63 protein-coding genes and 1 pseudogene (2 of these 64 running past the window's edge) are annotated in these 52,875 nt (G+C 65.2%); 32 read left to right on the plus strand and 32 right to left on the minus strand.

Annotation, left to right across the window (positions count from 1 at the left end; translation table 11 throughout):
- Positions 1 to 91: the end of a putative bifunctional diguanylate cyclase/phosphodiesterase gene (locus tag SCLO_RS17200; RefSeq protein ID WP_066514409.1), read on the plus strand. Its footprint begins 1,589 nt before the window's first position; 91 of the gene's 1,680 nt are visible here — the last part of the coding sequence; its start codon lies beyond the left edge, outside the window; the stop codon is at positions 89 to 91.
- A gap of 94 nt (positions 92 to 185) precedes the next feature.
- Here SCLO_RS17200 and dapE read toward each other — a convergent pair whose 3' ends face one another.
- Positions 186 to 1,328, minus strand: coding sequence for a succinyl-diaminopimelate desuccinylase (gene dapE / locus SCLO_RS17205; RefSeq protein ID WP_066514412.1), 1,143 nt, complete (start codon positions 1,326 to 1,328; stop codon positions 186 to 188).
- A 58-nt stretch (positions 1,329 to 1,386) separates the two neighbouring features.
- Between dapE and SCLO_RS17210 the strand changes: the two genes are divergently transcribed.
- Complete coding sequence (locus SCLO_RS17210; RefSeq protein WP_066514414.1) at positions 1,387 to 1,830, plus strand: cupin domain-containing protein; 444 nt, start codon at positions 1,387 to 1,389, stop codon at positions 1,828 to 1,830.
- Positions 1,831 to 1,865: 35 nt separating this feature from the next.
- A complete protein-coding gene (locus tag SCLO_RS17215; RefSeq protein ID WP_174521941.1) occupies positions 1,866 to 2,876 on the plus strand; it encodes a S66 peptidase family protein in 1,011 nt (336 codons plus the stop codon).
- 29 nt (positions 2,877 to 2,905) lie between these two features.
- Here SCLO_RS17215 and SCLO_RS17220 read toward each other — a convergent pair whose 3' ends face one another.
- The 7 genes from SCLO_RS17220 to SCLO_RS17250 form a co-directional block, all read right to left on the minus strand.
- Entirely contained in the window at positions 2,906 to 4,138 is a 1,233-nt protein-coding gene (locus SCLO_RS17220; RefSeq protein ID WP_066514416.1) for a murein hydrolase activator EnvC family protein, read from the minus strand.
- 346 nt (positions 4,139 to 4,484) lie between these two features.
- Entirely contained in the window at positions 4,485 to 4,922 is a 438-nt protein-coding gene (locus tag SCLO_RS17225; protein WP_066514419.1) for a 23S rRNA (pseudouridine(1915)-N(3))-methyltransferase RlmH, read from the minus strand.
- Between the two features lie 39 nt (positions 4,923 to 4,961).
- Entirely contained in the window at positions 4,962 to 5,351 is a 390-nt protein-coding gene (gene rsfS / locus SCLO_RS17230; RefSeq protein WP_066514425.1) for a ribosome silencing factor, read from the minus strand.
- 12 nt (positions 5,352 to 5,363) lie between these two features.
- The gene (locus SCLO_RS17235; RefSeq protein ID WP_066514751.1) at positions 5,364 to 5,993 is read right to left on the minus strand and encodes a nicotinate-nucleotide adenylyltransferase; all 630 of its coding nucleotides are present in this window, start codon (positions 5,991 to 5,993) and stop codon (positions 5,364 to 5,366) included.
- 160 nt (positions 5,994 to 6,153) lie between these two features.
- The gene (rplL, locus tag SCLO_RS17240) at positions 6,154 to 6,534 is read right to left on the minus strand and encodes a 50S ribosomal protein L7/L12 (RefSeq protein WP_066514428.1); all 381 of its coding nucleotides are present in this window, start codon (positions 6,532 to 6,534) and stop codon (positions 6,154 to 6,156) included.
- A gap of 84 nt (positions 6,535 to 6,618) precedes the next feature.
- Positions 6,619 to 7,134 (minus strand): 50S ribosomal protein L10, encoded by a 516-nt coding sequence (gene rplJ / locus SCLO_RS17245; protein WP_066514429.1) that lies wholly within the window; start codon positions 7,132 to 7,134, stop codon positions 6,619 to 6,621.
- Positions 7,135 to 7,484: 350 nt separating this feature from the next.
- A complete protein-coding gene (locus tag SCLO_RS17250) occupies positions 7,485 to 7,964 on the minus strand; it encodes a winged helix-turn-helix transcriptional regulator (protein WP_066514430.1) in 480 nt (159 codons plus the stop codon).
- Positions 7,965 to 8,076: 112 nt separating this feature from the next.
- Here SCLO_RS17250 and SCLO_RS17255 point away from each other — a divergent pair, with 112 nt between their 5' ends.
- The 3 genes from SCLO_RS17255 (at position 8,077) to SCLO_RS17265 (ending at position 12,174) form a co-directional block, all read left to right on the plus strand.
- Positions 8,077 to 10,182, plus strand: a complete 2,106-nt coding sequence (locus SCLO_RS17255) for a RelA/SpoT family protein (protein ID WP_066514432.1) — start codon at positions 8,077 to 8,079, stop codon at positions 10,180 to 10,182.
- Positions 10,183 to 10,270: 88 nt separating this feature from the next.
- Positions 10,271 to 11,377 (plus strand): sensor histidine kinase, encoded by a 1,107-nt coding sequence (locus SCLO_RS17260; RefSeq protein ID WP_066514435.1) that lies wholly within the window; start codon positions 10,271 to 10,273, stop codon positions 11,375 to 11,377.
- Entirely contained in the window at positions 11,374 to 12,174 is an 801-nt protein-coding gene (locus tag SCLO_RS17265; RefSeq protein WP_066514437.1) for a LytR/AlgR family response regulator transcription factor, read from the plus strand. Before SCLO_RS17260 ends, SCLO_RS17265 begins: the two co-directional genes overlap by 4 nt.
- Positions 12,175 to 12,187: 13 nt before the next feature.
- Here SCLO_RS17265 and SCLO_RS17270 read toward each other — a convergent pair whose 3' ends face one another.
- On the minus strand, positions 12,188 to 12,604 hold the full coding sequence (locus SCLO_RS17270; protein WP_066514439.1) for a GtrA family protein: 417 nt from the start codon (positions 12,602 to 12,604) through the stop codon (positions 12,188 to 12,190).
- A gap of 44 nt (positions 12,605 to 12,648) precedes the next feature.
- On the opposite strand from SCLO_RS17270, the gene SCLO_RS17275 reads away from it, so the two are divergent.
- A complete protein-coding gene (locus SCLO_RS17275; RefSeq protein ID WP_066514442.1) occupies positions 12,649 to 14,550 on the plus strand; it encodes a hypothetical protein in 1,902 nt (633 codons plus the stop codon).
- On the opposite strand, the gene SCLO_RS17280 is transcribed toward SCLO_RS17275, so the two are convergent.
- Both SCLO_RS17280 and SCLO_RS17285 read right to left on the minus strand, forming a co-directional pair.
- Positions 14,512 to 14,970 (minus strand): nucleoside deaminase, encoded by a 459-nt coding sequence (locus SCLO_RS17280; RefSeq protein WP_066514443.1) that lies wholly within the window; start codon positions 14,968 to 14,970, stop codon positions 14,512 to 14,514. The two genes, SCLO_RS17275 and SCLO_RS17280, sit on opposite strands and share 39 nt — an antisense overlap.
- A 39-nt stretch (positions 14,971 to 15,009) precedes the next feature.
- Positions 15,010 to 15,231: a hypothetical protein gene (locus SCLO_RS17285; protein WP_066514446.1), complete on the minus strand. Its 222-nt coding sequence runs from the start codon at positions 15,229 to 15,231 to the stop codon at positions 15,010 to 15,012.
- A 158-nt stretch (positions 15,232 to 15,389) separates the two neighbouring features.
- Between SCLO_RS17285 and rpmB the strand changes: the two genes are divergently transcribed.
- Positions 15,390 to 15,683, plus strand: coding sequence for a 50S ribosomal protein L28 (rpmB, locus tag SCLO_RS17290; protein ID WP_066514448.1), 294 nt, complete (start codon positions 15,390 to 15,392; stop codon positions 15,681 to 15,683).
- Between the two features lie 120 nt (positions 15,684 to 15,803).
- On the opposite strand, the gene SCLO_RS17295 is transcribed toward rpmB, so the two are convergent.
- On the minus strand, positions 15,804 to 16,469 hold the full coding sequence (locus tag SCLO_RS17295; protein WP_197705112.1) for a GNAT family N-acetyltransferase: 666 nt from the start codon (positions 16,467 to 16,469) through the stop codon (positions 15,804 to 15,806).
- A 48-nt stretch (positions 16,470 to 16,517) separates the two neighbouring features.
- Positions 16,518 to 17,921 carry a helix-turn-helix domain-containing protein gene (locus SCLO_RS17300; RefSeq protein ID WP_066514452.1) on the minus strand — a complete coding sequence of 468 codons (1,404 nt, stop codon included), beginning with the start codon at positions 17,919 to 17,921 and terminating at the stop codon, positions 16,518 to 16,520.
- Between the two features lie 146 nt (positions 17,922 to 18,067).
- On the opposite strand from SCLO_RS17300, the gene SCLO_RS17305 reads away from it, so the two are divergent.
- The 8 genes from SCLO_RS17305 to SCLO_RS17340 all read left to right on the plus strand — a co-directional run bounded on the left by SCLO_RS17305 (position 18,068) and on the right by SCLO_RS17340 (position 25,298).
- Positions 18,068 to 19,660: an isocitrate lyase gene (locus tag SCLO_RS17305; protein WP_066514453.1), complete on the plus strand. Its 1,593-nt coding sequence runs from the start codon at positions 18,068 to 18,070 to the stop codon at positions 19,658 to 19,660.
- 239 nt (positions 19,661 to 19,899) lie between these two features.
- Entirely contained in the window at positions 19,900 to 21,351 is a 1,452-nt protein-coding gene (gene leuC, locus SCLO_RS17310) for a 3-isopropylmalate dehydratase large subunit (protein WP_066514454.1), read from the plus strand.
- Positions 21,352 to 21,460: 109 nt separating this feature from the next.
- The gene (gene leuD, locus SCLO_RS17315) at positions 21,461 to 22,054 is read left to right on the plus strand and encodes a 3-isopropylmalate dehydratase small subunit (RefSeq protein WP_066514455.1); all 594 of its coding nucleotides are present in this window, start codon (positions 21,461 to 21,463) and stop codon (positions 22,052 to 22,054) included.
- A gap of 56 nt (positions 22,055 to 22,110) precedes the next feature.
- Positions 22,111 to 22,437 (plus strand): DUF1476 domain-containing protein, encoded by a 327-nt coding sequence (locus SCLO_RS17320; protein ID WP_066514456.1) that lies wholly within the window; start codon positions 22,111 to 22,113, stop codon positions 22,435 to 22,437.
- Positions 22,438 to 22,460: 23 nt separating this feature from the next.
- Positions 22,461 to 22,694, plus strand: a complete 234-nt coding sequence (locus tag SCLO_RS17325; protein WP_066514458.1) for a BolA family protein — start codon at positions 22,461 to 22,463, stop codon at positions 22,692 to 22,694.
- Between the two features lie 62 nt (positions 22,695 to 22,756).
- Positions 22,757 to 23,089, plus strand: a complete 333-nt coding sequence (gene grxD / locus SCLO_RS17330) for a Grx4 family monothiol glutaredoxin (protein WP_066514460.1) — start codon at positions 22,757 to 22,759, stop codon at positions 23,087 to 23,089.
- A 332-nt stretch (positions 23,090 to 23,421) separates the two neighbouring features.
- Positions 23,422 to 23,796, plus strand: coding sequence for a BlaI/MecI/CopY family transcriptional regulator (locus SCLO_RS17335; RefSeq protein ID WP_066514463.1), 375 nt, complete (start codon positions 23,422 to 23,424; stop codon positions 23,794 to 23,796).
- A complete protein-coding gene (locus SCLO_RS17340) occupies positions 23,793 to 25,298 on the plus strand; it encodes a M56 family metallopeptidase (RefSeq protein WP_066514465.1) in 1,506 nt (501 codons plus the stop codon). Before SCLO_RS17335 ends, SCLO_RS17340 begins: the two co-directional genes overlap by 4 nt.
- Positions 25,299 to 25,301: 3 nt before the next feature.
- On the opposite strand, the gene hemW is transcribed toward SCLO_RS17340, so the two are convergent.
- The 3 genes from hemW to rph all read right to left on the minus strand — a co-directional run bounded on the left by hemW (position 25,302) and on the right by rph (position 28,061).
- Positions 25,302 to 26,477, minus strand: a complete 1,176-nt coding sequence (gene hemW / locus SCLO_RS17345) for a radical SAM family heme chaperone HemW (RefSeq protein ID WP_066514467.1) — start codon at positions 26,475 to 26,477, stop codon at positions 25,302 to 25,304.
- Between the two features lie 125 nt (positions 26,478 to 26,602).
- On the minus strand, positions 26,603 to 27,232 hold the full coding sequence (gene rdgB, locus SCLO_RS17350) for an RdgB/HAM1 family non-canonical purine NTP pyrophosphatase (RefSeq protein WP_066514470.1): 630 nt from the start codon (positions 27,230 to 27,232) through the stop codon (positions 26,603 to 26,605).
- Between the two features lie 112 nt (positions 27,233 to 27,344).
- On the minus strand, positions 27,345 to 28,061 hold the full coding sequence (gene rph, locus SCLO_RS17355) for a ribonuclease PH (protein ID WP_066514472.1): 717 nt from the start codon (positions 28,059 to 28,061) through the stop codon (positions 27,345 to 27,347).
- A 95-nt stretch (positions 28,062 to 28,156) separates the two neighbouring features.
- Between rph and SCLO_RS17360 the strand changes: the two genes are divergently transcribed.
- The 5 genes and pseudogenes from SCLO_RS17360 (at position 28,157) to SCLO_RS17380 (ending at position 31,391) form a co-directional block, all read left to right on the plus strand.
- Positions 28,157 to 28,672 (plus strand): DUF6438 domain-containing protein, encoded by a 516-nt coding sequence (locus tag SCLO_RS17360; protein ID WP_197705113.1) that lies wholly within the window; start codon positions 28,157 to 28,159, stop codon positions 28,670 to 28,672.
- A 32-nt stretch (positions 28,673 to 28,704) separates the two neighbouring features.
- Positions 28,705 to 29,748, plus strand: a complete 1,044-nt coding sequence (gene hrcA / locus SCLO_RS17365) for a heat-inducible transcriptional repressor HrcA (protein WP_066514475.1) — start codon at positions 28,705 to 28,707, stop codon at positions 29,746 to 29,748.
- Positions 29,745 to 30,299, plus strand: a complete 555-nt coding sequence (grpE, locus tag SCLO_RS17370) for a nucleotide exchange factor GrpE (RefSeq protein WP_066514477.1) — start codon at positions 29,745 to 29,747, stop codon at positions 30,297 to 30,299. The genes hrcA and grpE overlap by 4 nt, the downstream gene beginning before the upstream one ends.
- A gap of 183 nt (positions 30,300 to 30,482) precedes the next feature.
- The gene (locus SCLO_RS17375; protein ID WP_066514479.1) at positions 30,483 to 31,118 is read left to right on the plus strand and encodes a PadR family transcriptional regulator; all 636 of its coding nucleotides are present in this window, start codon (positions 30,483 to 30,485) and stop codon (positions 31,116 to 31,118) included.
- Between the two features lie 2 nt (positions 31,119 to 31,120).
- Positions 31,121 to 31,391 (plus strand): annotated as a pseudogene (locus tag SCLO_RS17380) (DUF2218 domain-containing protein).
- A 16-nt stretch (positions 31,392 to 31,407) separates the two neighbouring features.
- Here the strand turns inward: SCLO_RS17380 and ruvC are convergent.
- The 6 genes from ruvC to SCLO_RS17410 form a co-directional block, all read right to left on the minus strand.
- Positions 31,408 to 31,899 (minus strand): crossover junction endodeoxyribonuclease RuvC, encoded by a 492-nt coding sequence (gene ruvC / locus SCLO_RS17385; protein WP_066514481.1) that lies wholly within the window; start codon positions 31,897 to 31,899, stop codon positions 31,408 to 31,410.
- A complete protein-coding gene (locus SCLO_RS17390; protein ID WP_123905534.1) occupies positions 31,896 to 32,117 on the minus strand; it encodes a hypothetical protein in 222 nt (73 codons plus the stop codon). Before SCLO_RS17390 ends, ruvC begins: the two co-directional genes overlap by 4 nt.
- A gap of 72 nt (positions 32,118 to 32,189) precedes the next feature.
- Complete coding sequence (locus SCLO_RS17395; protein ID WP_066514486.1) at positions 32,190 to 32,933, minus strand: YebC/PmpR family DNA-binding transcriptional regulator; 744 nt, start codon at positions 32,931 to 32,933, stop codon at positions 32,190 to 32,192.
- A gap of 67 nt (positions 32,934 to 33,000) precedes the next feature.
- The gene (locus SCLO_RS17400; protein WP_174521938.1) at positions 33,001 to 33,327 is read right to left on the minus strand and encodes a heavy metal-binding domain-containing protein; all 327 of its coding nucleotides are present in this window, start codon (positions 33,325 to 33,327) and stop codon (positions 33,001 to 33,003) included.
- A gap of 23 nt (positions 33,328 to 33,350) precedes the next feature.
- Entirely contained in the window at positions 33,351 to 33,593 is a 243-nt protein-coding gene (locus tag SCLO_RS17405; protein ID WP_062067418.1) for a DUF2312 domain-containing protein, read from the minus strand.
- A gap of 48 nt (positions 33,594 to 33,641) precedes the next feature.
- Positions 33,642 to 33,941: a DUF1244 domain-containing protein gene (locus SCLO_RS17410; RefSeq protein ID WP_066514489.1), complete on the minus strand. Its 300-nt coding sequence runs from the start codon at positions 33,939 to 33,941 to the stop codon at positions 33,642 to 33,644.
- A gap of 102 nt (positions 33,942 to 34,043) precedes the next feature.
- On the opposite strand from SCLO_RS17410, the gene pyk reads away from it, so the two are divergent.
- Positions 34,044 to 35,495 (plus strand): pyruvate kinase, encoded by a 1,452-nt coding sequence (pyk, locus tag SCLO_RS17415; protein WP_096362240.1) that lies wholly within the window; start codon positions 34,044 to 34,046, stop codon positions 35,493 to 35,495.
- Here the strand turns inward: pyk and SCLO_RS17420 are convergent.
- Together SCLO_RS17420 and ykgO are read right to left on the minus strand one after the other, a co-directional pair.
- Entirely contained in the window at positions 35,479 to 36,108 is a 630-nt protein-coding gene (locus SCLO_RS17420) for an HAD family hydrolase (protein WP_066514493.1), read from the minus strand. The genes pyk and SCLO_RS17420 overlap by 17 nt on opposite strands.
- Positions 36,109 to 36,115: 7 nt before the next feature.
- Positions 36,116 to 36,241: a type B 50S ribosomal protein L36 gene (gene ykgO, locus SCLO_RS17425; RefSeq protein WP_004210176.1), complete on the minus strand. Its 126-nt coding sequence runs from the start codon at positions 36,239 to 36,241 to the stop codon at positions 36,116 to 36,118.
- A gap of 198 nt (positions 36,242 to 36,439) precedes the next feature.
- Here ykgO and SCLO_RS17430 point away from each other — a divergent pair, with 198 nt between their 5' ends.
- Positions 36,440 to 37,036: a hypothetical protein gene (locus SCLO_RS17430; RefSeq protein WP_066514760.1), complete on the plus strand. Its 597-nt coding sequence runs from the start codon at positions 36,440 to 36,442 to the stop codon at positions 37,034 to 37,036.
- Positions 37,033 to 38,163, plus strand: a complete 1,131-nt coding sequence (locus SCLO_RS17435) for a M14 family metallopeptidase (protein WP_066514495.1) — start codon at positions 37,033 to 37,035, stop codon at positions 38,161 to 38,163. Before SCLO_RS17430 ends, SCLO_RS17435 begins: the two co-directional genes overlap by 4 nt.
- A 107-nt stretch (positions 38,164 to 38,270) precedes the next feature.
- Here SCLO_RS17435 and SCLO_RS17440 read toward each other — a convergent pair whose 3' ends face one another.
- From SCLO_RS17440 to SCLO_RS17450, 3 genes are all read right to left on the minus strand, one after another.
- The gene (locus tag SCLO_RS17440) at positions 38,271 to 38,987 is read right to left on the minus strand and encodes a dienelactone hydrolase family protein (protein WP_066514497.1); all 717 of its coding nucleotides are present in this window, start codon (positions 38,985 to 38,987) and stop codon (positions 38,271 to 38,273) included.
- A 20-nt stretch (positions 38,988 to 39,007) separates the two neighbouring features.
- Positions 39,008 to 40,000 (minus strand): 50S ribosomal protein L11 methyltransferase, encoded by a 993-nt coding sequence (locus SCLO_RS17445; protein ID WP_066514499.1) that lies wholly within the window; start codon positions 39,998 to 40,000, stop codon positions 39,008 to 39,010.
- Positions 40,001 to 40,225: 225 nt separating this feature from the next.
- Positions 40,226 to 41,554, minus strand: coding sequence for a methyl-accepting chemotaxis protein (locus tag SCLO_RS17450; protein ID WP_066514502.1), 1,329 nt, complete (start codon positions 41,552 to 41,554; stop codon positions 40,226 to 40,228).
- Positions 41,555 to 41,729: 175 nt separating this feature from the next.
- On the opposite strand from SCLO_RS17450, the gene sdhC reads away from it, so the two are divergent.
- The 3 genes from sdhC to sdhA are packed head-to-tail and all read left to right on the plus strand — an operon-like array spanning position 41,730 to position 44,331.
- Positions 41,730 to 42,125 (plus strand): succinate dehydrogenase, cytochrome b556 subunit, encoded by a 396-nt coding sequence (gene sdhC / locus SCLO_RS17455; RefSeq protein WP_066514507.1) that lies wholly within the window; start codon positions 41,730 to 41,732, stop codon positions 42,123 to 42,125.
- A complete protein-coding gene (sdhD, locus tag SCLO_RS17460) occupies positions 42,125 to 42,514 on the plus strand; it encodes a succinate dehydrogenase, hydrophobic membrane anchor protein (RefSeq protein ID WP_066514511.1) in 390 nt (129 codons plus the stop codon). Before sdhC ends, sdhD begins: the two co-directional genes overlap by 1 nt.
- Complete coding sequence (sdhA, locus tag SCLO_RS17465; RefSeq protein ID WP_066514514.1) at positions 42,514 to 44,331, plus strand: succinate dehydrogenase flavoprotein subunit; 1,818 nt, start codon at positions 42,514 to 42,516, stop codon at positions 44,329 to 44,331. The genes sdhD and sdhA overlap by 1 nt, the downstream gene beginning before the upstream one ends.
- Before the next feature lie 198 nt (positions 44,332 to 44,529).
- Here the strand turns inward: sdhA and aroB are convergent, their stop codons facing one another.
- Together aroB and SCLO_RS17475 are read right to left on the minus strand one after the other, a co-directional pair.
- Positions 44,530 to 45,642 (minus strand): 3-dehydroquinate synthase, encoded by a 1,113-nt coding sequence (gene aroB / locus SCLO_RS17470; RefSeq protein ID WP_066514517.1) that lies wholly within the window; start codon positions 45,640 to 45,642, stop codon positions 44,530 to 44,532.
- Positions 45,633 to 46,181, minus strand: a complete 549-nt coding sequence (locus SCLO_RS17475; RefSeq protein ID WP_066514519.1) for a shikimate kinase — start codon at positions 46,179 to 46,181, stop codon at positions 45,633 to 45,635. Before SCLO_RS17475 ends, aroB begins: the two co-directional genes overlap by 10 nt.
- Before the next feature lie 84 nt (positions 46,182 to 46,265).
- Here SCLO_RS17475 and SCLO_RS17480 point away from each other — a divergent pair, with 84 nt between their 5' ends.
- The 4 genes from SCLO_RS17480 to SCLO_RS17495 are packed head-to-tail and all read left to right on the plus strand — an operon-like array spanning position 46,266 to position 50,156.
- On the plus strand, positions 46,266 to 46,451 hold the full coding sequence (locus SCLO_RS17480; RefSeq protein ID WP_066514524.1) for a hypothetical protein: 186 nt from the start codon (positions 46,266 to 46,268) through the stop codon (positions 46,449 to 46,451).
- Between the two features lie 5 nt (positions 46,452 to 46,456).
- Positions 46,457 to 48,280: a hypothetical protein gene (locus tag SCLO_RS17485; RefSeq protein WP_066514527.1), complete on the plus strand. Its 1,824-nt coding sequence runs from the start codon at positions 46,457 to 46,459 to the stop codon at positions 48,278 to 48,280.
- Positions 48,281 to 48,282: 2 nt separating this feature from the next.
- Positions 48,283 to 49,200 (plus strand): tyrosine recombinase, encoded by a 918-nt coding sequence (locus SCLO_RS17490; RefSeq protein WP_066514530.1) that lies wholly within the window; start codon positions 48,283 to 48,285, stop codon positions 49,198 to 49,200.
- Positions 49,201 to 49,211: 11 nt separating this feature from the next.
- On the plus strand, positions 49,212 to 50,156 hold the full coding sequence (locus SCLO_RS17495; protein ID WP_066514531.1) for an acetyl-CoA carboxylase carboxyltransferase subunit alpha: 945 nt from the start codon (positions 49,212 to 49,214) through the stop codon (positions 50,154 to 50,156).
- Positions 50,157 to 50,325: 169 nt separating this feature from the next.
- Here SCLO_RS17495 and bfr read toward each other — a convergent pair whose 3' ends face one another.
- The 3 genes from bfr to SCLO_RS17510 form a co-directional block, all read right to left on the minus strand.
- Positions 50,326 to 50,805 carry a bacterioferritin gene (bfr, locus tag SCLO_RS17500; protein WP_066514533.1) on the minus strand — a complete coding sequence of 160 codons (480 nt, stop codon included), beginning with the start codon at positions 50,803 to 50,805 and terminating at the stop codon, positions 50,326 to 50,328.
- Positions 50,806 to 50,967: 162 nt separating this feature from the next.
- Complete coding sequence (locus tag SCLO_RS17505) at positions 50,968 to 51,138, minus strand: (2Fe-2S)-binding protein (RefSeq protein WP_066514535.1); 171 nt, start codon at positions 51,136 to 51,138, stop codon at positions 50,968 to 50,970.
- A 57-nt stretch (positions 51,139 to 51,195) separates the two neighbouring features.
- Entirely contained in the window at positions 51,196 to 52,440 is a 1,245-nt protein-coding gene (locus SCLO_RS17510) for a DUF418 domain-containing protein (RefSeq protein WP_066514538.1), read from the minus strand.
- 72 nt (positions 52,441 to 52,512) lie between these two features.
- Here SCLO_RS17510 and SCLO_RS17515 point away from each other — a divergent pair, with 72 nt between their 5' ends.
- A protein-coding gene (locus SCLO_RS17515) for a methyltransferase domain-containing protein (RefSeq protein WP_066514541.1) crosses the window boundary here: on the plus strand, positions 52,513 to 52,875 show its 5' portion. It continues 405 nt past the right edge of the window; the window shows 363 of its 768 coding nt (coding positions 1–363); it begins with the start codon at positions 52,513 to 52,515; its stop codon lies beyond the right edge, outside the window.

Consider the following 52,875-nt stretch of genomic DNA (forward strand, 5'->3'; position numbering starts at 1 on the left):
GGGCTATCATTTCGACCGCCCGATGGGCGAGCGGGCCTATATCGACCGCTATGCCACGCAGTCCGCATGGCCCCGGCGCGATGCCGTTTAGGGCCGAGCGGCGGTTTCGGGCCCTCATGGGGAAGGATCTGAATGTCCGCTCCCCACCCAAAACAGCGTCCTGAATTGGGTGCCATCCACCCGGATCATCCCGCCAGCGCGCGCCGGACGATCAGCGCATAGATCCTCGCCAGATCGCCAAGGTCCGCGATCCCCACGGCTTCGTCCAGCTTGTGCATCGTCCCGTTGTTGAGCCCGAACTCCACCACCGGGCACAGGCGTGAAAGGAAGCGCGCGTCCGATGTCCCGCCGCTCGTCGAAAGCGCCGCTTCCAGTCCCGTGACCTCGCGGATCGCCTCGCTCACCAGTCCGGACAGCGCGCCCGGCTGCGTCAGGAAAGGCTCGCCGCTGATCTTCGCCTCCACCGTGCCGCCCTCGGCGGCGGCGATGGCCGTGATCCGCTCGATCAGCGACGCGCCGCTGTGCCGGTCGTTGAAGCGGATGGAGATGCGGGCCGTCGCCGCGCCGGGGATCACATTATGGGCGGGATTGCCGACTTCCAGATCGGTGATCTCGATATTGCTGGGCTGGAACCAGTCTGTCCCTTCGTCCAGCACCTCCGCCTCGATGGCGGTCAGGATGCGGATCAGGCGCGGGATCGGATTGTCGGCCAGATGGGGATAGGCCACATGGCCCTGCGCGCCCGCCACGCGAATCCACATATTGACCGATCCGCGCCGCCCGATCTTCATCACGTCGCCCAGCCGGGCGGTGGAGGTTGGCTCGCCCACCAGGCACATGTCGGGTCGCAATTCGCGTGCCGCCATCCGCTCCATCAGCGCCAGCGTGCCATGGACCGCCGGGCCTTCCTCATCGCCGGTGATGATGAGGCTGACAGTGCCCGGCAGCTCGTCCGGCAGGGCGTGCAAAGCCGCGACGAAGGCCCCGATCGCGCCCTTCATGTCCACCGCGCCCCGCCCGTAGAGCAGGTCGCCGCGCACTTCCGGCACGAAGGGATCGCTGGTCCAGCCCTGCCCCGGCGGCACCACGTCGAGATGCCCGGCAAAGGCGAAATGCGGCCCCGGCCCGGTCGTGCGCCATGCCAGCAGGTTCTCCACAGGCCCGTCCGGCGCTTCCCCCGCGACGAACCGGTCTACGGTGAAGCCGAGCGGCGCCAGCATCTCTTCCAGCGCGGCGAATACTTCGCCGGTCGCGGGCGTTATGGAAGGACAGGCGATCAGGCGCCGGGTCAGGGCCACCGCGTCGGCATTGGGGCTGGTCATGCTCATGCCGCTGCGTTAGCGAAAGCCTTGCCGCTTGACCAGCAGGAGGAGGAAAGGGAGGGCCATGCCCAGAATCGACCTCACGATCATTCAGCAGAGCAATGGGACCGGCTATCCCGCGCCCTATGCAGCGGCGGTGAGCGGGCGATGGGTCCGGCGTCTGGCGCCCACATGCGGCCTGTCCGATTTCGGGGTCAGCCATGTGGTGCTGAAACCCGGCGCGGCTTCCTCCCAGCGGCATTGGCACGAGGATGAGGATGAATTCATCGTGATGCTTTCGGGCGAAGCCGTGCTGGTGGAGGATGACGGGCGCACCGTGATGCGGGCGGGCGACATGGCGGCCTTTCCGAAGGGCGAGCCGAACGGCCATCATCTGCTGAACGAAAGCGACGGGGACTGCGAATTTCTGGCGTTCGGCCGTCCGCCCCTGGGCGACGCCCATTATTCCGACATCGACCTTCGCTGGGCGGGGGGGAACTATGTCCGCAGGGACGGGAGCCGCTATTGACCATCGCATTCGACCGCCGCGCGCTGATCGCGGCCATGGGCGGCGCGCTGATCGCGGCCAAGGCGCCCGCCGTGCCGGGGACCGATCCCGCGCCTGCCTTCGTGAAGCCGCCCCGCCTGCGTCCCGGCGACACGGTGGGGCTGATCGAGCCGGCGGGCTTCACCGATGACGCCTTCGACCTTGATCTGGTCAAGGAAACCATCGCCGCCATGGGATTGAAGCCCAAGTTCGCGCGGCATCTGGTGGAACGCTATGGCTATCTGGCGGGGAAGGACGCGGATCGCGCGGCGGACGTGAACGCGCTTTACGCCGATCCCGAAGTGCGCGCCATCTTCGCCGTGCGCGGGGGCTGGGGCTGCGCGCGCATCCTCCCCTTCCTCGATTTCAGGACGATCCGCGCCAACCCGAAGCTGCTGATCGGTTTCAGCGACATCACCGCGCTGCACCTTGCCTTCGCGGCGCGGGCAGGATTCACCACCATCCACGGCCCCAATGCCTCGGCAAGCTGGCCGGGCTTTTCCTGGGACGCCTTCCGCGCCATCGCCTTCGACGGCGCCACGCCCACGCTGGTCAATCCGGCGGGGCGGGAGGATCGGCTCGTCCAGCGCATCGGCCGCATCCGCACCTTCCGTTCCGGCACGGCGAGCGGGCGGTTGCTGGGCGGCAACCTCACCGTGCTCGCCGCGCTGATGGGGACGCCCTGGCTGCCCGACTTCACCGGCGCGATCCTCTTTCTGGAGGACACTAACGAAGCGCCCTACCGCGTCGACCGGATGCTGACCCAATTGGCGCTGGGCGGCGTGCTGGGCAAGCTGGCCGGCGTGGTGTTCGGCCAATGCACCGGCTGCGCGCCCGAAGGCCCGTCCTATGGCGGCTTCACCCTGTCGGAAGTATTGCAGCAGCATCTGGAACCGCTGGGCATCCCGGCCTTTCAGGGCGCGCAGTTCGGCCACGTCGCCAGCCAGTTCAGCCTCCCCGTCGGCGTGCGCGCGCAGATCGACTCGGACGCAGGCAGCATCCGCCTGCTGGAACCGGCGGTGGCTTGACGGTCGCGCGTCCCGCGCTTCGACCTGATCTAGCCCAGCCCCACCAGCGGCACGATGTCGACCGGCCTGCCGTTGCGCCGCAGTTCCACGGTGACCATGGGCCGCCCCGAACCCGCCACGCCCACCGGATCGCCCTGCCGTACCGCTTCGCCCACCGTGGCGGTCACGCGATGCAGCCCGGTGATGAGCGTCGTCCATCCCTGTCCATGGTCGATGATGAGGATCTGCCCATAGCCGCGATAGGGCCCGGCAAAGGCGATGCGGCCCGCCGTTGGCGCCACGGCCTGCGCTCCGCCCTGCGCCGCGATGGTGAGCCCGCGCGACCGCACGCCGCTGTCGTTCACCTCGCCCATGCCGGTGACGAGCTGGCCGATGACCGGCAGGCGATAGGGCGGCGGCCCGCTGCTTGCCCGGTTCTGCTGCGGCGCGGGGGCCTGCGCCTGATCGGGCCGGGCCGGGCGCGGCAGCGGCCCCGACAATTGCGCCAGCCGGTCGCGCAGGTCGCCCGCTTCCTCCAGCCGGTCCATCAGGTCCACGATATCGCGGGCCTTTTCGCCCAGCGCCAGCGCCCGTTCGCTCTCCAGTCCGGCGTTGGAGCGGTAATCCCGCGCCGCCAGCCTTTTCTGTGCTTCCAGCTGCTCCAGCGCCGCCTGCCGCTGCTTCAGTTCCGTCCGCCCCCGCGCCAGCGCGTCCGCGGCCTGCTGCGCCGTCGCCCGGAGTTCCCGGCTGCGGTCCAGTTCGGCGCGCAATCCCGCCGTCCGCTCCCGGATCGCGGGCAGCACATTGCCCAGCACCGCGCGCATATGCACCGCGTCCGTCATCGACCCCGGCTGCACCAGCGTCAGCGCCAGCGGCCGCCGCGCCATCATCTGCAAGGCGGCGGTCAGCTTCACCACCGGCTCCTGCCGCGCCGCCAGCCGCGCGGCCTGCGCCCGTTGCAGCCGGGCGATGATGGTGATCCGCGCCTGCGCCGCCTGAATGTCCGCTTCCGATTCCTGTATCCGCGCGGCCATGGCGGCGGCGCGGCGGCGGGCTTGATCCGCCTCGTCGCGGGCCATCGTCGCCTGCTGCTCCAGCCGCTGCGACCGGCCGCGCGCGTCTTCCGCCTGCCGCCGCGCGGCCTTGAGCGCGGCCTGTTCCTGATCCAGCGTGGTGCCCGCCATGCCGGGCAGGATGATCGCGCCGCCCTCCGCCGCGGGCAGGCGCGCCGCCGCCATGGCGAGCGCGCCCGCCAGCGCCGCCGCGCCGCACCATTTCGCCATGCCGCTCACCCCGCCCGTCATGCCCGCCAGCCTAGAGCATCGCGCGGGAAAGTGGGAACGGGTTTTTCACCGAGAACAAACTGGCGCAAAAAGGGATGTGCGAGGGACAACCGGCGGTTCCGCAATGGACTGGTTTCGGGTATTTATTACCGCTCCCCTCTCCGTTCGGGCTGAGCGAAGTCGAAGCCTTCCACCGAACGAAGTGAGGTGCAGAGCCTTCGACTTCGCTCAGGCGGCCCTTCGACAAGCTCAGGGCGAACGGGCCTATGTTGGAAGCAAACCGTCCGCTAACCATCCAACTCGGCCATTCGGCACGAAGCGCGCTTCCGGGCCGGGTTGTCCCACCTCACCCCTCGCGGTGATAGGGATGCCCCGCCAATATGCTGCATGCCCGCCAGAGCTGCTCCGCCAGCATAGCCCGCGCCATCATGTGCGGCCATGTCATCGCGCCGAAGGCGATCAGCAGGTCCGCGCCCGCCCGGTCCGCATCGTCGAACCCGTCCGCCGCGCCGATCAGGAACCGGCACTCCCGCGTCCCCGCGTCGCGCCATTCCCCGATCCGTTTCGCGAACGCCATCGAGGAAAGCTGCCGGCCCTTCTCGTCCAGCATCACCGTGACGGTGCCGGGCGGGGCGGGGGGCAGCTTGCCGCCCCCATTCCTGCCCAAGGCTTCGGGCATTTCGGTGATCCGGTGCGGCATGGTCAGCCGCTTCATGTAACGCTCGACCAGTTCCCCTTCGGCCGAGCGCCCGATCTTTCCGCGCGCGATGATGTGGAGCAGCATGGCCGCTCCCCTAAAGAGTCACGCGCCGCTTGTCGAATGTCAGGCGGTGCCGGCCGCCGGCGCGTCGACAAAGCCCCACATCCGCTCCAGATTGTAGAAGCTGCGCACTTCCGGGCGGAACAGGTGGACGATCACGTCGCCCGCGTCGATCAGCACCCAGTCGGCGACCGGCAGCCCTTCGATCCGCGCGGAACGCCCGGTCGCCTGCTTGATCCGCTCGGCCAGCTTCTGCGCCATCGACGCGACCTGACGGGACGATCGCCCGCTGGCGATCACCATATGGTCGGCAATGCTGCTCTTGCCCTGGAGGGGGATGGAGATGGTTTCCTGCGCCTGGTCGTCGTCGAGCGACTTGAGGACAAGGTCGTGCAGGGCGGCAACGCTATCGGCGGCGGGGGCCGTATCGTTGGCGGGTCGGGGTGTGGACAAACAAACTCCTTTTCAGACGATCAACCGGCGCGTGAGCGGATCGCGCACGCGTTTCTGTTCATATTCGCGATGCCAGAGAGGGTCCGCCTGCCTAAGCAGGGTCGCCGATCTTGGATCAGGGCGAAAGCGCAACAGCACAAGCGCCGGCGGTCTCCAATCCGTCCAGTCTGCACTCTGGCGCGCGGGCCGGACGAAACGCCGCAGCCATGCCATAGCCTTGGAGCTATAGGCAGCTTCATCATAACCCGGACGGGCGATCACGGCAATGGGCATCTGTCGCGCGATGCCGCGCCAGTCCTTCCACCGGGCGAATTGCGCCAGATTGTCGGCGCCCATCAGCCAGATGAAGCGATGCCGGGGATAGCGCCGCCCGATCGCCCGCAGCGTATCGACGGTATAGCGCGTATGCAGTTCGCGCTCGATCGCGGTCGCCCGGATCGGGGCGCGCCGCGCCACCGCCCGCGCCCGCGCGAGCCGGGCGGGCAGCGGCGCCATGCCCGCCCGCCGCTTCAGCGGATTGCCCGGCGACACCAGCCACCAGACCTCATCCAGTTCCAGCGCCTTCGCCGCGAACAGCGAAATCGCCCGATGCCCGTCATGCGCCGGATTGAAGGAACCGCCAAGAAGGCCGATGCGTGCCATGCCCAGCGCCATGCCAGTTGAAGGGGCGGGCGGCAATCTTCCGCATGATGATTTCGATTCGGATCGAATCGGAATCCCTTTCCTCGCTCCAAAAAGAAAAAGGGCAGCGCCATGACGGCGCCGCCCCGATCCTTCCTCCGCAGATGCGGAGTAAAAAAGCTTACTTGAGTTCGACGGTCGCGCCGGCTTCTTCAAGCTGCTTCTTGAGCTTTTCGGCTTCGTCCTTGCCGACGCCTTCCTTGATCGCCTTGGGAGCGCCTTCGACCAGCGCCTTGGCTTCGGTGAGGCCGAGGCCGGTGATCGCGCGGACTTCCTTGATGACGTTGATCTTCTTGCCGCCGTCGCCGGTCAGGATGACGTCGAATTCGTCCTTGGCTTCCTCGGCGGGCGCGCCACCGGCGGCGCCACCGGCCGGAGCGGCAACCGCCACGGCGGCGGCGGCCGAAACGCCCCACTTTTCTTCCAGGGCCTTCGACAGCTCGGCGGCTTCGAGGACGGTCAGGGCCGACAGCTGATCGACCAGTGCGTTAATGTCTGCCATAATATTCTACCTGTTCCCTTCTGGGCGGGGCGTTGAACGGCCCCTTCAATGAGAGTTGAAACGAATGTCCGGCGGTCCTGAAGATCAGGCCGCGTTCTTTTCCGCATAGGCGTTGAAGACCCGCGCGAGCTGCGCAGCCGGCGCCTGGGTGACGGTCGCGAGCTTGGTCGCGGGCGCAACGAGCAGCCCGACGATCTTCGCACGCAGTTCATCCAGCGACGGCATCGATGCGAGCGCCTTGACGCCGTTCGCATCCAGCACTGTCTCGCCCATCGCGCCGCCAACGATCTCGATCCTGTCGTTGGTCTTGGCGAAATCGACCACCACCTTGGCGGCGGCGACCGGATCGGCCGAGGAGGCGAGCGCGACCGGACCGGTCAGCAGGTCGCTGATGCCGGTATAGTCGGTGCCTTCAAGGGCGATCTTGGCGAGGCGGTTCTTCGTAACCTTGTAGGTCGCGCCGGCGTCGCGCATCTTCTGGCGCAGGTCCGTCGACTGGGCGACGGTCATGCCGAGGTTGCGGGTCACGACGACCACGCCCACCTCTGCCAGATGTGCGTTCAGCGCGGAAACGACCTCAGCCTTCTGATTACGATCCATGCCATTCTCCACTTCATGTCCGCCGGAAAATCCGGCGAACGGCTAAAACCCGCGACGAATCGCGGGGCATTGGTCCGAAGGGGAGAGATCGACTGGCCCGCGCCTCATGGGAACAGGCAGACCCGGACAGGCATAAAGCCCGGCCGGCAAAGAACTTTTCCCCGTCTAGGCTGGATATTAAGAAGGGCGGATTCCCTTCACCAACTGTCTCGGACGGTGGACCCGCAAGGGGTCCGGTGGCGCGCCATTACAACGGATCGCGGCAAATGGCAACGGCCTGTGTCCGGCGCGGGAGCGGCGCGGCGGGCGAGGAGATTGCGCTCCCGGCCGAATCCGCCATGGCGGCGGAGTCAGCCGACGGCGGTTTCCGCCATCACCGGCGCCACGCCGTCCGGGCAGAGCCAGACCAGCTCCTCGATCGCCAGGTCGCGGCCGTCATGCGACTGGATCGTCATGCGGCGGATCGGCTGTCGGTCGCGGCTGTCGGCCAGCACCTGGCAGGATTGCGGGCCGCAGCCCCAGCGTTCGCCCCATTGGCGCAGCGCGACCATGACGGGGGCGAGTTCCTGCCCCTTCTGGGTCAGGCGATATTCGACCTTGCGCCGGTCGCACTGCATGGGCTGGCGCGCCATGATGCCGTTTTCCACCAGCCGCGTCAGGCGATTGGCGAGGATGTTGCGGGCGATGCCCAGCACGGACTGGAACTCCTCGAAATGGCGGATGCCCCCCATGGCGCCGCGCAATATCAGGAACGACCAGCGCTCGCCCATCATCTCCAGCGCGCTCGGCAGCGCGCATTGCTCCAGATCCTGCGCCAGATTATGTGTCATCGTGATCACTCGATAGCGTAAAGCGGTCTCCGTTGCAAAAGTGCAGCAGAATTATTCCGAGATGGGATTTTTTTGTTGCACGGCAAGGCGCTTCTCACACAATCGGGAAAGGATGCTACGTCAATATGAACTTGTCGAACGGGTAAAGAGCTACGATCCGGAAGCGGACGAAGCGATGCTCAACCGCGCCTATGTCTTTTCCGTCCAGAAACATGGCAGCCAGAAACGCGCCAGCGGCGACCCCTATTTCAGCCATCCGATCGAAGTCGCGGGCATATTGACCGACTTCCATCTGGACGACCAGACCATCGTGACGGCGCTGCTGCACGACACCATAGAGGACACGCTGGTCACCTATGAGGAGATCGAGCAGGCGTTCGGCAAGGATGTCGCGCGCATGGTCGACGGCGTGACCAAGCTCAGCAAGATCGAGGCGATGAGCGAGAATGAGCGGGCGGCGGAAAATCTGCGCAAGTTCCTGCTCGCCATGTCGGACGACATCCGGGTGCTGCTGGTGAAGCTCGCCGACCGTCTGCACAATATGCGCACGCTCCACTTCATCAAGAATGAACAGAAGCGCCGCCGCATCGCGCGCGAGACGATGGACATCTACGCCCCGCTGGCCGAGCGGATCGGCATGTACGACTTCATGCGCGAGATGCAGCTGCTCGCCTTCCGCGAACTGGAGCCGGAAGCCTATGACAGCATCACCAAACGGCTGGAGCATCTGAAGGAAGGCGGCCATGGCAAGGTCGACCGGATCGGCGCGGAGCTGCAATTGCTGCTGGGCAGCCACGACCTGCCCGTCACGGTTTCGGGGCGGGAGAAGCATCCCTATTCCATCTGGAAGAAGATGCAGGAACGGCACATCAGCTTCGAGCAGCTGACCGACGTCATGGCCTTCCGTGTCATCACCGAGACGACGGAGGATTGCTACAGGGCGCTCGGCGTGATCCACCAGACCTACAAGATGGTGCCGGGCCGGTTCAAGGATTACATCTCCACCCCCAAGCGCAACGGATACCGGTCGATCCACACGACCGTCATCCATCAGGACAATGCCCGGATCGAGGTGCAGATCCGCAGCCGCGACATGCATCATGACGCCGAACTGGGCCTCGCGGCGCACTGGGCCTACAAGCAGAAGGGCGACGCGAACGACCATCATGCCGCATGGCTGCGCGATCTGGTCGAAATCCTGGAGCAGAGCCAGGACGCGGACGAACTGCTCGAACATACCCGCATGGCGATGTATCAGGACCGCATCTTCGCCTTCTCCCCCAAGGGCGAACTGCACCAGTTGCCCAAGGGGTCGACGCCGGTCGACTTCGCCTATGCGGTGCACACCACGCTGGGCGACCAGACGGTCGGCGCGAAGGTCAATGGGCGGGTGGTGCCGCTGCGCACGCAACTGGAAAATGGCGATCAGGTCGAAATCCTGAAATCCGAAGGGCAGCAGCCGCAGCCGGGCTGGCTGACCTTCGCCATCACCGGCAAGGCGCGCTCGGCCATCCGCCGCTTCATCCGGCACAAGCAGCGGGGCGAGGAAATCGCGCTGGGCGAGAAGCTCTATGAAGAGATTGTCGGCCGCTTCCCCCTCGAACTGGCGAGCGAGCTGGGCGACAAGGCGCTGACGGCGGCATTGAAGCGCCTCAAGCTGGAGGATCGCGCGGCATTGATGATCGCCATCGCCACGCACCGCCTGCGCGACCGGGAAGTGATGGAGGCGCTGATCCCCGGATCGACCGACGCGGAAGGCATGGAGGAAGCCCATCCGCGCCAGCATGAACCGGTGTCGATCCGTGGCCTGACGCCCGGCATCGCCTATAATCTGGGCGATTGCTGCCATCCGGTTCCGGGCGACCGCATCGTCGGCGTGCGCCGCACGGGCGAACCGATCGAGGTGCATACCATCGACTGCCGCTCGCTGGAGGCGGGGCAGGACGACGACTGGATCGACCTGTCCTGGGACAGCAAGTCGAAGGGCGGGACAGCGCGGCTTTCCGTCATCGTCAAGAACCAGCCGGGCGCGCTGGCCGCCGTCACCAATGTGTTCGGCGCGACCAAGGCGAACATCCTCAACCTCCAGCTGGTGAACCGCGAAGGGCCGTTCCACACCGACATCATCGACCTGGAGGTGGCGGACGCGCAGCATCTCAACCGCATCCTCTCGGCGCTGCGGGCGCTGGATGCGGTGGTGCAGGCGGATCGGGTGTAGCGGCCTTCGCGGATCGGATCGCTCTTCCCCGCAACCGCCATGAAAAAGGACGTTTTCGCCCCGCATGAAATCGCCTAGTCTGCGCGCGATGTCACCGCCCCGTATCCAGCCGCAACCCTTTTTCGCGGACAAGAATCGCGCTTTCTGGAACCTCCAGTCTCTCGGCTGGGCAGGGGCCTTCCTGTTGCGCGGTTCCTCCACCATCGCCAACGGCCAGCCGCTGTCCAGCCTGATCCCGGTGCTGATCTCCACCATCAGCGGCTATTCGGTGACGCTGCTGATCGCGGTGATCTTCCGTTTCCTGCTGAAGCAAAGGCCGGTCGTCACCTGGGGCGTCTCGATTGTCACGGTGCTGGCGGCGGCGGGGCTGGTGGCCTTCATCGACGCATGGGTCTTCTCCACCCAGAACCGGGCGAGCGAAACGGCGGGGGTCCAGCTTTTCCTGGGTGCCTTCTACCTCAGCGTCACGCTGCTCGGCGCCTGGTCGGCGCTCTATTACGCGATCAACTTCTACCTGACCGTCGAGGAACAGGCCGACCAGCTTCTCCATCTGGAAAATCAGGCGTCCAGCGCGCAACTGGCGATGCTGCGCTATCAGCTCAATCCCCATTTCCTGTTCAATACGCTGAACAGCATCTCGACGCTGGTGCTGCTGAAACAGACCGACCGCGCCAATGCGATGCTCTCGCGCCTGTCTTCCTTCCTGCGCTACACCCTCATCAACGAACCCACCGCGCAGGTGACGCTGGAGCAGGAGGTGGAGACGCTCAAACTCTATCTGGAGATAGAGAAGATGCGGTTCGAGGACCGGCTGCGCCCCGTCTTCAACATCGACCCGGCCGTCGCCCAGTCGCGCCTGCCTTCGCTGCTGCTGCAACCGCTGGTCGAAAATGCGATCAAATATGCGGTGACGCCCAAGGAGGAGGGGGCGGAAATCTCTGTCACGGCGCAGCCTGCCGGTGAAAATGTCCGGATCGTCGTATCGGACAGCGGGCCGGGATTGAATGACGGGGCCATGCGCCCGAACAATCCGGTCAGCGCGGGAACGGGCGTCGGGCTGGCGAACATCCGCGACCGCCTTATTCAGGCGTTCGGGGAACGACAGAGCTTCGAAACGCGTTCCACGCCAGGCGGTTTTTCGGTCATCATCGAAATGCCGCTTAATCTGGATGAACCATCGAAAGTGGCCGCATGACCATCAGAACGATCCTCGTCGACGACGAAAGCCTGGCTATTCAGGGCCTCAAGCTCCGTCTGGAAGCGCATGAGGATGTTGAAATCGTCGAAACCTGCTCCAATGGCCGCGAAGCCATTCGCGCCATCAAGACGCACAAACCCGACCTTGTGTTCCTCGATATCCAGATGCCCGGATTTGACGGCTTTTCCGTCGTGCAGGGCATGATGGAAGTCGAACCGCCGCTCTTCATCTTCGTCACGGCCTATAGCGACCATGCGATCCGCGCGTTCGAGGCGCAGGCGGTCGATTATCTCATGAAGCCGGTGGAGGAGGGCCGCCTGGCCGACGCGCTCGACCGCGTGCGCCAGCGCCTCTCCGAAAAGAGGCAGGTGCAGGAAGTGGAAAAGCTGCGCGAGGTGTTGGCCGAAGTCGCCCCCGAAGCGATGAGCGACCTTTCCAGCGATGAGGATGCGCCCGCGTCCAACCGTTTCGAAAAGCTCATCAACATCAAGGATCGCGGCCAGATTTTCCGCGTCGACGTGGATTCGATCGAGCGGATCGACGCGGCGGGCGACTATATGTGCATCTACACCGCCGACAATTCGCTGATCCTGCGCGAGACGATGAAGGACCTCGAAAAGCGCCTCGACCCCCGCAACTTCCAGCGCGTCCACCGCTCCACCATCGTCAACCTGTCGCAGGTCCGGCAGGTGAAGCCCCACACCAACGGCGAATGTTTCCTCGTGCTGGAATCGGGCGCGCAGGTGAAGGTCAGCCGCTCCTACCGCGACGTGGTGGCCCGCTTCGTCCATTAATGCGCGGAAGACGTTACCGGAAAACCCATTGCCGGTTGAGCAGGAACACCACCGCAGGTGTCACGAAGAGCATGGCCGGGATGGGCGACCATTCCGGCCATGCCATATGCGTGACGCACAGCCACACCCACAAGGCATTGAGCGCATAGCTCACCAGCGACACCGCGACGAAGCGCGCCCCGCGTGCGCCATGGCCGTCCCGCCCGCCATGGCCGCGAAAGGTGAAGGCGTTGTGCGACACATAGCCGATCAGCACCGCCGCGAGGTAGCCGATCCCGTTGGCGACCTGCACATGCAGCCCCGCGATCGCCGCCAGCACCCAGTAGATCGCCGCCTGGCAGGCCGTGACGAACAGCCCCGTCACCCCATAGCGGACGATCTGCCAGAAAAGGGCCTGCCGCTCCGCCGACAATCGCTGGATGATTTTCATGGACCCCCGTTGCGCTTTGATGCGAAGCCTCTAATCCACCACCCATGAACTTGCAAAGCTGGCCAGCCCTGCGCGCCCGCGCCGTCACCTTCGCGGCGGGTTTGTCCGACCATGCGGCGCGGCACTGGAAATGGCTGACCCTGCTCCTCTGGGTCGCCATCGTGGCGGGGTTCCTCGTCAGCCGCTGGCCCGCGATCCACTGGTTCGTGCTCAGCGATACCGACGACAATATCCGCTATGTGCAGGTGAAGGACTGGCTGGCGGGGCAGGGCTGGTTCGACCTGCGCCAATATCGCCTCGACCCGCCCAAGGGGTTCGACATCCACTGGTCGCGGCTGGTGGACCTGCCCATCGCGGGGTTGATGCTCTTCTTCCGCGCCTTTCTGGATCAGGGCATGGCCGACCGCCTTGCCTGCGCCATCGCGCCGCTGCTGCCGCTGCTGCTGCTGATGCTGAGCCTCGGCTTCATCGCGCGGCGGCTGGCGGGGGGCCATGCGTGGATCATCGCCGCGCTGGCCCCGCTCGCTGCGCAGATGGCGCTCAGCATGTATGCGCCGATGCGGGTCGATCATCATGGCTGGCAACTGGCGCTGGCCGTCACCATGCTGGCGGGGCTGGTCGACCGCAACTGGCTGCGCGGCGGCATCATCGCGGGGATCAGCACCGCGCTGTCGCTGACCATCGGCATGGAGATGATCGTCTATCTGGCGGCGGGCGGCGCGCTGATCGCGCTGCGCTGGGTTTTCCGGGAAGGCGCGGGCCGCCGGATGCTGCCCTATGCCATCAGCCTGACGGGCGCCACGTCGCTCCTGTTCCTGACCTTCGCCAGCAACGCCAATCGCCAGATGGTGTGCGACGCGATCTCGCCCATCTGGGTCGCGATCTTCGCGGCGGCGTCGGCGGGCATGGTGCTGCTCGCGCTTCTGCCGCTGCGAAGCTGGCAGGCGCGGCTGGGAGCCGGGCTGGTCGTCGGCGCGGCGGTCGCGGCCTTCGCCTGGCTCAACTGGCCCCAATGCCTGAGCGGCGCTTACCAGATCTCCCCCGAACTCGAACGCCTCTGGCTCGCCAATATCCGCGAGGCAAAGCCCCTGACCGCCCAGACCCGCGATGTCGCCGTGCCCCTGATGGCGCTGCCGGTGGCGGGCCTCCTCGGCCTGCTCTGGGCCTTGTGGGATTCGCGCCGCGACGCCGACCGCCTCTGGGCGTGGGTGACGGTGGGGCTGATGATGCTCTTTTCCACCGCGCTCCTGTTCTGGGCCTTGCGCGCGGGTCCGGCCGCGCAGCTCATGGCGATCCCGCCCGCCGCATGGGCCGCGCACCGCCTGCTTGTGCTCATGGCGAAGGGCCGCCCCGCCATCAGGGCCGCGGCATGGGCCGGGATGCTGATCCTCGCCGCCTTCCTCTTCGCCTATCCGCTCTACCCGCAGGTCAAGAACGGCCTCGCCGCCTTGACCGGCGAAAAGCCCAAAGCATGGCGCCCGCAGGCCAAGGCCCGCACCGACGCGATCAAGAAAGCCAATGGCCGCTGCCGCACCTTGCCCGCCCTGGAGGTGCTGGACGACCTGCCGCCCGCCACCATCTTCACCATGGTCGACCTTGGCCCGCGCATCATCGCCACGACGCATCATAGCGCCGTCGCAGGCCCCTATCACCGCAACGGCGCGGTGATCCTCGACATCCACCACGCCTTCGACGGACCCGCCGACGCCTTCCGCCCGATCGCGGCAAGGCATCACGCCACCTATCTGCTGATCTGCCCCAATTTCCCGGAAGGCACCATCTATCAGGCGCGCAGCCCGCGCGGCTTCTACGCCGACCTGATGCGCGGCAAGGTGCCGGGCTGGCTCCACCCCGTCACGATCCGCAGCGGCACCACCTTGCCCTACACCCTCTACCGCATCGACTATTCAGCGCCGGGCCGCGAAAAAGCCGCGCAACAACGCTGAAGCCTCCGCCTCCGCCAGCCCGCCATAGACTTCGGGCCGGTGCAGGCATTGCGGCTGGGCGAAGAGGCGCGGCCCCTGTTCCACCGCGCCGCCCTTGGGGTCCGATACGGCATAATAAAGCCGCGCGATCCGCGCATGGGAAATCGCCCCCGCGCACATCGGGCAAGGCTCCAGCGTCACCCACAGATCGCACCCCGTCAGCCGGAAGTCCCCGATCCGCCGCGCCGCCTCCCGGATCGCCACCATCTCCGCATGAGCGGTAGGATCATGATCGCGCCGGTTGCGATTCTCCCCCTCGCCGACGATCCGCCCGTCCAGAGTCACGACCGCGCCGATCGGCACCTCGCCCGCCCGCTGCGCCGCATGGGCCAGGTCGAGCGCGCGGCGCATCGGATCGGGCAGGGGAAAGGGCGACGGCATAAAGCCGCCCTTATCACGCCCCGCGCGCCCGCGAAACGATCAGGGCTTCTTGACGTCCACGGTCGGCACCTCGACCGTCTCGTTGCGGCTGCCCACCTCCACCTTGGCGACATTCGCCTCATATTTGGGGAGCTGGCCGCCCTTCACGGACACATGGGGCAGACTGCCTTCCTGCGTCTTTTGCAGGTTGATGAAGCCCGTCGCGATCCCCGCCGCCAGAATCAGCAGCACGATCAGCAACAACCCACCGATGACTCGCATTTCATCCTCCTCTGGGATACGGGGAAGGGAACGCCCGGCCATCGCAAAAGGTTGCGGTGGCGGCATGATTGGGACGGGCGCGCGGCTTGACGGGATGGAGGAATCCCGCTAGTGGCGCCGCTTTCCGAACGAAACCGAACAACAAGGTTGATGAGATTATGTCGCGCATTTGCGAGCTGACCGGCAAGGGCCGCCAGGTGGGTCACAATGTTTCCCACGCCAACAACAAGACGAAGCGTGTGTTCCTGCCCAACCTGCAGAATGTCACGCTGATCTCCGAAGCCCTGGAAAAGGGCGTGAAGCTGCGCGTGTCGACCCACGGCCTGCGTTCGGTGGAGCATAATGGCGGCCTCGACAACTGGCTGCTCAAGACCAGCGACGAGAAGCTGTCGCTCAAGGCCCAGCGCCTGAAGCGCGACATCGCCAAGAAGAAGGCTGCCGTCGCAGCCTGAATTCCCCCGATTCGTTTCGGTGAAAAGAGCGGTCTGGCAACAGGCCGCTTTTTTGCGTGGGGAATGTGCCAGCAAGCCGGTTGAGCGGAGCCTGATGACGGATGGGCTACAGGCTGTCAGTCAGGTGGGCGGCGGAATGGCGGCCGTGGTGTAAAGGGCATGCACTTCCCAGCCCAGGGCTTCGTAGAGCTTGCGACCCTCAGCCGTGGCGACCAGCAATCCCTGCTTTGCGCCATTTTGCCATGCGATCGATTCCAGACTCTTCATGACGGCGCGGCCGAGGCCGCGCCGCCTGTGCGCGCCGTGGGTTTCGATCCGATCATAGATGGCGAACGCATCCACCTGAACCACGCGCCCGATCGCCGCCAGTGTTCCGTCCGGAGCCAGTATCTCGACCACTGCGACGGGGGATGGCCTTGTCACGTTGACCATATAGCCGTCGGGCATCGCCCGCGTCCCGGTCATCACGTCGCGGCAGATCATCATGAAACCCGGCGGCTGTATCGACCATCGGGCGGGTAGCGCGGCACGCATCGCGGCTGGCGTCGCGCAGGCTTTCACCAATATCCACGGTTCGGTGATCTTCGCCGCCAGATCCTTCATGGCGGATGATATGCCGGGAAAGACGTAGCGGACCCGCTGCTCCGGCCAACCGACATCAACCCGGAATCCGCCATGATCCGCGATGGGTGGCGGGGTGCCGCGCGCCATGGTCCAACCCCTGATCCACGTTGCGACGATATGCGGATCAGCCGCCAACGCCGCCATGCTCGAACTTCGTGCCACAAACGATCCTTCTTTCCGCCTGCTCGTGCCCTCGCCTTTCCCCAACCCTCACCCATCCGCGAACCCGAACGGCGCATGGGTCTGCCTAAAATCGTCCGGCATCACCTCGCGCCCGATCGGCGGGGCGGAACGCGCCATGCACCGGCTGCGATGGCACAGGCGGCATGTCACCCCGATCGGCGTCGGCTCGGAAGGGGCGGTGTCCTGCGTGTAGATCAGCCGATAGGCATGTTCCGCCGCGCAGCATAGCGCAATCGCCCGGTCGACGCGGGGCGCGCCCCATCCGCCGCCGCCCGCCCGCACCGACCGCGCGATGGAGAAGAAGCGTTCGCCATCGGGCAGTTCCAGCCATTGCGTCACCACCTCGCGCGGCGTCTCGAACACGCGATGCACCGACCAGAGCGGGCATGACCCGCCATGGCGCGCGAAGGGAAAGCCCGCGCCGTCCAGCCGCTTGCTGACATTGCCCGCCGGATCGACCCGGATGAAGAAGAAGGGCACGCGTTCCTGCCCCGGCTTCTGCAAAGTGGTCAGCCGGTGCGCCGTCTGCTCGAAGCTCGCGCCGAACTGCCGCGCCAGCGCCTCCACATCGTAGCGCCGCGCCTCCACCGCCTTGGCGAAGGCCGTATAGGGCATCAGGATCGCCGCCGCGCCATAGCTTGCCAGCGCCCGCCGCGTCAGCCGCCGCCCGCTCTCGCTGGCGAACTGCCCTTCCTTCAGCAGCGTGTCGAAGGCTGTGCGCATCTCCAGATAGGCAATCTGGAGCGCCAACTGGAAGCTGGTGCTGGCCCCGTCCAGCGCATCGTCGATCAGCACCGCGTCGCGATGCCGGTCCAGCCGCCGCATCGATCCGGCCATCACGTCCGAAGGCAGCCGCCGCACCCGCAGGCCATGCTTCGCCTTGAGCCATCCATGCAGCCCGCCCGCGCCCTCGATCTCCGCCGCCAGAGCCTCTCCCGCATCGTCCAGCAGCGGGAAGCTGTTCCGCCGCGCCGCCACGAAGCGCCGCGATTCCGCCACCGGATCGGGCGTGTCCGCCGCTTCCTCATGTCTTGTGCCAGCACCCTTGTCGGCCAGCGCCAGTTGCTCCTCGCGATAGGCGGTATGCAGCCGCAGCAGCGCCTCGGTCATGCCGGGATAGTTGACCGCGACATCCTGCGTCGCGAGCGCGGGCAGGTCGATGTCCGCGAACATCGGGTCTTTCAGCACCGCCTGCAACCGCGCCGTCTGCTCCGCCCCGCCGTCCCCCGCCAGTTCGCTCATGTCCAGCCGATAGGTCCGCGCCAGCCGCAGCAGCATGTCGGCGGTCAACGGCCTCTGGTTCCGCTCCAGCAGCGCGACATAGGAAGCGGAAATCTCCAGGTCCGCCGCCATGTCCGCCTGCGTCAGCCCCAGCTCCCGCCGCAGCCTCCGCAGCCGCGGCCCCATATAAACCGGCCGATCCTTCGCCATCGCGTGCCATGCTCCCGTGCAGTCCTTACAACTTTACAACAGATTTTTGTAAAGATCGACAACTGAACCTCGCAAGGGATGTTCGGCCCCCCTCGACCCTCCCTAGAAACGCCATCACTTCGCCACCTCATTCATGGGATCGACGCATGACCTACAGCCAGGAAATCGCAAAAGCCGACGGCCTGATCGGCCAGCAGGGCCATTGGGACGGCATCGCCCCCGAATCCGTCGCCCGGATGCGCCTTCAGAACCGCTTCCACACCGGCCTCGACATCGCGCGCCATACCGCCGCGATCATGCGCCGCGACATGGCGGCCTATGATGCCGACCCGGCGGCATACACCCAGTCGCTCGGCTGCTGGCACGGCTTCATCGGGCAGCAGAAGCTCATCTCGATCAAGAAGCATTTCGGCACGACCAAGGGGAAATATCTCTACCTGTCAGGCTGGATGGTCGCGGCGCTCCGGTCGGAATTCGGCCCGCTGCCCGATCAGTCGATGCATGAAAAGACCAGCGTCCCTGCGCTGATCGAGGAACTCTACACCTTCCTGCGCCAGGCCGACGCCCGCGAACTCAGCCTGCTGTTCCGCGATCTCGACAAGGCGCGCGAAACCGGCAACGAGGTCGAGATCCAGCGCCTGACCCACGCCATCGACAATCACGAAACCCATGTCGTCCCCATCATCGCGGACATCGACGCGGGCTTCGGCAATGCGGAGGCCACCTACCTCCTCGCCAGGAAGATGATCGAAGCGGGCGCCTGCGCGCTCCAGATCGAAAATCAGGTGTCCGACGAAAAGCAGTGCGGCCATCAGGACGGCAAGGTCACCGTCCCGCATGAGGACTTCCTCGCGAAGATCCGCGCCTGCCGCTATGCCTTTCTGGAACTGGGTGTCGACGACGGCATCATCGTCGCCCGCACGGACTCGCTGGGCGCGGGCCTCACCAAGCAGATCGCATACAGCCGCGAGCCGGGCGACATTGGCGACCAGTATAACGGCTTCCTCGATTGCGATGAGGTCGACCTGACCAGCATCGGCAATGGCGATGTCATCATCAGCCGCGAAGGCAAGCTGCTGCGCCCCAAGCGCCTGCCGTCGAACCTGTTCCAGTTCCGCTCCGGCACGGGCGAGGACCGCTGCGTCCTCGACTGCATCACCTCGTTGCAGAACGGCGCGGACCTGCTGTGGATCGAAACGGAAAAGCCGCATGTCGAGCAGATCGCCGGCATGGTCGACCGCATCCGCGAAGTCATCCCCAACGCCAAGCTGGTCTATAACAACTCGCCCAGCTTCAACTGGACGCTGAACTTCCGCCAGCAAATATTCGACCGCTGGCAGGCCGAGGGCAAGGACGTCAGCGCCTATGACCGCGCCAGGCTGATGAGCGCGGACTATGACGAGAGCGATCTCGCCGCCGAAGCCGATGAGAAGATCCGCACCTTCCAGAAGGACGCATCGGCCCGCGCGGGCATCTTCCATCATCTCATCACGCTGCCGACCTATCACACGGCGGCGCTCAGTACCGACAATCTCGCTAGGGAATATTTCGGCGAGGCCGGGATGCTGGGCTATGTCGCGGGCGTCCAGCGCAAGGAAATCCGGGAGGGCATCGCCTGCGTGAAGCATCAGAACATGTCGGGTTCCGACATCGGCGACGATCACAAGGAATATTTCGCCGGGGAAGCCGCGCTGAAGGCGGGCGGCGTCCATAACACGATGAATCAGTTCGCGGCCTGACCGCGCGCTGCACGAGTTTCGCGGCTGGGGCCGTGAAAACCTCGTCGCAAGGGCACCCCTGTTTCTTGCGATAAAGGTGGAAGGACCTGGCGGTCCGGTGCGCTCCTGCACCGGGCCGTCTTTTTAGGGAGGGAAGGGCGCGCGGCGTAACTTTCTTGCCTGTCGATGCGGTGAAACAGCGGATTCAGCCTCCATTACCTCTTTCGCACGGCGCTCGACGGGTCTAGGGGGAAGAGATCATGGTTAAGCCGAGCACCCTCTACGAAAAGATCTGGGACGCCCACGTCGTCGAACGCCGTCCCGATGGAACCTGCCTCATCTATATCGACCGCCACCTTGTTCATGAGGTGACGAGTCCGCAGGCTTTCGAGGGGCTACGCCTTGCCGGGCGCAAGGTGCGCCGCCCCGACCTGACGCTGGCGGTGCCGGATCATAACCTCCCCACCACCCCGCGCCGCGACGCGCAGGGCAACCGCATCCCCATCGCGGACCCCGAAAGCGCGCAGCAACTGGCCGCTCTGGAGAGGAACGCGCCGGAATTCGGCGTCCGCCTGTTCGGCGATGCCGATCCGCAGCAGGGCATCGTCCATGTCGTCGGGCCGGAGCAGGGTTTCACGCTGCCGGGCACGACGCTGGTGTGCGGCGACAGTCATACCAGTTCGCACGGCGCCCTGGGGGCGCTGGCCTTCGGCATCGGCACCAGCGAGGTCGAACATGTTCTCGCAACCCAGACGCTGTTGCTGAAGCCGTCGAAAACGATGGAAGTCCGCATCGACGGTGAGCTGGGTTTCGGTGTTTCGCCCAAGGATGTGGCTCTCGCCATCTGCCAGCATATCGGCACGGCGGGCGGCACCGGCTATGTCATGGAATATCGCGGCTCCGTGTTCCGCGACATGTCGATCGAAGGACGGCTGACCGTCGCCAACATGTCGATCGAGGCGGGCGCGCGATCCGGCCTGTTCGCGCCGGACGAGAAGACCTTCGCCTATCTCAAGGGCCGCCCGATGGCGCCCAGGGGCGAGGCATGGGATGCCGCGGTCGCCTGGTGGAAGACGCTCAGGACCGATGAAGGCGCGGTCTTCGACAAGATGGTGGTCATCGATGCCGCTGACATCGTGCCCAACGTCACCTGGGGCACCAGCCCGGAGGACGTGGTGCCGGTGACGGGTGTGGTGCCCGATCCGGAGAGCTTCGCCGATGCGTCCAAGCGCGCGGCCGCGCAGAAATCGCTCGACTATATGGGGCTGACGCCCGGCCAGCGGATGCAGGACGTGCCGGTCGAACATATCTTCATCGGCAGCTGCACCAACAGCCGGATCGAGGATCTGCGCGCTGCTGCCGTCCTGCTCAAGGGCCGTCACATCGCGGGCGGTATCAAGCAGGCGATGGTCGTGCCCGGCTCGGGCCTCGTCAAATTGCAGGCAGAGGCGGAGGGTCTGGACCGCATCTTCAAGGAAGCGGGCTTCGAGTGGCGCGAACCGGGCTGTTCGGCCTGCCTTGGTATGAACCCGGACAAGGTGCCCGCGGGCGAGCGTTGCGCTTCCACCAGCAACCGCAACTTCATGGGGCGGCAGGGGCCGGGATCGCGCACGCATCTCGTCTCGCCGGTCATGGCGGCGGCGGCGGCGGTGACAGGCCGGCTGACCGATGTGCGTGAACTGTTGAACGAAAAAGAGGGGGCGGTCGCATGAAGAAGATTTTCTGGGTGCTCACATTGGGCGCGCTGGCCAGCGCCGCCATGGCTGCGACGCTGGGCCGCGCCGAGGACGGCCCCGCCACGGAGACGAAACAGGTCCGCTGATGGAAAAACTGACTGAAGTCGAAGGCCGGGCCTATCCGTTCGGCATGAAGAATGTCGACACCGACATCGTCATCCCCTCCCACTGGCTGAAGACGATCAGCCGCGCCGGGCTTGGCAAGGGCGCGTTCGAAGTGTTGCGCAAGGAACCGGGCAATGTCTTCGACGACCCGGAATATGCTGGCAGCCCGATCCTGATCGCGGGTGACAATTTCGGTTGCGGGTCCAGCCGTGAACATGCTGCATGGGCACTGGCCGATCTCGGCATCAAGGTGGTGATCGCGCCCAGCTTTTCGGACATCTTCTCCGGCAACGCCTTCAAGAACGGCATCCTCACCGTTATGTTGCCGCAGGAAGCCATCGACCGGCTGATGGAAGTCGCGAAGACCGATCCGATCCATGTCAATCTGGAAGACCAGACCGTCACGACGCAGTTCCAGGATCGCTTCGCGTTCGAGATCGACCCCTTTCGCAAGCATTGCCTGCTCGGCGGCTTGGACGAAATCGGCCTGACGCTCGACAACAGGAGCGAAATCGACCGGTTTGAAGGCAGGCTCGCGGCCGAAAAGCCCTGGCTCGTTCCAACCGTTGCCTAAGCGCGCGGTTCGGCATATCTGCGGACATGACCATCGAGCTTTGAACAGGGCATAGCATGACCACTTTTGACGATCGCGAACGGGCTTTTGAGAATATGTTCGCGCATGACGCCGAAATGCAGTTCCGCATCCAGGCGCGCCGCAACCGGCTGGTCGGCGAATGGGCCGCCGCGAAGATGGGCCTGACGCCGGAAGAGACCGACGCCTATGCAAAGGCCGTGGTGCAGGCCGATTTCGAGGAGGCGGGCGACGAGGATGTGATCCGCAAGCTGCTGGGCGACATGACGCAGGCGGGCATCGATGTCGACGAAGCGACAGTCCGCGCGGCGCTGGAGGAACAGCAGGTCGTGGCGCGCCGCCAGTTCATCGAAGCCCAGCCCTAGGGGCGAAGCGAAGGGGAAGTCGCATGCCGATGGCCGCCGATGAAATCGCCGCCATGATCCGTTCCGCGATTCCGGACGCGCAGGTGGAGATCACCGATCTGGCCGGGGACGGCGATCATTATGCCGCCCGCGTGGTGTCGGAAACTTTCCGCGGTCTTTCCCGCGTGGCGCAACAGCGCGCCGTCTACGCCGCGCTGGGCGGCCGGATGGGTGGCGTCCTCCACGCCTTGCAACTGACTACCGCCGTTCCCAACTAGACGGCATAAACGATGGCGCGCCCTGCGTATGACGGGGCGCCAGACAGGAATGGACCAAATTCATGACCGACGCCGTGCAGCAGCGGATCGCCGACATCGTCAACGCCAATGACGTGGTGCTCTTCATGAAGGGGACGCCGCTCTTTCCGCAATGCGGCTTCTCCAGCCGCGCCATCGCCATATTGGAGCATCTGGGCGTCTCTTATGAAAGCGTCGACGTGTTGCAGGACCAGGGTATCCGTCAGGGAATCAAGGCCTTCTCCGACTGGCCGACCATCCCTCAGCTTTATGTGAAGGGGGAGTTCATCGGTGGCAGCGACATCATGATGGAAATGTTTGAAGCGGGTGAATTGCAACAACTCATGACCGATCAGGGTGTCGCTTCGGCGAACTGACTCATCCGATTTTTCGGAAGAAGGGCGGTCCGGATTTGGGCCGCTTTTTTTGTCGGAAGGGACCGGGTGGGGGATGCGGCGGAGACCGGCCTGCATCCCCCGGGGTATGAAGCGGTCGGGAACGGCTTACAGGACGCAAATGCCGTGCCATGGCGGGCAGATAAAGGAAAAGCAGGCTTTCCCAAGGTTAACGGTCTCATATCCGTTGGCGTCGATGTAAGATAATCCGACAGAATCGCAGCTGTTCTTTCCTCTCAGGACAGAGTCATTGACTACAGATGTAATCAATGCGATTACATCTGTAGTTGAGGGTTCGGGAGTCGAAGCGCGTCATGGCCGTCAGTGAAAAGATCAGCGAAGCCGAACTGGTGGTGATGGAGGCGCTGTGGCAACGCGCGCCGCTCACCGCCGCGGATGTCGCCGATCAGGTGGCGGCCGATCGCGGGTGGAGCGTCCAGACCGTCAAGACGCTGTTGTCCCGTCTGATGGCGAAGGATATCATCGCTGCCGATCAGGATGGCCGCCGTTTCCTCTATCGCCCCATGGTCGCGCGGGAAGATTATGTCGCCAGCGAATCCGGCCGCCTCGTCAATCGCCTGTTCGGCGGACGGATTTCGCCGCTGGTGGCGCAGCTGGTTCAGCAGGACCAGCTGACGCCGGATGACATCGCCGAGCTGGAAGGCATATTGAAAGGGCTGAAGTCATGAGCGTCTGGCTGGTCGAAACCCTGATCGCCACGACCTTGTTGATGGCTCTGGTCATGATGGTGCGCCGCCCCATCGCGCGATGGCTGGGCGCGGGCGCGGCCTATTGGCTTTGGATGCTGCCGCTGGCGCGGATGATGCTGCCTGCCATGCCGCGGCAGGTCATCGCGCCATCGCCGCTCCAGACCGCTGTCGATCAGTCCGGTATTCCGGATTTCATCACCGTCGCCGCCGCTCCCGCTCCCACCGATATGGCCTCCAGCTTGCCGTGGCTGGAGATCGGGGTCGCCATATGGGTGATGGGGATTGCTGCCTTCCTGTCGGTTCAACTGCTGGGCTATATCCGTTTCCGGCAGCATATCCTGGCCGGCTCCACTCTGATCGGGCAGGAGGGGCGCATCCGGATCATAACCAGTCCGCAGGCTGGCGGACCGCTCGCCTTCGGCGTGCTGCGCCCCTATATCGTGCTGCCGATCGATTTCGCGCTGCGGTTCGATCCGGAGGAGCAGGCGATGGCGATCGCGCATGAGCGCGCGCATCACGACCATGGCGATCTGACCGCGAACATGCTGGCGCTGCTGTTGCTTGCCGTTCACTGGTGCAATCCTGTCGCCTGGATCGCCTATCGGGCCTATCGCGCCGATCAGGAGCAAGCCTGCGACGCCCGCGTGCTGGCGCTGTACGGTCAGGATCAGGCCCATGCCTATGGCCGCGCCATATTGAAAGCGGCAGGGGGGCGTCAGTTTGCCGGGGCCTGTCATCTCACGCGCATCGCTGCCTTGAAGGGGAGGCTGAAAATGCTTTCGAATCATGAAATATCGCTTCGCCGCATCAGCTGGGGCATGGCTCTTGTGGGGTCGGTGACGGTTACGGGATTGGCCCTGACGGCTTCGGGAGGCCGCGCCGCACAACAGGTGGCCGCAATCACCGAGCGGGTGGAGGCGGTCAATTTCACCCGGCTGTCCGATCTGGTCGCGCAGCCCGTCGAGGCGGATGAATCCCCTTCCGTGCAAGAGAAGGCCGCGCCGGAACTTTCCCATACGCCCTCGGCGGCCCGGATTTCCGCGCAGTCTGACCGCACGGTATCTTCGGTGCCCGTCGCGGCGCCGGCTGCCGACATGGTGCCGCCGGTTCCTCCAGTCCCGCCCGCTCCACCCGCGCCGCCCGTTCCGCCTGCGTTCGAAGCGGCTGGTCCGGCCTATGCCATCCCCAGCGAAGCGGATATCCGTCGCCAGATTCCCAATGTCGATGTCCGCAACGGCTGCGAGGGCGATAAGGCGGTCAGTCGTCGGGAAACCGTCGATGCGGACGGTCGCCGCCACATCCGGGTTCGCATCTGTGAAGCGGCGATCAGGGCGCAGGCGGCCGGCGCGGCAAGAGCGGGCCTTGTCAAAGCCCGCGCGGATGTCGCTCGCGCCGTCAGGATGTCGGACGAAATCCGGGCCGAAGTGCTGCGCGACCTGGATGAGGAAATCGCCCGGATCGATACCCGTTCGGCGGACTGATCCTCAGACAGCGACGATTTCCGGCAGGATCGCGTCGAGCAGCAGCATGCCCGCCGGTTCGACGCGCAGAACCCGGCCTCTCTTCGAAACGAGGCCGTAGCCGGAAAGCTGCCCCAGGGCTTTCGCATCGACCAGATCGCTTTCCGCAAGGCCCGACAGCCGCGCGATCCTCTCCAGATCGACGCCCTCCGCCAGCCGCAGCCCCATCAGCAAAGCCTCCCGCGCGCGATCCTGCGGCGCGAGCTTTTCCTCCCTTTGCAAGCCATGTTCGTTGCGCCGGACCGCGCTCATCCAGTTTTCCGGCTTGCGGTGGCGCAGGGTCGCCATGCCCAGCCTTCGCCCATGCGCGCCGGGCCCTATGCCGGCATAATCGCCATAGCGCCAGTAAGTGAGGTTATGGCGGCTCTCTTGTCCGGGCCGGGCATGGTTGCTGATCTCATAGGCCGGAATGCCCGCTGCCGCCGTCATCTCCTGCGTCTGTTCATAGAGCGTCGCGGCATGATCGCTATCGGCGGGTACAAGCTCGCCCTGCGCCACCAATGTCGCGAAGCGCGTCCCCGGCTCGATGGTGAGTTGATATAGCGACAGATGATCGGTTCCGAAGGAAAGGCCGCGCGTCAGCTCCGCCGCCCAATCGCTTTCGCTCTGGCCCGGTCGCGCATAGATGAGGTCGAAATTGACCCGCTGGAAAACCGATTGCGCCACGTCGAGCGCCGCGAGTCCCTCCGCCACGTCATGCGCGCGGCCGAGGAAATGCAAGGCTTCGTCCTTCAGCGCCTGCAAGCCGAGCGACACGCGGTTGACTCCCGCCCCCGCCAGGTCGGCAAACCGCGCCGCTTCGACTGAGCTGGGGTTGGCTTCCAGCGTGATTTCCAGATCGGGAACCGGTGGCCAATATTGCGTCGCCGCGTCGATCAGCGCGGCGACGAGGGCGGGCGGCATCAGCGAAGGCGTGCCGCCGCCAAAAAAGATCGAGGATAGCGCCCGCCCGCTCGTGAGCGCCGCTTCATGGCGCAGGTCCGCCAGCAGCGCGTCGCGCCAGGCATCGGCGTCCACCTGCTCGCGCACATGACTGTTGAAGTCGCAATAGGGGCATTTCGACACGCAAAACGGCCAATGCACGTAAAGCGCGAGGGGGTCGGTCGAAACCGACGCAGGCGTGGGGACGGGGGAGGGCATGAGCGGCGCCTCTTATACCGCTTTGCCACGCGCGGCCAGTGACGGAGGAAAGAGGCGGGGCACGTCTTCAGCGGCGCAAATGTCGAAATGGCGTGAGGTGGTCGCCGTCCACCTCATCGTGCGCTTCAGAAAACCGCTGCCACCATTTTCGCAAAGGCGTCGGCGCGGTGGCTCATGGCATGTTTCCTGTCCGGCTCCATTTCGCCGAAGCTGATGGCATGACCGAGCGGCTGGAACATCGGATCATAGCCGAACCCCTTATGTCCACGCGGCGGCCAGATCAGCGTGCCGTCGACGCGCCCTTCGAAGGCTTCGACATGACCGTCCGGCCAGGCCAGCGCCAGCGCACAGACGAAATGCGCGTCACGGCCTGCATCCGGGCCCCTTGCCTCGACCGCATCCCACACTTTCTGCATGGCGAGCCGGAAATCCTTGTCCGGCCCCGCCCAGCGCGCGGAAAAAATGCCCGGATCGCCGTTCAGCGCGTCCACGCACAGGCCGCTGTCATCGGCGAGAGCGGGAAGGCCGGAGAGGTCCGCAGCCTGTATCGCTTTCAACTCCGCATTGGCGATGAAGGTCGTGCCGGTCTCCTCCGGCTCAGGCAGGTCGAGGGCGCTCGCGGACACCGTTTCGATGCCATGGGGCGCCAACAGTTCGCCGATCTCCCGCACCTTGCCCGCATTGTGGCTGGCGATCACGAGCTTGCCCGGCCCCAGCTTGCGGATGGCCTGTTCCTGGCCGAACTCGTCTGACATGATGGGAATACCCTGAATCGTTCTTTTCTTTTCGAGCCTAGTCGAGAAGCGCGATGGATGCACCACCCGCTTCTCGACTCGCTCAAGGTGAACGGATGTGGGGAAGGACGTCTTACCGTCCCGTGGCCTTGTCCTGCGCGGCGAAGATCTTCGCGCAGCCGATCCGCGCCAGACGCAGCAGGCGCAGCAGCTCCTCCTCGTCATAGGTCGCGCCCTCGGCGGTCGCCTGCACCTCGGCGAACTTGCCGTCGCCGGTGAGGATCAGGTTCGCGTCCGCCTCCGCATTGCTGTCTTCGTCATAGTCGAGGTCGAGCACCGGCGTGCCCTGATAGATGCCGCAACTGATGGCGGCGACCTTCTGCACGATGGGGTCTTCCTTGAGCGCGCCGGATGAGAGCAGCTTGTCGATCGCGATGCGAAGCGCGACCCAACTGCCGGAAATCGCCGCCGTCCGCGTGCCGCCATCGGCCTGGATCACGTCGCAATCGACGACGATCTGCCGCTCGCCCAGCTTCTGCATGTCTACCACGGCGCGCAGCGAACGGCCGATCAGCCGCTGGATTTCCTGCGTCCGGCCCGATTGCTTGCCCTTGGCGGCCTCGCGGCTGCCCCGGGTGTGGGTGGCGCGGGGCAACATGCCATATTCCGCCGTGACCCAGCCCGATCCCTTGCCGCGCAGGAAGGGCGGGACTTTTTCCTCCACCGAAGCAGTGCACAGCACCCGCGTATCGCCGAAGCTGACCAGGCAGCTCCCTTCGGCGTGGATGGTGAAGCCAGGTTCCATGGTGATGTCGCGCATCTGGTCGGGCGCGCGGCCGGAAGGACGCATATATTTATTCTCCGAAGCGTTCAGCGGGGGCTTAGCGTCCGTTGCGGCGTCTTGCCAGTGCCGATAGAGACAAGAGCGGGAAAAGGAGCTTCGCAATGCGCATGATCATGGGTTTGACGGTGGCTGCGCTGCTGACGGGGTGCGCCGTCAATCAGGCCGAACTGGAAAAGCCGGTGAGGGCGGGCGATACGATTCGCTTTTCCGCCGGACCGTGCTTCGGCACATGTCCCAGCTACACGTTGCGCGTGACGCCCGATGGATCGGGCTTGATCGAGCCTGGGCGCTTCACCGCCGTGCCCGGGCCGACGCGTTTCACCGTGACGCCCGAGCAATATCGACGATTCCACAGCGCGATCGCCCCCTACCGCCCCGCGCCCGGCACCACGAAACGCATTGCCCAGGGAGAAAATTGCGACCGTTTTGCGACCGACATGCCCGCGTACGTTATCGAATGGGCCCGGGAGAAGCAGGCGACCACGCGGCTGGAATATCAGTCCGGCTGCATGGATGCCCGCTATGGCCGGTTGCGCGCGATGATCGCCTCCGTTCCGCAGATGCTGGGATTGCAAGCCATGCTGAAGCCCCTCGCGCCTTCCAAAAGCGATACTTGAGCCTCATGCGCGGCTTGCCTAAATAGATGCGCATGGCGGTCACCCCGATCACGGAACTGAATGAGCGCGCGCGCGATGTCTTCCGCCTGGTGGTGGAAAGCTATCTGGGCACGGGCCTTCCCGTGGGATCGCGCACGATCAGCCGCATGGCTTCGCTCAGCCTGTCGCCCGCTTCCATCCGCAATGTGATGCAGGACCTGGAGGAACTGGGCCTGCTCGCCGCGCCCCATACTTCGGCGGGACGCATGCCGACGGAAACGGGCCTGCGGCTGTTTGTCGACGGCATGATGCAGGCGGCCGAACCATCGCCGGAGGAACGCCGCGCGATCGAGGCGGGGCTGACGGAAAGCGGCCCGATCGAAGAGGCGCTTTCCGCCGCGACCGCCACTCTTTCAGGCCTGTCGGCCTGCGCGGGCATCGTGATGGTGCCCAAGCGGGAGCCGGTGCTGCGGCAATTCGGCTTCGTGCCGCTCAATGACCGGCAGGCGCTGGCGGTACTGGTGGGGCAGGACGGGTCTGTCGAAAACCGCGTCCTCGATCTCCCCGAAAGCGTCACGCCGTCCCTGCTGGCGGAGGCGGCGAATTTCATGTCCGCGCGCTTCAGTGGCCTCACCCTCAGCCAGGCGGGCGATCTTCTCCGGCAGGAACTGGAGCGCGAACGCACGGCGCTTCAGGGCGCGGCGCGCGAACTGATTGAGCGCGGCATCGCCATCTGGTCGCAGGACGCCGATGCCCGCCCGGTGCTGATCGTGCGCGGCCAGTCCCATCTGCTGGACGACGGCACCGCCGCCGACCTTGAACGGGTGCGGCAATTGCTGGAGCAGCTCGAAGGCAAGCAGGAAATCTTCGGCCTGCTACAAAGCGCGCTCGCGGGCGACGCGACCAAAATCTTCATCGGTTCGGAAAACAAGCTCTTTTCCCTCTCGGGTTCTTCGGTCATAGCCGCGCCTTACCGGGGCGGCGACGGCCGGGTCGTCGGCGTGGTCGGCGTGATCGGCCCCACGCGCTTGAACTATGCGCGAGTGATCCCCATGGTGGACTTCACCGCCCAGACATTGTCGAGATTGATGAGATGAGTGAAGACAAAGAGAATATCGAAAACACCGAGGTTGTGGACCAGCTTCCGGAGGACGCGGCCCCTGCTGGCGATACGGCGGAAGACCGTTTGACGGCGCTCGAAAACGAGTTGGCGACCGCCAAGCAGGACGTGCTCTACGCCCATGCCGAAACGCAGAATGTCCGTCGCCGGCTGGAGAAGGAACTGGCCGATGCGCGCGCCTATGCGGCGACCTCCTTTGCCCGGGACATGTTGTCGGTGGCCGACAATCTCACCCGCGCGCTTCAGGCCATTCCGGCGGACCTGCGGGAGGATGAGAAATTCAAGGGGCTGGTCGCCGGTCTCGAAGCCACCACCCGCGAACTGGAAAGCGTGTTCGGACGCAACGGCATCCAGAAGCTCGAATCGGTCGGCCAGCCCCTCGATCCCAACAAGCATCAGGCGATGATGGAAGTGCCCTCCGCCGATGCGGAGCCGGGCACCGTGCTGGTGGAGATGCAGGCAGGTTACACGATCAAGGATCGCCTGCTGCGCCCCGCACTGGTGAGCGTGGCCAAGAAGCCGGACTGAAGTTTGTCCTGCGAAATGGGAAGGCGGCGCGGATTCCTTGTCCGCGCCGCTTTTTTTGTGAGGCGAAGGGGCGGCGGAAAAGATCGAGAAGGTCCTTACGCATAAAAGATATATCTTAAATCTTGCACGTGTGGAATTTTAAGATATATCTAGATCCATCTAAATAATAGCAAAGAGGCTTAGATGCACTTCCACCATTCTCATCGCGGTCATGAAGGCCGCTCTTTCCATCACGGGCATCGCCGGTTCGCAGGACCGGGCGGCTTTGGCCGTCCTTTCGGCGGCGGCGGACGTGGCCGAACCTTTGACGACGATCCTTTCGGCGGAGACGGCCGGGGCGGTCGCGGTGGTGGAGGGCGCAGGCGGCTCTTCACCAACGACATGCTGCAACTCATCCTGCTGCGTTTGATCGCCGACGCCCCGCGCCATGGCTATGACCTGATCCGCGAGATCGAGAGCCTTTCGGGCCAGATCTATGCACCCAGCCCGGGCGTGGTCTATCCGACGCTCACCCTGCTGGCCGACATGGACCTGATCGCCGAGCAGCCCGGCGAGAGCAGCCGCAAGCTCTTCGCCATCACCGAAGCCGGCGCCACGCATCTGGCCGATCGTCAGGAGGAGGCGCAGGCCGTCATGGAACGGCTTGCCCATCTCGCGAAGAAGGCGGAGCGCAGCGATAGCGCGCCCATTCGCCGCGCCATGCAGAATCTTGCCATGGCCGTGCGCGGCCGCCTTCAGAAGGAAGGGGTGGAGGCACAGACGATGTTCGATGTCGCTGCCTTGATCGACGAGGCCGCCCACAAGGTCGAAAGGCTCTGAAAATGACGCTTACCGCTCATGTCCCGACCGGCCATGCCAGCCGTTATCTGCAACAGCTCTGCAAGCCATAAGTTCGACACCGACTTCGATGCGGAGCAGGGCCGGATCGCTTTCCCCATGGGGCCGATCCGCATGACCGCCAGCCCGGACACGCTGACGGTCGAGATCGATCCGAAGGAAGAGGCGGATGTCGAACGCTTCAAGCAGGTGGTGGCCGACCATCTCGACCGCTTCGCCTTTCGCGAAGCCCCGCTCGCCTTCGACTGGAAATAGGAAAGGTAGCGGGTTTCTAGCGCGCCGGTATGCGCCGTGCACTGGCGAGGTGATGGGCGTGGGTGATAGCGACGGCGAGCGCGTCGGCGGCATCCGCGCCCGCGATCTTCGCGCCCGGCAGCAGTCGCGCGACCATGGCGTGCACCTGGTCCTTGGATGCATTGCCCACGCCGACGACCGATTTCTTCACCAGCCGCGCGGCATATTCCCCCACCACCATGCCCGATCGCGCCGCCGCCAGCAGGATGACGCCGCGCGCCTGTCCCAGTTTCAGGGTCGATTGCGGATTGACGTTGACGAACACCTCCTCGACCGCCGCGCCATCGGGCCGATGCTCCAGGATCAGGTCGCTCAGCGCCATGTCCAGCGCCATCAGCCGAGTCGGCAGCGGCAGTTCGGAATCGGTCTTGATCTGCCCATTGGCGACATGGGTGAGGCGGTTGCCGTCCGCCGAAATCAGGCCCCAGCCCGTCGTGCCCAGACCGGGGTCGAGGCCGAGCAGGATCATGCGTCTTCCGCGCCAGCGGCAGGATGGGGCACGCCGCCATCGCGCAGGCAGGCCGCCAGCTTTCGATACAGATTGGGATGGTATCGCTTCGACCGGGGATCGTTGCTGACCGTGGAAATGAACGCATCCTTCGCGGCAATATGAATGTGACCGCTGGCTTCATTGAACCAGACGCCGACATCCAGCCTTATGGTTTTCGATTCCTTCCTTGCGCCCATGCCGCTTCCGTCAATGCCCCCGACGCGAAAATCCGGCGAAGCCTTGTCCGTCGGCAAGGAAGGCCGCCGATCTCAGCCCAGCTTCTCCATCACCGCGTCAGGCACTTCATAATTGCCCCACACGGTCTGCACGTCGTCATCGTCTTCCAGCGTATCGACCAGCTTGAGCAGGGTCGCAGCACTGCTTTCGTCGACCTCCACGGTCGTCTGGGGCCTCCATGCCAACTTGGCGCTCTCCGCCGGGCCGAGCGAGGCTTCCAGCGCCTTGGCGACTTCGTGCAGCGCGTCCATCGCGGTCCAGATTTCATGCTCGTCGTCATTGGACGACACATCTTCCGCGCCCGCTTCCAGCGCCGCTTCGAAGATCGCGTCGGCATCGCCCGCGCTGGCCGGATAGGTGATGAGGCCCATGCGGTCGAAGCCATGGCTCACCGCGCCCGATGCGCCGAGGTTGCCGCCATTCTTGGAGAAAGCCGTGCGGACATTGGTGGCCGTGCGGTTGCGGTTGTCCGTCAGCGCTTCGACGATGATCGCCACGCCGCCGGGGCCATAGCCCTCATAGCGGATTTCCTCATAATTCTCCATGTCGCCGCCCAGCGCCTTGTCGATGGCGCGCTGGATATTGTCCTTGGGCATGGACTGGGCCTTGGCCGCGTTGACGGCGAGGCGAAGGCGCGGGTTCATGTCCGGGTCGGGCATGCCCATCTTGGCCGCGACGGTGATTTCGCGGCTGAGCTTGGAAAACATCGACGAACGCTTTTTGTCCTGCGCGCCCTTGCGATGCATGATGTTCTTGAATTTGGAATGGCCGGCCACAGCCCGCTCCTGAAACTGTTGTGCTGTCGAGGCGCGCTCTCTAGCGGCAGCGCGCCTTTCGCGCAACTCAGACGAGTATCGCCGTGCCCGAGGCCGACACCATCAGCATCGACCCGTTCGACCCCAGCACCTCATAATCGAGGTCGACGCCGACCACCGCGTTCGCGCCCAGCGAAGCTGCCCGCATCCGCATTTCGCCGATCGCCTGCTCGCGGGCGCGCTGGAGCACGTCCTCATAGGCGCCCGACCGCCCGCCGACGATATCGCGCACGCTGGCGAACAGGTCGCGGAAGAGGTTCGCGCCCACGATCACCTCGCCGGTGACGATGCCGAGATATTCCTTCGCCGGCCGCCCTTCCAGGCGGCTGGTGGTGCTGACGACGATCTCGGTCATGGGGCGCTCTCCTGTTCCGCGGGTTATTCGATTCCCAGCGCGTTCTTGTAGGTTTCCAGCAGCGCTTCGGCTTCCATGCGGGCGTTGCGTTCCATCTTGCGGAGGCGGACGATCGCCCGCATCGTCTTCACGTCATAGCCGTTGGCCTTGGCCTCCAGATAGACGTCCTTGATGTCGTCGCCGATGCCCTTCTTTTCCTCTTCCAGGCGCTCGATGCGTTCGATGAAGAGGCGTAGCTGTTCGGCGGCGACATTGCCATCGCTCATGGGAATCTCCGTAAATGCAAGTGAGTGTGAATCGGTTGACGCACGCTCCTAATGGCTGTCGGCGTTCTTCGCCACACTCTCCTTCATCTTTGCCAACTGCTCCGGCGTCGCTTCGGCCTGATAGCGGTCCTTCCATTCGCCGAAGGGCATGCCGTGGATGATCTCCCGCGCCTGATCGCGGGTCAGATGACCGTCCGCCTCGGCGATCCAGTCGGCAAGGCAGTTGCGGCAGAAACCGGCCGTTCCCATCAGGTCGATATTCTGCACGTCGGTGCGATGCTGAAGATGCGTCACCAGCCGCCGGAAGGCGGTTGCGGCCACCGCATCGTTGAGTATGTTGTCGCTCACGGCGAACCCTTTCGCTGATCTACACAATCCTGTCGTGCAGCATGGATAATCGATAACCGCGCCCAGGCAAGCCAGAGGCGACCCTATGCTCAGGAGTATATGATGACACGATTGCCGCCCCGCTCGCGAAAGGTCCGGATTCTCGCCACCCTCGGTCCCGCGAGCGACACGCCGGAGATGATCCGCGCGCTTTTCGTCGCCGGGGCCGACGCTTTCCGCATCAATATGAGCCATGGCGCGCATGAGGATCATGCCGCCCGCATCGCCGCGATCCGCGCGCTGGAAAAGGAGTTCGGACGGCCCACGACGATCCTGGGTGATCTTCAGGGCCCCAAGCTGCGCGTGGGCACCTTCGCGCGGGGGCTGGCTGTCCTGAAAACCGGCGCGCGCTTCACTCTCGACCGCGACGAGAAGCCGGGCGACGCGAAACGCGTGAACCTGCCGCACCCGGAAATCTATGCCGCACTGGTGCCCGAAACGCGTCTGCTGCTGGACGACGGCAAGCTGGTGCTGCGCGTCAAGGCGGTCATGGACGACCGGATCGAAACGGTCGTCGAGGTGGGCGGCGCGCTGTCCAACCGGAAGGGCGTCAATGTGCCGGACGTGGTCGTGCCGGTCCCCGCGCTCACGGAGAAAGACCGCCGCGACCTCAGCTTCGCGATCGAACAGGGGCTCGACTGGATCGCATTGAGTTTCGTCCAGCGGCCGGAGGATCTGGCCGAGGCGCGCCGCCTGATGGGCGGCCATGGCGCGCTGATGGCGAAGATCGAGAAGCCCGCCGCCGTTCAGCGCCTTGAGGAGATATTGGAACTGGCCGATGGCGTGATGGTGGCGCGGGGCGATCTGGGCGTGGAACTGCCGCCGCAGGCCGTGCCGCCGCTGCAAAAGCAGATCGTCGCCACCGCCCGCCGCATGGGCCGCCCGGTCGTGGTCGCGACCCAGATGCTCGAATCGATGATAAAGGCGCCCACGCCCACCCGCGCCGAAGTGTCGGACGTGGCGACGGCGGTCTATGACGGCGCGGACGCGATCATGCTGTCGGCGGAGACGGCGGCGGGCGACTGGCCGCAGGAAGCCGTCGCGATGATGGACAGCATCGCCCACAGCGTCGAGCGCGATCCCGGCTATTTCGCGCGGCTGCATTTCACCGAGACGCGGCCCGACGGCACGACCGCGGACGCGCTGGCGGAGGGTGCGGGAGGCATCGTTTCGGTGGTCGGTGCCAGCGCGATCACCTGTTACACGACCTCTGGCAGCACGGTTCGCCGCGTGGCCCGTGAGCGGCCGCTCGTGTCGATACTGGCGCTGACCCCGCGTCTCGACACGGCGCGGAAGCTGGGCCTCACCTGGGGCGTCCATGCGGTGCGGACCAAGGATGTCGGCAATTTCGAGGAGATGGTCGGCAAGGCGCGCCGCATGGCGCTGCGTCACGCCATGGTGGAGAAGGGCGGCAAGATCGTCGTGCTGGCGGGCGTTCCCTTCGGCACGCCGGGGTCCACCAATGTGCTGCATGTCGCCGCCATTCGCGGGGACGAACTCAGGGGGCGGGAGTAGGCGCGAGCAATCCCAGCATAGCCAATTCTTTCCGCAGCATTTTCGCATCGCGGAACAGATGGCCGCGCATCCCCAGAGCCTGCGCGCCCGCCACATTCTCCGCACGGTCGTCGATGAAGAGGGTCGTGCCGGCGGCTATCTCGAATCGCTCCAGCGCGAGGCGGAAGATCGCCGCATCCGGCTTCACCAGCTTTTCCGCGCCGGACACCACAATGTCGCGGAACGGCGCGAAGAAGGCCGCCTCCCGCGCATGGAAACGCTCCCAGAACTCCGCGCTGAAATTGGTGAGGGCGAAGAGCGGCACGCCCGCGTCATGCAAATCCGCGACGACCTCCGCCATGCCGTCCACTACTGGCGTCACGCTGTCGATGAAACGTTCGCCCCACAGGCGAATCAGCGCCCCATGCTCCGGGTGCCGGGCGATCAGCTCCGCGCTGGTTTCGGCGAAGGGGCGGCCCGCATCATGCTGGAAATGCCATTCCGCCGTCACGACATCGCGCAGAAACGCATCGAGCGCCTGATCGTCGGGGATCAGGCGCTCGTAGAGAATCCTGGGATTCCAGTGAAAGAGGACATTGCCGACGTCGAAAATGACGGCGGCGACCTCCGCCATGGCTTGTTCAGCCCTGGCGCGCCTTGAAGCGGCGATTGGTCTTGTTGATGACATAGGTGCGGCCGCGACGACGGATCACGCGGTTGTCCCGGTGACGGCCCTTGAGCGACTTGAGCGAATTGCGGATCTTCATGGAAGCCAGCCTTTGATGAATCTTTATGATCGGAAAATCGAAGCGCAGCCCCTATGGGTGGGACGGGCGAAAGTCAAGGGCGCAGGCCGCTCTTTTCCCGCCGTTCATCCTGCATGCAGCAAAGCCGTGGCTGATGCGTTAGGAAGGAATCCGCCGCGCGGCAACGTGTCAGGGCATCATATCGTCGGGAGTGCATTCATGTTGAAGAAGATCGTCCTTCCCTGCTGTCTCGCCCTTTCGCTCGCCGCCTGCGCGACGGCGGTGCCGCCGGTGGAGGTGACGCGATTCCATGTCGGCGATCCGGTGCGCAGCGGCACCATTGCGGTGGAGGAAATGCCCGGCAACCCGGACGTCAGCCTGGAATATCGCACCTATTCCAACGCCGTGCTTCAGGAATTGCAGTCGGTGGGCTTCACTCCGGCGGCCGAGGGGGCGAGGAGCGATTATGTGGCGCTGGTCGCTTTCCGCCGGGGATTTCGCCCGACCGGCTATGACCGCAGCGGCAATCCCGTCAGCGTGGGCGTAGGCGGCGGCGTGGGCAGCGGAGGCTTTTCCGGCATGGGCGTGGGCATCGGCATCAACCTGTCGGGCAAGCCCAAGGACATCGTGTCCACCGAATTGCAGGTCCAGATTCGCCGCCGTTCCGATTCGACCACTATCTGGGAAGGCCGCGCCATCACCGAAGCGCGCGAGGGGACGCCCGCGTCCCAGCCCGGCCTTGCCGCCGGAAAGCTCGCGACGGCGCTCATCCGGGGCTATCCCGGCGAGTCGGGGCGCACTATAACCGTCAAATGACCATCTCGATTTCCAGCGCTTTCGATAGCGGCAATATTCGCCTTCTCTCCATTAATGACACTCCGGCAGGCGTTCGCGCCGAGTTGGAGATCGTCCACGATCACCAGAGCGATTTCTATCAATGGTTCCATTTCCGCGTCGCGGGCGTCGCCGGGCGGGAGGTGGAACTGGCGATCGTCAACTGCGCCCGCTCGGCCTATCCCGACGGCTGGCCGGGCTATAAGGCGCGCTATAGCGAGGATCGCGAGAACTGGCTGCTCGCCGATACGGAATATGCGGACGGCACGCTCACCATCCGCCTGTCGCCGGACGTCAATGCCGTCTGGTTCGCCTATTTCGCGCCCTATTCGATGGAGCGCCACCACGACCTGATCGCCTGGGCCGCCTGTCAGCCGGGCGTGGAGCATCGCGAACTGGGACTGACGCTCGACGGCCAGCCGCTCGACCTGCTGACGTTGGGGGAGGGGCCGAAGAAGGTCTGGCTCTATGCCCGCCAGCATCCCGGCGAAAGCATGGCCGAATGGTGGATGGAAGGCGCGCTGGAGCGCCTGGCCGACGAAGAGGATGCCGTCGCCCGCCTGCTGCGGAGCAAGGCGACTTTCCACATCGTCCCCAACATGAATCCGGACGGCAGCCGCCGGGGCCATCTGCGCACCAATGCCGCGGGCGTGAACCTCAACCGCGAATGGCATGAGCCGTCGATGGAACGCAGCCCCGAAGTCTTCCTCGTCCGCGCGGCGATGGACGAAACCGGCGTCGATTTCGCCATGGATGTGCATGGCGACGAAGCCATCCCGGCCGTGTTCCTCGCCGGGTTTGAAGGGATTCCCTCGATCACGGAACGGCAGGTCGCTCTTTTCCACCGCTATCGCGATACGCTGGCGGCGCGGACGCCCGATTTCCAGACGAAGCGCGGCTATCCCGCGGCGGCGGCGGGCCGGGCGAACCTGTCCATGTCCACCAACCAGCTTGCCGAGCATTTCGGCGCGGTGGCGATGACGTTGGAGATGCCGTTCAAGGACAATGACGACCTGCCCGACGCCGATTATGGCTGGTCGCCGGCGCGTTCGATGCAATTGGGCAAGGATTGCCTCGCCGTGCTGGCGGAGATGATCGACGCGATTTGAGATGATGGGTTTTGGGTAGACTTCGGACGGTCTGCTTCCAGCATGTCCCCTGCTCCTGCCTTGCGCAGGAGCAGGGCTCGCCTGACGGCAAAGTCTGGCGGTCCCCTTCAGCCGAACAGGTCGCCCAGAAAGTCCTTCATCGCCCGGAAGCTGCGCCGGTCGGCATCTGCGCTATAGAACAACCCCCTGTCCTTCAGTTGCGCCGACTGATCGGTGAAGGCGTGTCCGACATGCCCATAAGCATGAAGCTGCCAGTCGCACCCCGCCTCCGTCAGTTCCGCCGCCAGCGCGACCGTGACGTCGGGCGGCGCCACCGGATCGTCCCAGCCGTGGCAGATCAGCAGCTTCGCGCGGATGGCGGCGTTGGGGAAGGACGGCGCGTCATATACGCCATGCAGGCTCACCCCGCCCGCGATGTCCGCGCCGCTGCGAGCCAGATCGAGCACGCATTTGCCGCCGAAGCAGAAGCCGATGGCGGCGGTACGCGACTCTTCGACTTCCGTCATGGCCTTGAGAAGCTCGTGGGCGGCGGTCACCCGCTCGCGCAGCAAAAGGCGGTTGTTGTTCAACTCGGCCATGTAACGGCCGAAATCCTCTTCTGCCCGCGTCGTGCGCTTTCCCTGACCGAAGACATCCGCGACCAGAACGGTATAGCCCAGCCCCGCCACCTTCTCCGCATAGGCGAAGTCCGCCTCTTTCGTGCCCAGCACATTGGGAAAGAGAAGGATGCCGGGTTTCGGTCCTGGCCCGCCCGGTATGACGGCCATATTCTCGAATGGACCCGATGGATCATAATGCATGACGATGCGGCGGGTGATGCTCATGACGGTCTCCTGTCTCGTGCTCAGATGCTTCCAAAACCCCAGGCTTCGCCCCGTTCCGCGCTGTCGAATCGGCGGGGACGTTTCCAGCCGATCTGGGGCCGCTTGCGAAGCCGCAGCGTCGGCCAGTCGCCCCGGTCGCTCCGCTGCGCCAGCCGCATCCCCTGCGCGCGATAGGCCGCCAGCACCATGTCCGCCTGTTCCCTGAGCAGACCGGCCAGCACGATGGTCCCGCCTTCCTCCACCAGCGCGCAGAGCGATGGCGCCAGTTCGATCAGCGGCCCGGCGAGGATATTGGCGATCAGCAGGTCATAGGGCGCGCGCCGGATGAGCGCGGGATGATCCACGCCCGCCGCCGTGAACAGGCCGACCCGGCCCGCGCCCGTCCCCAGCCGCACGCCATTGGCGCGTGCATTCTCCGCGCTGATCTCCACCGCCACCGGGTCGATGTCCGAAGCCGTCGCATAAGCGCGCGGCCAGAGGCTCAGCGCCGCGAAAGCCAGCAGTCCCGTGCCCGTCCCGATATCGGCGACATTACCGAACCGCATCCCCACGCGCCGCATCCGGTCCAGCATCATCAGGCAGCCGGACGTGGTTTCATGCTGCCCCGTGCCGAAAGCGCGGCTCGCCCCGATCAGGAAATTGACGTGGCCGGGCAGTTCGGGATCGCCGGTCAGATTGCGGACGTGGAAACGCCCGGCGGTGACTGGTTCCAGCCCCTGCTGGCTCATCGTCACCCAATCCTGGTCGGCAAGCTGTTCGATCACCGGCTTGGCGGCTCTGGCGCTCGGCACCAGCGTTCGCAGCAATTTGACGGCGGCGGTGCCCGGCTTGCCCTCGAAATAGGCTTCGAGCCGCCAACTCTCGTCACTGTCCGGTTCGGCTTCGCTGGTCATCAGCACCGGCGGCTTGTCCATCATCGCAAAGGCGGCGATGTCGCCTTCCAGCGCCTCTGCTTCCATACGGGTGCAGGGCAGGGTGACTTTCCAGCTTTGGGCGGAGGCGGCATCGGTCATGCCGCCGCCTTTACTGCACTGGGAGCGGAAGGGAAAGTATGAGGCAGGCTGCATCGGAAGGGAAGTTTCGGCCTACCGCGGACGATGTTTATTTGTCATCCTGGACCAGGTGCGGGACAACGCTTGCCCTCTCCACAGGTTGCATTGCGCCATGCTGCTGCCTTTGCAGGAGCATGTCAGATGAAGAAGCAGGCCCGCTGCCTTCCACCCAAATCCACCCGCGCCCTATGCTACCTGCCGGCTGAAATCGGACGACGCCTCGCGCAATCCCGACAGCTTGCCTTCCACCGTCATGAAGCCGCGTTCAAGCTGGTCGATTTCCGACGCCACCACTTCCGTATCCTGCCGGATCGCGGAGATGGTGGTCGACATCGAGTCGGCGGCCAGCGCGGTTTCGTCGACGGCGGCGGTGATCATCGTTACGGTCTGGGCCTGCTGGTCCATGGCGTGACGGATGCGCTGGGCGCTGCTCTGGACTTCGCCCACCGTGTCGCGGATGCGCTCGTTGGTCTGCACCGACTGGAGCGTCGATGCCTGAATATCCGCGATCTTTCCCGCGATCTCGTCGGTCGCCCGCGCGGTCTGGTTGGCGAGGCTCTTCACCTCCTGGGCGACCACGGCAAAGCCGCGCCCCGCATCGCCCGCCCGCGCCGCCTCGATCGTCGCGTTGAGCGCCAGCAGGTTGGTCTGCCCGGCAATGTCGCGGATCAGGCCCAGGATCGATTCGATCGACTTGGCATGTTCGGACAGGGTGGTGGACATGGCCACGGCCTCGCCGGACTGTTCTGCCGCGCGCAACGCCACCTCGGCCGCGCTTTCCACTTCGGCGCGAGCGTCCTCTATGGCGCGGATCAGCCCTGCGGACGTCTGCGCCGCGTCTCGCATGGCGAGCGCGGACTGTTCGGCGGCAGCCGCGACTTCGGACGCCTTGCCCAGCATTCCACGGGTCGCGGCGGAGGCATCCTTGGCCTGTTCGCGCAGCGACTCGCCCAGATGCGAAGCGCCGTCGATCTCGCCGACGATCCGTTGCTCGAACAGCGCGCCGAAGCGTATCCGTTCCGCGCGCTGGGCATCGGCGATGTCCTGCGCCATGACGTTGCTCAACATGCCTATGCTCATCATCGACAGGCGATTGACCGTCCGCAATAGCCTCTGGCAGCGCTCCCGGTCTTCCCAAATCCGTTCGCAGATCAGCTCCGCAAGCTTTTCATCGGCGCGCGCGACGGAAGCCAGCACTGCCGCTACCGGAAGGTTCCGCTTGCTTGCATGGCGCACGCATTCGGTGGCCATGCGGCCCCATTCCCCGGCATTGTAGCGCGCCAGTTTCTCCCGCGCATATTGGCGCGTGGCGGCCTCGATCTTTCGCAGTGTTTCCGGCGACAGGCAGGCGGTCAGTTTCGCCTCCGTGACATAAGTGTCGTAGAATGTCTGCGCGACGAGATCGATGGAATCTTCGATCAACTCATGGATTTCCAGCGCCTCCGGCCCGATGCTAGGGTCCAGTTCGGCCAAATTGTCGGCGCGGATCAGCCAGCTATTGTTGACGTGCGGCATAGCTCGATATGTCCCCCAGATGGTGCGCAGTCGTTTCCCGGACTGATTAGCCTGCTTTGGTTAACGGATTCTTTATCCCGCCGTTCACGCACCACCTTTCGCCGTGCCTTGCCCTTCGCCGCGTTCGCTCCTAAGGGGAGCGGAACCACAGACAAGATCAGGGATACGGGTAGACATGGCGCGATCCACCAGCCGGCCGCTCTCGCCGCATTTGACGATATGGAAATGGGGGCCGCATATGGCGATCTCCATCCTGCACCGCATCACCGGCAACGGCCTCGCCATCGTCGGCGCGCTGGGGCTGGTATGGTGGCTGATGGCCGCCGCGACGGGACCGGAAGCCTATGCGACCTTCGTGAAGTGCGCGACTTCCCCCATCGGCATTATCGTCATGGTCGGCCTGACCTGGGCATTCTTCCAGCATCTCTTTTCCGGCCTTCGCCATTTCGTGCTCGACATGGGCGCGGGTTACGAGCTTCGGACCAACAAGACATGGTCGGTCGTCGCGATGATCGCTTCGATCGTCGTCACGGCGCTGGTCTGGGCCTATATTTTCGGGGGGAAGCTCTGATGGGAACGGGAACCGGAATCGGCCGCGTCCGTGGCCTGGGATCGGCGCGTCACGGCGCGTTTCACTGGCTGGCCCAGCGCTACACCGCCGTCGGCAACCTGCTGCTCGTCCTGTGGTTGATCTTCAGCCTGCTGACGCTGCCGGGCCTCGATTATGAAAGCGTGACGGCTTGGATCGCCCATCCGCTGGTGGCAGTGCCGATGATGCTGATGATCGTCAGCATCTTCTGGCATCTGCGCCTGGGCATGCAGGTGATGCTGGAGGATTATGTGCATGACAAGGGGCTCGCCTTCCTGTCCGTGCTTCTCCTCAACTTCTACGCCATCGGCGGCGCGGCCGCCGGCATCTTCGCCATCGCGAAGATCGCCTTCATGGGAGCTGCCGCATAATGTCGACCGAAGCCTACAAGATCATCGACCACACCTATGACACCGTGGTGGTGGGCGCGGGCGGCTCCGGCCTGCGCGCGACCATGGGCAGCGCCGAAGCGGGCCTCAAGACCGCCTGCATCACCAAGCTGTTCCCAACCCGGTCGCACACCGTCGCCGCGCAGGGCGGCATCGCGGCGTCGCTCGGCAACAACTCGCCCGATCACTGGACCTGGCATATGTACGACACCGTCAAGGGGTCCGACTGGCTGGGCGATCAGGACGCGATCGAATATATGGTGCGCGAAGCGCCCGCCGCCGTGATCGAGCTGGAACATGCGGGCGTCCCGTTCAGCCGCAATGAGAACGGCACCATCTACCAGCGTCCCTTCGGCGGCCACATGCAGAATATGGGCGAAGGCCCGCCGGTGCAGCGCACCTGCGCCGCCGCCGACCGTACCGGCCATGCCATGCTCCACGCGCTCTACCAGCAGAGCCTGAAGTATGACGCGGACTTCTACATCGAATATTTCGCCATCGACCTCATCATGGAGGACGGCCCCAACGGCAAGGAATGCCGCGGCGTCATCGCCATCTGCATGGAGGACGGGTCGATCCACCGCTTCCGCAGCCATGCGGTCGTGCTGGCGACGGGTGGCTATGGCCGCGCCTATTTCTCCGCCACCTCGGCGCATAGCTGCACCGGCGATGGCGGCGGCATGGTGCTACGCGCGGGCCTGCCCTTGCAGGACCTGGAGTTCGTGCAGTTCCACCCGACCGGCATTTACGGCGCGGGCGTGCTCATCACCGAGGGCGCGCGCGGCGAGGGCGGCTACCTCACCAACTCGGAAGGCGAGCGTTTCATGGAACGCTATGCCCCTTCGGCGAAGGATCTGGCCTCGCGCGACGTGGTGTCGCGCTCCATGGCGATGGAGATGCGCGAAGGACGCGGCGTGGGTCCGAACAAGGACCATATCTACCTGCACCTCGATCACATCGATCCCAAGGTGCTGGCGGAGCGTTTGCCGGGCATCACCGAGAGCGGCAAGATTTTCGCGGGCGTCGACCTGACCCGCCAGCCGCTGCCCGTGACGCCGACCGTCCACTACAATATGGGCGGCATCCCCTGTAACTATCATGGACAGGTGGTGACGAAGGTCGGCGACGATCCCGAAGTCGTGGTGCCGGGCCTCTATGCGGTCGGCGAAGCGGCTTGCGTGTCGGTCCATGGCGCGAACCGCCTCGGCTCCAACTCGCTGATCGACCTTGTCGTGTTCGGCCGCGCGACCGGCCTGCATCTCAAGGAAACGATCAAGCCCAACGGATCGCACCGTCCGCTGCCCAAGGATGCGGCCGATCTGGCGCTGGGGCGCCTCGACCATTTCCGCAATGCCAAGGGCGGATCGTCGACCGCGAAAATCCGCCTCGAAATGCAGCACACCATGCAGAAGCACGCCGCCGTGTTCCGCGACAGCGCGCTCCTGTCGGAAGGCGTCGCCAAGATGGCGGAGGTCAACAAGCGGTTGCAGGACGTGTCCATCGCCGACCGTTCGCTGATCTGGAACACCGACCTCATTGAGACGCTGGAACTGGACAACCTGATGAGCCAGGCCGTCTGCACGATGGTCGGCGCGGAAAACCGCAAGGAAAGCCGCGGCGCCCACGCGCATGAGGATTATCCGAACCGCGACGACGTGAACTGGATGAAGCACACGGTCAGCTGGTTCGAAGGCTGGGGCGGCAATGGCGGCAAGGTGACGCTCGATTACCGTCCGGTGCACGACTACACGCTCACCGACGAAGCGGAATATATCAAGCCCAAGGCGCGCGTTTACTGATCGCAGGATATGGGTGGAAAAGAGAAGGGGCGGGCTGCAAAGCTCGCCCTTTTTTGTTGAGGATACAGTGTCGGGTTAGATACTCATCCCCGTTCGCCTTGTCGAAGGCTCTGCACCCTTCGACAAGCTCAGCCCGAACGGATGAATGAGTGTCCGCTAGCTGAAGTATGGCGTCCCACAAATAGCGGATGCCTCCTGCTATGCTCCCGCCACGCGATCTTCGTCGAGGAAAGCCGCCACATCGGCCAGCACGACATCCTTCGACAGGAAGGTCCGCCCGATCCCCTGTGCCAGCAGGAAGGGCAGGGTGCCTGCCGCCATTTTCTTGTCGTGCAGCATATGCGCGACCAGCGCCGCTCCGTCCGCCTGCACATGGGCAGTGGCGAGATCGTAAGGCAATCCTACCGCCTTGAGATGCGCCGTTACGCGCGCCGCTTCCTCCGCCGGGCAAAGCCCCAGCCGCGCCGAATAGCGGAAGGCCAGAGCCATGCCTGCCGCCACCCCTTCGCCATGAAGCAGCCTGTCGGAAAATCCCGTATCCGCTTCCAGCGCATGTCCAAAGGTATGGCCCAGGTTCAGCAATGCGCGACGCCCTGACGTTTCGCGTTCGTCATCGGCGACGATGGCGGCCTTGGCGCGTACGCTGCGTTCGATGGCATATTCCCGGGCTTGCGGATCGCCGCCCAGCAGCTTGCTTCCGTCCCGCTCGCACCATGCGAAGAAATCGGGATCGTCGATCAGGCCATATTTCACGACCTCCGCATAGCCCGCCCGCGTTTCGCGCGGCGGCAGGCTGTCGAGCGTCGAGGGATCGATGAGGACAAGGGCAGGCTGATAGAAGCTGCCGATCAGATTCTTGCCCGCCCGCGCGTTGATCGCCGTCTTGCCGCCGACCGAACTGTCCACCTGCGCCAGCAGGGTGGTCGGCACCTGGATGAAATGGCATCCGCGCTTGAGGATCGAGGCCGCGAAGCCGACCAGGTCGCCGATCACGCCGCCGCCCAGCGCCACGACATGATCGCCCCGCTCGATCTCCCGCTCCAGCAGATCGTCCAGTAGCCCTTCCAGATGGCGCCAGCTTTTCGTCTGCTCGCCGGGGGGAAGGACGATCGGCTCCACCGTCACATTGGCGGCGCGCAGGCTCGCCTCCAGCCGGGGAAGCTGCGCCGCCGCGACATGGGCATCGGTCACCACCACCAGCCGCCCCTTGCGCGCATAGCCCGCCAGATGGCTGCCCGCCCGGTCCAGCGCGCCCTGCTCGATCAGGATGTCGTAACTGCGCGCATCCAGCGCGACTCGCACTATTGCCATGCCGGGAGTTGCTCCAAAATCCGCTCGACCGCGACTTCATGCGGCGCGGCGATGCTTTTCACATGAATGGGGGCGAGCGCGTAGACGGGGTTGCGGACGGCCGCCAGTTCGGTCAGCACCACGCGCGGGTCCTTGCCTTTCAGCAGGGGGCGTCCTTCACGGCGGGATACGCGGTCGACCAATATGTCGATGTCCGCGTCCAGCCATATGGCGGTCGCCTGATCCAGGATCAGGGCGCGCGTGTCGGGCTGCATGAAAGCGCCGCCGCCCGTCGCGATCACCTTCGGTTCGCCGTCCATCAGGCGCGCGATCACGCGGCGTTCCCCATCGCGGAAATGCGCTTCGCCGAAGCGTTCGAAAATATCCGTGACGGTCATGCCCGCCGCCTTTTCGATCTCTTCATCCGCATCGACGAAGGCGAGGCCGAGGCGCGCCGCGAGCCGACGCCCGACGGTGGATTTGCCGACGCCCATCATGCCGACCAGGACGATCGGTCCCCGCTTCGCGGCGGCTGCCGTGGATTTGCTGTTTCGCTGCATGGCGAGGGGGGCTATACAGCCAGCCGTCAGCCAGGCAAATCGCAACTTTCCTTTCTTGAAACGGCACGGGTCGCAGAAGGACACATGAAGAACAGACGTTCCTACAGCAATTTCGAGGGCAGCTCCCGTCGCCGGACGCGCTTGCCGATCATTCCCATCGTGCTGGTGATCCTGTTGGTTGCGCTGATCGCCATCCTCTGGTCGCGCGGCGGGGAAAGGCCGCAGCAGCGCGTGGAAAAGGCCATTCCCGCCGAAAAGCTGGGCCAATAAAGCCGATGCCGCGTCATAGGGGGAATGCGAAGTGGATGCTGGGCACGCTTGCCCTGGCGCTGGCCGTGCCGGTCGTGGCGCAGAACGCGCCCGAATCCCTTCTGCCCCCCGGTTTCGGCGACGCGCCAGCCACGCCTGCACCCGCCCCCGCGCAACCGGGACGAACACCGTCACCGTCATCCTCACCGTTGCCCGCCGCGCCTGCCGCCCCGGCGCAGCCGCCCGCGCTTTCCCTGACCTTGCCCGAGGATTCGGCGAATGACAGCGCGGCGGCGAAGCAGAGCGAGGAGGAACTCGCTGCCCAGAAGGCGAAATATGACCTGCCGCAAAGCGCCCGCCGCTCGCTGGAACGCGTCGGCGCGTTGACGCCGCAGACGCTGGGTCTGGAGCCGGACGCCTTCGGATCGGAGTCCGGGCCATTCCTCGCCGCCCTGATGAAGGAGACGCGCGCGCCGATCGTGTCGCGCTGGGGCTCCATCCTGCTCCGCCGGGCGCTGCTGACGGCGAGCGATACGCCGCGTGGCATCGATGGCGCGGATTGGGTGGCGGAACGCGCATGGCTGCTGCTGCGCATGGGGGAAGCGGACAACGCCCGCCTGCTGGTGCAGAGCGTCGATGTGGACGGCTTCACGCCACGCCTTTATGCGGTCGCGATGCAGACCTATCTGGCGACGGCTGACCCGGCTGGGCTGTGCCCGCTGTCGGCGGGCGCGCTCAAGGTCAGCAAGGAACCCGGCTGGGACATGACCCGCGCCATCTGCGCGGCGCTTTCGGGCGATCAGGGTTCGGCCAGCGGCGCGCTCAACCAGGCGCAGCGGCGCGGCGTGGTGCGCGGGATTGACTATCGGCTGGCGGAAAAGGTGGTGGGCACCGGCTTCAACGCCCGCCGCTCCGTGAAGATCGAATGGGACGGGGTGGACCGGCTGACGGCATGGCGCTTCGGCCTTGCGACGGCGCTGAATGTCGAAATCCCGGACAATCTCTATGCGACCGCGGGACAGCATGTGCGGGCATGGGAAGCGCGCGCGCCGGCCCTCTCCGCCGTCCGCCGCCAACCGGGCGCTGACGTGGCGGCGCGCCTTGGGGTGTTTTCCAGTCAGGCGCTGGTGGGCTTCTACAGCCAGATGGGCGCGGACGGCGATGCTCCGGCGGCCATGGCCGACAGGGTGGACGCCTTGCGCGCCGCTTATGGCGGGACGACCATCGGCGCGCGGCTTCAAGGGATGCACACGATCTGGCGGGACAATGGCCGGCCGGATTATGTCGGCCTGATCGCCACGGCGCGGGCAGCCGCCGCTCTGCCCGCCGCGCAGGTGGAGGCGCGCGACGCCGCCAATCTGGTCGCGGCGATGCTGACGGCGGGGTATGATCGCAATGCGGCGCTCTGGTCGCGCGCGGTCGGGACGCTGAGCGGCGATGGCGCGTCCCAGCTCTGGGCCTTGCTGTCGGTGGGGGCGCCCAGCCCGGTCGTCGACATCAGCCAGAGCCGGGTGTCGGATTATGTCAAGGAAGCCGGCGAGGAACGCGGACGGCTGCTCGTTGCCGCTTTGGCGGGTCTTGCGCGACTGTCGTCGTCCGACGCGGTCTCGCTGGCGCAGGGCAATGGCTTCACTCTTGCCGCCGACAGCCGTTGGGCCAGAGCCATCGGCGCCGCCGCGCAACGCGGAGAGAAGGGCACTGTCGCCCTGCTCGCCGCCGTGGGGATGCAGGCAGGGGAGTGGGGGCGTCTGCCGCCGGGCCATCTGTTCCACATCGTCGCCGCCCTGCATCGCGTCGGGCTCGATCCGGAAGCGCGCATGATCGCGGCGGAAGCGCTGACCCGCGCCTGACCATGAATGACGATGCCGTCCTGATCGACCGCTTTCTGGAGATGATGGCGGCGGAGCGGGGGGCGTCGCGCAACACGCTGCTGGCCTATCGCACCGATCTGGCGGGCGCTGGCGAGATTGTCGGGGGCCTTACCATGGCCGGCAAGGAAAAGCTTGCGACGCTGCCCGAAGCATGGGCGCAACTGGCCGCGTCCACGGTCGCGCGCAAGGCATCCGCCCTGCGCGCGTTCTACGCCTTTCTGGAGGAAGAGGGACTGCGGCGGGATAATCCCTCCGCCAGCCTCCCACGCCCGGTCACGCGCCGTCCCTTGCCGAAAATCCTCTCGGTACAGGAGGTGGACCGCATCTTCGAGCACATCGAACAGCGCGTCGCCGCCTCTCCTCCCTCGCCGCTCGACCTGCGCCTGGCCGCGCTGATCGAGTTGCTCTATGGCTCCGGCCTGCGCGCCACGGAACTCGTGTCGCTGCCCCGCCGGGCGCTGGCCACGGACAGGCCCTTCCTGATCCTCAAGGGCAAGGGCGGGCGGGAGCGGCTTGTCCCCATCTCCGACCGGGCGCGGGCGGCGGTGGCCGCGTGGCTGGCCCATGTGCCCGCCGACAGCCCATGGTTGTTCCCCTCCGGTAAAAGCCACCTCAGCCGCATCCGCCTCTATCAACTCATCAAGGCGCTGGCCGCCGCCGCCGGGATCGCGCCGGAACGCGTCAGCCCCCATGTGCTGCGCCACGCCTTCGCCACGCATCTGCTGGAGGGCGGGGCGGACCTGCGTGCGCTGCAATCCATGCTGGGCCATGCCGATATCGGCACGACCCAGATCTACACCCATGTCGACAGCCGCCGGCTGGTCGAACTGGTCAACAGCCGGCATCCTTTGGCGGCGATGCCGCATCGGCGCGTTGACGGCGAAGCCTCCGCGCCTTAACGCCTCTCGCCATGGCAAGTTTTCTGGAATTCGAAAAGCCGATCGCGGAGCTTGAGGCCCGCATCATCGAACTGCGCACGACCGCCAATGTCGGCGACATCGACATCGACGGCGAGATCGACAAGCTGGAACAGCGCGCCGCGAAAATGCTGGCGGACAGCTATGCCAAGCTGACCCCGTGGCAAAAGACGCAGGTGGCCCGCCATCCCGAACGCCCGCATTTCAAGGATTATGTCGCGGGCATGTTCGACGATTTCATGCCGCTGGCCGGGGATCGCGCCTTTGCCGACGATCAGGCGATGTTGGGCGGTTTCGCGACGCTGGGCGACCGGCGCGTGATGGTGATCGGTCATGAAAAGGGCGACGACACCGCCAGCCGCGTCCGTCACAATTTCGGCATGGCCAAGCCTGAAGGCTATCGCAAGGCGATCCGCCTGATGCAGCTTGCGGACCGCTTCGGCCTGCCGGTGGTCACGCTGGTCGACACATCGGGCGCTTTCCCCGGCGTGCAGGCGGAGGAGCGCGGGCAGGCCGAAGCCATCGCCCGCTCGACCGAGCAATGCCTTGCCCTAGGCGTGCCGATGGTGGCCGCCGTCGTGGGCGAAGGCGGATCGGGCGGCGCGGTGGCGCTGGCGGCCGCGAACCGGGTGCTGATGTTCGAACATGCGGTCTATTCGGTGATCTCGCCCGAAGGCTGCGCCTCGATCCTGTGGCGAACCGCCGACAAGGCGAGCGATGCCGCCACCGCCATGCAGGTGACGGCGCAGCATCTGCTGGCGCTGGGCGTCATCGACCGCATCGTGCCGGAACCGCTGGGCGGCGCGCATCGGGAACCCGCCGTCGCCGCCGCCAATCTCGCCGCTGCGATTGGCGAGGAACTGGATGCCCTGTCCGGCATGAACGCCGACGCGCTGCGAACCGACCGGGCGGACAAGTTCCTGGCCATCGGCGCATGATGCCGCCTGCCGCGGGGTGGAAAGCGAGAAAGGCCCGGCGCGGGCCTTTCCGTTAACGGGGACATGCTCCTGCTGGATCACCTTAGGTGAAGAAGCAGGCCGTCCGATACCTCGCCGTCACGCCGAAAAACGGGGGCAACGCCGCAACAGGCGCCGCCCCTGAAACCGCTCAATCCTCGGCGGCTTCGCTCTGAAGCTGGATATAATTCTGCACGCCCATGCGTTCGATCATCTCGAACTGGGTTTCCAGCGTGTCGATATGCTCTTCCTCGCTTTCGAGGATCGACTGGAACAGGTCGCGCGACACATAGTCGCGGATGGACTCGGAATAGGCGATGCCGTCCTTGAGCGTCGGCAGCGCCTCATATTCCAGTTCGAGGTCCGCCTTCAGCACTTCTTCCACCGTCTCGCCGATCTTCAGGCGGCCGAGCAATTGGAAATTGGGCAGGCCGTCCAGGAACAGGATGCGCTCGGCCACCTTGTCGGCATGCTTCATCTCGTCGATCGATTCCTCATATTCGAACTTGGCGAGCTTCTTGATGCCCCAATGATCGAGCATGCGATAATGGAGGAAATACTGGTTGATCGCGGTCAACTCGTTCTTGAGGACCTCGTTCAAATAATCGATGACTTTGGGATCGCCCTTCATGGGGGGAATGCTCCGGTTGTGGGAAAGTGCCGGGCATTATAAGGCTGTATGGGCGTGTTGTTAAGTAGAAAACCCTTGGAAATCCGCCATTTTTTGCGGAGCTATTGCTTCGGCTTCGCGATTGGGGAAAGGGATTTTCCTGCGCTTGCTTCGCAATGATTTTCAGGCGGTGGCGCGTTCCGCCGCGATGATGGTGCGGGCGAAGGAAACGCACTGGCCGCATTTGGGACGGCGGCCGAAGCGGGCATAGGCGTTGCAGGGCGTATCCGCGCCCTCGCGCACCGCTTCCTTCAAATCCTTCTCCCGGATGGCATTACAAACGCAAACGACCATGTTCTGCACTCCTGAAGAATCAGATAGCGCAGATGATAATGGATCGCAATAGTCCCGTCAGATGTTCCTGCGAATCTTTTGCATCTTTCCGCTGGCGAGGCTGCGCCACAGCCATTCCAGGGGACCGGAAACGAATCGCTTCAGCCATAGGGAAGACCAGACCAGCATCACGGCCCACCCTCCCAGTATGAACAGGAAAAGGGTGGCGGGCCGCACATGGCCGAACAGGCCAAGGCCCCAACCATAGAAAATGGCGGTCATCGCCAATGACGTGCCCAGATAGTTGCTGAACGCCATGCGTCCGGCGGCGGCGGTGACGGCGGCGACCCGGCTCCGCCCCCGGCTGGAAAGGAGCCACAGGATCAGCGCCGCCCATCCCACCGTCAGCGGGATGCGGAAGGGGAAGGACCAGGCCAACATGCTCCCCAGCGCCGTGAGCACCGCGAAGCGGCTGAGGATCACCCAGAGGGCGAGCGCGGCCATGGGAGGCAGCCCGATCAGGAAGCAGTGCCGCGCCGTCCGCCAATATTGCTCCGCCTTCCAGCGTCCCGTCAGAAATCCGGCCTTGAGCATCGCCATGCCGAGCAGCATGAAGCCGAGCGATTCGAGCGCGGTGAAGAGAAAGGTCCAAAGCCACTGGCCCGGATAGCCGGCCAGATGGTGCCGGAGGATGGTGCCGAAACCGCTGCGATAGGTCGCGATCTCCGCCTGGACGGCGCTGTTCCTGGGGTCGGCATAGGGTGCGGTGAACTGGGCGAAGCCGTCGCGGATGTCGGCGGCGGCGCCGTGCGCGGCCGCGGCATGGGACCAGCCATAAAGACTGATGATGAAGGCGGCGCAGAGCAGGAAATGCAGCAGGAAGAAAAGGAACGCCCATTTGACCAGCGACAACGGTTCCCGCCGGACGAATCCCAGTGCGACCAGCCCCGCAATGGCATAGGTCATGAGGATGTCGCCCCACCACAGCAGCAGATAATGGGCAAGGCCGAAGGCAAAGAGCCATCCCGCGCGGACTATCTGGGCACGGCGGCCATCGCGGCCCGTCATTTCTTCCCGGTCGATCAGCAACAGCATCGACGCCCCGAACAGCAGCGCGAAAAGCCCCCGCATCTTGCCGTCGAAGAACAGGAAGCCCACGGCCCAGAAGGCGATGTCTCCGGCCGATAGCGACCCCGACACCGCCGGATTGAAATAGGCCGGCTGGGGCAGGGCGAAGATCGTGATGTTCATCCACAAGATACCCATGACGCCGACGCCGCGCAGCACGTCCATGGAAAGGATGCGGGAGGAAGGGGCGTTCATCGGACGGTCCTTTGGGATAGGAAAGGGCAAAGAGGCTGGCAAAGCGCCGGATGCTCTGCCATGCGACTAGCCATGAACATGGGCCGCAAGCAACGGATAAGCGATGCGTTCGGCGCGGCGGCGGCGCGCTATGACGATCATGCCGGGCCGCAGCGGCTGGCGGCCGCCCTGGTCGCCGATCTGGCGCAGCGGCAAAAGCCCCATGGGGTCGAGCGGATATTGGAGATCGGCTGCGGCACCGGTTTCCTGACGCGGGACATTCAGGCGCGCTGGCCCGGCGCGGAACTGGTGGCGACGGACCTGTCGCCGGAGATGCTGGCGCGGGCTAGCGCCGGAGGATTGGTCGCGGGAACATTCCTGGCCATGGATGGCGAGCTACCCGCCTTCGAGGGGGAATGGTTCGACCTCATCCTCTCCAGCCTGGCTTTCCAGTGG

Origin of the sequence: Sphingobium cloacae (genome assembly GCF_002355855.1) — a bacterium.
Taxonomy (GTDB): domain Bacteria; phylum Pseudomonadota; class Alphaproteobacteria; order Sphingomonadales; family Sphingomonadaceae; genus Sphingobium; species Sphingobium cloacae.

What these genes read in the sequence shown, in the direction of transcription:
- dapE (WP_066514412.1), bottom strand. Translation starts at nt 1,328, where the DNA reads ATGAGCATGACCAGCCCCAATGCCGACGCGGTGGCCCTGACCCGGCGC.
- SCLO_RS17210 (WP_066514414.1), top strand. Translation starts at nt 1,387, where the DNA reads ATGCCCAGAATCGACCTCACGATCATTCAGCAGAGCAATGGGACCGGC.
- SCLO_RS17215 (WP_174521941.1), top strand. Translation starts at nt 1,866, where the DNA reads ATGGGCGGCGCGCTGATCGCGGCCAAGGCGCCCGCCGTGCCGGGGACC.
- SCLO_RS17220 (WP_066514416.1), bottom strand. Translation starts at nt 4,138, where the DNA reads ATGGCGAAATGGTGCGGCGCGGCGGCGCTGGCGGGCGCGCTCGCCATG.
- SCLO_RS17225 (WP_066514419.1), bottom strand. Translation starts at nt 4,922, where the DNA reads ATGCTGCTCCACATCATCGCGCGCGGAAAGATCGGGCGCTCGGCCGAA.
- SCLO_RS17235 (WP_066514751.1), bottom strand. Translation starts at nt 5,993, where the DNA reads ATGGCACGCATCGGCCTTCTTGGCGGTTCCTTCAATCCGGCGCATGAC.
- rplL (WP_066514428.1), bottom strand. Translation starts at nt 6,534, where the DNA reads ATGGCAGACATTAACGCACTGGTCGATCAGCTGTCGGCCCTGACCGTC.
- rplJ (WP_066514429.1), bottom strand. Translation starts at nt 7,134, where the DNA reads ATGGATCGTAATCAGAAGGCTGAGGTCGTTTCCGCGCTGAACGCACAT.
- SCLO_RS17250 (WP_066514430.1), bottom strand. Translation starts at nt 7,964, where the DNA reads ATGACACATAATCTGGCGCAGGATCTGGAGCAATGCGCGCTGCCGAGC.
- SCLO_RS17255 (WP_066514432.1), top strand. Translation starts at nt 8,077, where the DNA reads ATGCTACGTCAATATGAACTTGTCGAACGGGTAAAGAGCTACGATCCG.
- SCLO_RS17260 (WP_066514435.1), top strand. Translation starts at nt 10,271, where the DNA reads ATGTCACCGCCCCGTATCCAGCCGCAACCCTTTTTCGCGGACAAGAAT.
- SCLO_RS17265 (WP_066514437.1), top strand. Translation starts at nt 11,374, where the DNA reads ATGACCATCAGAACGATCCTCGTCGACGACGAAAGCCTGGCTATTCAG.
- SCLO_RS17270 (WP_066514439.1), bottom strand. Translation starts at nt 12,604, where the DNA reads ATGAAAATCATCCAGCGATTGTCGGCGGAGCGGCAGGCCCTTTTCTGG.
- SCLO_RS17275 (WP_066514442.1), top strand. Translation starts at nt 12,649, where the DNA reads ATGAACTTGCAAAGCTGGCCAGCCCTGCGCGCCCGCGCCGTCACCTTC.
- SCLO_RS17280 (WP_066514443.1), bottom strand. Translation starts at nt 14,970, where the DNA reads ATGCCGTCGCCCTTTCCCCTGCCCGATCCGATGCGCCGCGCGCTCGAC.
- SCLO_RS17285 (WP_066514446.1), bottom strand. Translation starts at nt 15,231, where the DNA reads ATGCGAGTCATCGGTGGGTTGTTGCTGATCGTGCTGCTGATTCTGGCG.
- rpmB (WP_066514448.1), top strand. Translation starts at nt 15,390, where the DNA reads ATGTCGCGCATTTGCGAGCTGACCGGCAAGGGCCGCCAGGTGGGTCAC.
- SCLO_RS17300 (WP_066514452.1), bottom strand. Translation starts at nt 17,921, where the DNA reads ATGGCGAAGGATCGGCCGGTTTATATGGGGCCGCGGCTGCGGAGGCTG.
- SCLO_RS17305 (WP_066514453.1), top strand. Translation starts at nt 18,068, where the DNA reads ATGACCTACAGCCAGGAAATCGCAAAAGCCGACGGCCTGATCGGCCAG.
- leuC (WP_066514454.1), top strand. Translation starts at nt 19,900, where the DNA reads ATGGTTAAGCCGAGCACCCTCTACGAAAAGATCTGGGACGCCCACGTC.
- leuD (WP_066514455.1), top strand. Translation starts at nt 21,461, where the DNA reads ATGGAAAAACTGACTGAAGTCGAAGGCCGGGCCTATCCGTTCGGCATG.
- SCLO_RS17320 (WP_066514456.1), top strand. Translation starts at nt 22,111, where the DNA reads ATGACCACTTTTGACGATCGCGAACGGGCTTTTGAGAATATGTTCGCG.
- SCLO_RS17325 (WP_066514458.1), top strand. Translation starts at nt 22,461, where the DNA reads ATGCCGATGGCCGCCGATGAAATCGCCGCCATGATCCGTTCCGCGATT.
- grxD (WP_066514460.1), top strand. Translation starts at nt 22,757, where the DNA reads ATGACCGACGCCGTGCAGCAGCGGATCGCCGACATCGTCAACGCCAAT.
- SCLO_RS17335 (WP_066514463.1), top strand. Translation starts at nt 23,422, where the DNA reads ATGGCCGTCAGTGAAAAGATCAGCGAAGCCGAACTGGTGGTGATGGAG.
- SCLO_RS17340 (WP_066514465.1), top strand. Translation starts at nt 23,793, where the DNA reads ATGAGCGTCTGGCTGGTCGAAACCCTGATCGCCACGACCTTGTTGATG.
- hemW (WP_066514467.1), bottom strand. Translation starts at nt 26,477, where the DNA reads ATGCCCTCCCCCGTCCCCACGCCTGCGTCGGTTTCGACCGACCCCCTC.
- rdgB (WP_066514470.1), bottom strand. Translation starts at nt 27,232, where the DNA reads ATGTCAGACGAGTTCGGCCAGGAACAGGCCATCCGCAAGCTGGGGCCG.
- rph (WP_066514472.1), bottom strand. Translation starts at nt 28,061, where the DNA reads ATGCGTCCTTCCGGCCGCGCGCCCGACCAGATGCGCGACATCACCATG.
- SCLO_RS17360 (WP_197705113.1), top strand. Translation starts at nt 28,157, where the DNA reads ATGCGCATGATCATGGGTTTGACGGTGGCTGCGCTGCTGACGGGGTGC.
- hrcA (WP_066514475.1), top strand. Translation starts at nt 28,705, where the DNA reads ATGGCGGTCACCCCGATCACGGAACTGAATGAGCGCGCGCGCGATGTC.
- grpE (WP_066514477.1), top strand. Translation starts at nt 29,745, where the DNA reads ATGAGTGAAGACAAAGAGAATATCGAAAACACCGAGGTTGTGGACCAG.
- SCLO_RS17375 (WP_066514479.1), top strand. Translation starts at nt 30,483, where the DNA reads ATGCACTTCCACCATTCTCATCGCGGTCATGAAGGCCGCTCTTTCCAT.
- ruvC (WP_066514481.1), bottom strand. Translation starts at nt 31,899, where the DNA reads ATGATCCTGCTCGGCCTCGACCCCGGTCTGGGCACGACGGGCTGGGGC.
- SCLO_RS17390 (WP_123905534.1), bottom strand. Translation starts at nt 32,117, where the DNA reads ATGGGCGCAAGGAAGGAATCGAAAACCATAAGGCTGGATGTCGGCGTC.
- SCLO_RS17400 (WP_174521938.1), bottom strand. Translation starts at nt 33,327, where the DNA reads ATGACCGAGATCGTCGTCAGCACCACCAGCCGCCTGGAAGGGCGGCCG.
- SCLO_RS17405 (WP_062067418.1), bottom strand. Translation starts at nt 33,593, where the DNA reads ATGAGCGATGGCAATGTCGCCGCCGAACAGCTACGCCTCTTCATCGAA.
- pyk (WP_096362240.1), top strand. Translation starts at nt 34,044, where the DNA reads ATGACACGATTGCCGCCCCGCTCGCGAAAGGTCCGGATTCTCGCCACC.
- SCLO_RS17420 (WP_066514493.1), bottom strand. Translation starts at nt 36,108, where the DNA reads ATGGCGGAGGTCGCCGCCGTCATTTTCGACGTCGGCAATGTCCTCTTT.
- ykgO (WP_004210176.1), bottom strand. Translation starts at nt 36,241, where the DNA reads ATGAAGATCCGCAATTCGCTCAAGTCGCTCAAGGGCCGTCACCGGGAC.
- SCLO_RS17430 (WP_066514760.1), top strand. Translation starts at nt 36,440, where the DNA reads ATGTTGAAGAAGATCGTCCTTCCCTGCTGTCTCGCCCTTTCGCTCGCC.
- SCLO_RS17435 (WP_066514495.1), top strand. Translation starts at nt 37,033, where the DNA reads ATGACCATCTCGATTTCCAGCGCTTTCGATAGCGGCAATATTCGCCTT.
- SCLO_RS17440 (WP_066514497.1), bottom strand. Translation starts at nt 38,987, where the DNA reads ATGAGCATCACCCGCCGCATCGTCATGCATTATGATCCATCGGGTCCA.
- SCLO_RS17445 (WP_066514499.1), bottom strand. Translation starts at nt 40,000, where the DNA reads ATGACCGATGCCGCCTCCGCCCAAAGCTGGAAAGTCACCCTGCCCTGC.
- SCLO_RS17450 (WP_066514502.1), bottom strand. Translation starts at nt 41,554, where the DNA reads ATGCCGCACGTCAACAATAGCTGGCTGATCCGCGCCGACAATTTGGCC.
- sdhC (WP_066514507.1), top strand. Translation starts at nt 41,730, where the DNA reads ATGGCGCGATCCACCAGCCGGCCGCTCTCGCCGCATTTGACGATATGG.
- sdhD (WP_066514511.1), top strand. Translation starts at nt 42,125, where the DNA reads ATGGGAACGGGAACCGGAATCGGCCGCGTCCGTGGCCTGGGATCGGCG.
- sdhA (WP_066514514.1), top strand. Translation starts at nt 42,514, where the DNA reads ATGTCGACCGAAGCCTACAAGATCATCGACCACACCTATGACACCGTG.
- aroB (WP_066514517.1), bottom strand. Translation starts at nt 45,642, where the DNA reads ATGGCAATAGTGCGAGTCGCGCTGGATGCGCGCAGTTACGACATCCTG.
- SCLO_RS17475 (WP_066514519.1), bottom strand. Translation starts at nt 46,181, where the DNA reads ATGCAGCGAAACAGCAAATCCACGGCAGCCGCCGCGAAGCGGGGACCG.
- SCLO_RS17480 (WP_066514524.1), top strand. Translation starts at nt 46,266, where the DNA reads ATGAAGAACAGACGTTCCTACAGCAATTTCGAGGGCAGCTCCCGTCGC.
- SCLO_RS17485 (WP_066514527.1), top strand. Translation starts at nt 46,457, where the DNA reads ATGCCGCGTCATAGGGGGAATGCGAAGTGGATGCTGGGCACGCTTGCC.
- SCLO_RS17490 (WP_066514530.1), top strand. Translation starts at nt 48,283, where the DNA reads ATGAATGACGATGCCGTCCTGATCGACCGCTTTCTGGAGATGATGGCG.
- SCLO_RS17495 (WP_066514531.1), top strand. Translation starts at nt 49,212, where the DNA reads ATGGCAAGTTTTCTGGAATTCGAAAAGCCGATCGCGGAGCTTGAGGCC.
- bfr (WP_066514533.1), bottom strand. Translation starts at nt 50,805, where the DNA reads ATGAAGGGCGATCCCAAAGTCATCGATTATTTGAACGAGGTCCTCAAG.
- SCLO_RS17505 (WP_066514535.1), bottom strand. Translation starts at nt 51,138, where the DNA reads ATGGTCGTTTGCGTTTGTAATGCCATCCGGGAGAAGGATTTGAAGGAA.
- SCLO_RS17510 (WP_066514538.1), bottom strand. Translation starts at nt 52,440, where the DNA reads ATGAACGCCCCTTCCTCCCGCATCCTTTCCATGGACGTGCTGCGCGGC.